Consider the following 48,965-nt stretch of genomic DNA (forward strand, 5'->3'; position numbering starts at 1 on the left):
CCCCCACGCCATCTGGTGCTGTGGCTGCCGGACTGGCCGGTGCGAGCGGCGTTGGGGGAACCACCCGCAGAGGAGCCCGTTGCGATCTTGCAGGCGAACATCGTTATCGCCTGCTCTGCAGCGGCCCGGGCTCAGGGAGTACGCCGTGGTCAGCGGCGGCGGCTCGCCCAGTCGCGCTCCCCTGCCCTGCAGCTGATTCCTGCCGACCCGCGTCGAGACGAGCGGGTCTTCCTGCCCGTGCTGCGTCTCCTCGAAGAGCTGGTTCCCGGCGTGCAACCCCTGCGACCCGGGCTCGCCGCTCTCCGTTCCCGCGGGGCCGCTCGCTATTACGGCGGAGAAGAGCAAGCAGCACTACAGCTCATCGGCACTCTCACCGATCATGGCTATCCCGGAGCCCGAGCGGCCATCGCCGATGGTCTGTTCACCGCTGAGCAGGCAGCACGCCTGGCCGCCCCTGCGCTCGTTGTCGCCTCCGGCGGATCACAGGAGTTCCTCGCCCCGCTTCCCGTGCAGGCGCTGGGAGATGACGAGGTCACCGCCCTGTTGCAGCGACTCGGCATCCGCACTCTCGCTGAGTTCGCAGCCCTCCGCGAAGGCGACATCCGAGACCGGCTGGGTGAGCGCGGCGCGCGCTTGCATGCTCTGGCCTCGGGCGCCGATTCGCGCCCGCTCACACCCCAGCATCCTGAGCCTGAGCTCGCACGAGAAGTCGTCTTCGAAACTCCACTGGAGCACGCAGATCAAGTCGCTTTCGCGGTACGACAGACCGCGGATGCCGTCACCGCTGCTCTCGCCGACCTCTCCCAGGTGTGCACCGAAGTGCGTATCGATCTGACCGATGATGACGGCATGATTTCATCACGCGTCTGGATGCATCCGACCTCCTTCGAGGCGAGCGATCTGGTTGACCGGGTGCGTTGGCAGCTCGAGGGAATTCGGCCGCAGGAGTCATCCGCTGAGCGGACCGGTGCTGGTATCAGCGAGGTGCGCATCGTGCCGACCAGAGTCGATGACAGCGCGCACCACCAGCCGGGCCTGTTCGGGCAGGGCCCGCAGCAGCGTTTGCATCATGCGGTCTCTCGCGTGCAGGCGATGCTCGGACATCGCGGGGTGGTCACCCCGGTCGTGATCGGCGGCAGAAGCCTCGCCGATCGGCAGTTGCTTCAGCCTTGGGGCGATCGGGTGTCACCGGAGCGCGATGCGAATCTTCCCTGGCCAGGCAGCCTGCCACCGCCGTACCCCTCGGAGGTGTTCGTGCCACCCCGCCCTGCCCAGGTGGTCGGAGCAGATGGCCTCCCCCCGATCGTGGACGCGCGCGGGGTGCTCTCTGCGCCTCCGGCCTGGATCGAGCAGGCTCCGGTGCTGAGTTGGGCTGGCCCATGGCCGCTGCGTGAGCGCGCCTGGGACACCCACCGTGCTCGTCTAGCTCAACGCTTTCAGATCGTGGACGAATCGCAGCGCGCCTGGCTTGTCCTGTTCGAGAACAATGCGTGGTGGGTCGAAGGGCGGTACCACTGATGGGCTTCTACAACCCGCCGATGTCGTGGAAAGAGCTCGAGAAGACACTCAGCGCTCCGACAGCTCCCGCCTCCCCGACCACGACAGAGCCCGCACGCCGCCCCGACCCTGGTCCGACTAGCCGACGGCGAAAGGCTGACCCTCCCCCGAAGATCGTCCGACCGACCGAAGCGGTCCCGTACGCGGAATTGCACGCGCATTCCTCCTTCTCGTTTCTCGACGGGGCATCCTCACCGGAGGATCTGCTCGCCGAGGCAGAACGGCTCGGCCTGACTGCTCTTGCCATCACCGACCATGACGGCTTCTACGGTGCCGCCCGTTTCGCCGAGGCAGCCGATGTCAGCGGCGCCCAGGTGCAAACGATCTTCGGTGCCGAACTGTCGCTGGGGTTGCCCGGGCCGCAGAACGGCGTTCCCGATCCGGTCGGTGAGCACCTTCTCGTGCTCGCCCGCGGTTTGGAGGGCTATCACCGGTTGTCCGGTGCTATCACCAGGGCACAGCTGCGCGGCGGCGAGAAGGGGCGACCGGTCTACGATCTGGACGACCTCGCCGCGAGCGCGGGCGAAGACTGGACGATCCTCACCGGCTGCCGAAAGGGCGGCGTGCGGCAGGGACTGGCACGCGGAGATGCCGCCACACCGCTTCGCCGGCTGGTTGATCTCTTCGGACAGGATCAGGTCGTCGTCGAACTCATGGATCACGGCGACCCGATGGATGATCGACGAAACAGTGCCCTGGCCGATCTGGCATCCACCCATCGGCTCCCCGTCGTGGCAACCAACAATGTGCACTATGCGGCGCCTGCTCGTGCCCGTCTCGCCGAAGCTGTCGCTGCGGTCCGCGCGACCCGAGGGATGGATGAGCTCGACGGCTGGCTTCCTGCGCACGGCTCAGCGCATCTGCGCAGTGGAGCGGAGATGACCACTCGATTCCAGCGTTACCCCGGGGCGATCTCACAGGGACTCCGCATCGCAGCCGAGTCGGCTTTTCCGCTGCGGCGCGCTCGCCCCGCGCTCCCTCGCCAAGAGGTGCCGGAAGGGCACACGCCGATGAGTCACCTCCGCGCACTGGTCTGGGCTGCTGTTCCCGAGGTGTACCCGCGGTTGGATGACGACGGCCGCGCGCGCATCGAGCGGGAGCTGAACGTGATCGAAGAGAAGGACTTCCCGGGTTACTTCCTCATTGTGCACGGCATCGTCACCGAGGCGAAGCGCCGTGGCATCCTCTGTCAGGGTCGAGGCTCCGCCGCGGCGAGCGCCGTCTGCTATCTGCTGGGCATCACCGCTGTCGACCCGATCCTCTACCGTCTTCCTTTCGAACGCTTCCTCGCCACCACCCGCGAGGAAGAACCCGACATCGACGTGGACTTCGATTCGGATCGGCGCGAGGAGATCATCCAGTGGGTCTATGCGAAATATGGGCGCGAGCGCGCAGCGCAGGTGGCGAATGTCATCCAGTACCGGCCGAAGAACGCGGTGCGCGATATGGCACGGGCTCTCGGTCATGCTCCCGGCCAGCAGGATGCCTGGTCGAAACAGGTCGACGGGTGGGGTGCGAGCCTGTCCCCCGTCGTCGGCCATGACATTCCCGGCACGGTGCTGGAGTATGCCGGAGAACTACTGAAGGCTCCTCGCCACCTGGGCATCCACTCCGGCGGGATGGTCCTCACCGCTCGCCCGGTCGGTGAAGTGGTACCGGTGGAGCACGCCCGCATGGAGAACCGCACGGTCATCCAGTGGGACAAAGACGACGCCGCCTGGATGGGACTGGTGAAATTCGACCTGCTCGGACTGGGCATGCTCGCAGCTCTCCAGCACTGCTTCGATCTCATCGCTTCCTCCACCGGTGAGCGGTGGACGCTGCAGACGCTGCCCAAAGAAGAAGCGGCGGTGTACGACATGCTCTGCCGCGCCGATTCGATCGGTGTGTTCCAGGTGGAATCCCGTGCACAGATCGGACTCCTCCCGCGGTTGCAGCCACGCCGCTTCTACGATCTCGTGATCCAGATCGCTCTCATCCGCCCTGGCCCCATCCAAGGCGGAGCGGTGCACCCGTTCGTTCGCCGCAAGCTCGGCCAGGAGAAGGTCACATACGCGCATCCGTCATTGGAGCCGATCCTGGAGCGCACCCTGGGGATCCCCATCTTTCAGGAGCAGCTCATCCAGATGGCGACCGTGCTGGGCGATTGCACGGCTGATGAGGCAGATCTGCTGCGTCGGGCGATGGGCTCCAAACGCGGTCAGGAGAAGATCGAACGAATCGAGAAGAGGCTCTACGCCGGGATGGCCGCACGGGGGATTCCGGATGCTACGGCCGATCAGATCTACGCACAGATTCAGGCATTCGCACACTTCGGTTTCGCGGAATCACACTCGCTGTCCTTCGCGTTGCTGGTCTATGCCAGCTCGTGGGTGAAACTGCACTACCCCGCGGCGTTCCTTTCCGGTCTTCTGCGTTCCCAGCCGATGGGGTTCTACTCTGCGGCGACGCTCACCGCAGATGCCCGCCGGCATGGCGTCGAGGTGCGCCGCCCTGACCTGCACGCCTCCGGCGCGGCGGCGGCGTTGGAGCACGCGGACGACTCTCCGGTTCCCTCCGGTGTGAAGACCTGTCTTCTTCCAGAGCACCCTCCCGCCGAAGAATTCAGCCGAACAGCCCCCGATGAGTCTGCGGCGCATCGGCGCGATGCCGCCTTCGCTGTGCGGCTGGGGCTGTCAGATGTGCGCGGCATCGGCATGCCGATGGCCGAGCGCATCGTCGCTGAGAGGGCGGCGAACGGCCCGTTCCAGGATCTGAATGATCTGGTGCGCCGCACGGACGCCACGGCCGCTCAGCTGGAAGCCTTGGCCACTGCTGGGGCATTCGAGTGCCTGGGGATGAGTCGCCGCGAGGCTATCTGGCTCTCCGGTGCCGCCGCCGAGGATCGTGCCCGGTTCTTGCCCGGCACGACTGTATCGGTGCAGCTTCCGCTGTTCACCGATCAGACGAGCTACGAACAACTCGCGGCTGATCTTTCGGCCACTGGCGTCTCAACCGACGATCATCCGATGGCCCACTTCCGCTCGGCGCTGAACGAACGCGGTGTGCTCACCGCCGCGGGGCTGCAAATGCATGAGGTGGGCCGCCGCATCGAGGTCGCCGGACTCGTCACTCACCGGCAACGTCCGGCGACAGCATCCGGTGTCACATTCCTCAACCTCGAGGATGAGCATGGTCTCGTCAATGTGGTCTGTTCCACGGGGGTCTGGAGCCGCTACCGACGGGTTGCTCGTGATTCCCCCGCCCTCATCGTGCGCGGCATCCTGGAACGTTCCCCGGAGGGCGTCATCAACGTTCTCGCGGATGCGTTCCAGGATCTGCGCACCGGGATCGAACATCGCTCCCGTGATTTCCGCTGATCATTCGTCAACCGAGCGCACCGCCACCAATCGGCCGTTGACGGCACCGTCCCGTTCGAACCGCTGAATGCCGGAGTAGATGTCGTCGAATGAGATCTTCTCGACTAGCGAGGACACAATCCCAGCCGCGATCATATCCAGAACCTCAGAGCAGTCCTCGTTCGTGCCACCGTTGGAGCCGATGTAGGTGAGCTGCTTGAGGATCATCGTCGTCGTGGAGATGTTCGTCCGCTCCGATCCCATTCCCACCTGCACGACGGTGCCTTTGAAACCAACCGTTTCGATCGCGTCGTCGGTGGTCGTGTCAAACCCGGCGTAGTCGATGATGACGTCGAGCTCCTTGTCGGCGAACTCACGAATGTTCTCAGCGACCGCTGAAGCGCCGAGTTCCTTGGCCCGCTTCCACGCATCCTGATTTACCTCGGCGACATAGACAGTCGCGCCGAGCCCCCTGGCGAACTGGATTGCAAGGCTGCCAAGACCGCCGGCGCCGATGATGCCGAGCTTGGTGCTCGAGGTCACACCGCCCACCTTGAGGGCGTGATAGGAAGTCATTCCGGCATCCGTCGCAGGAGCCGCCTGTTCCCATGGAACAGCGTCGGGAATCGGGATCACCTGGTAGTCGAACGCCTTGACTTTGTCGGCGAACCCGCCGTCGGTGCCGGTGCCCGGCCCCTGAATCGTCGCAGGAACAGCGACGCGCTGTCCTACGGTGAACCCGGTGACGTCCTCGCCGACGGCGGAGACGATGCCGGCGATCTCGTGACCCAGTGTTATGGGCAGGAATCCCAGGATGCCGGTGAGAGTGCCGTCGAGGTAGCCGACGTCCGTGTGGCAGATACCAGCCGCGATCACGTCGATGACGACCTCGTGGCTGCCGGCCACGGGATCGGGAACCTCGGTGAGCTCCAGCGGTTGGTGGGCAGCGGTGATGCGCCAAGCTTTCATAGTCTGTCCGTTCCTATCGTGGTGTTCTCAGGCGCCGAGATCGGCGGTGTTGATGCCGGCGAAGGCATCGGCGACGGCGGGGTTCGCGGCGATCATCTCGTCGGCGAATTGCTCACCCGTGACGTAGTAGGGCTTCAGGTCTGTCGAATCGGCCTTGAGCTCGTCGGCGACGTGAGTCCAGCCTTCCGGAGTGCTCTCCGGTGCTTGCACTCGCGGCATTCCTGCGAGGGCAAGGCGGCCGGCATGCCCGCCACTCACCTGGAAGAAGTCCCCGTGCACCGTCGTGTCCTGGTGGGCGAGGAAAGCGACGAAGTTCGCCACGTGCTCCGGGCCCATTCCGTCACGAAGAGTGCTGATGATGTCGGGGTTGCTGTAAGCACTCTCGGTCATAGGGGTCCAGGCAGTCGGCATGATCGTGGTGACGTTCACGCCGACGCGATCGCCTTCCATGGCGAGCGAGTTTCCAAGCGCCCAGATCGCGCCCTTGGCCGCGCCATACGCACTCGCTCCGGGATTCGCGAGCACTCCGCTCGAGGAGACCAGTATGAGCCGGCCCGCCCCGGAAGCCACGAGGTGCGGCCATGCTGCGCGAGAGACTTCGACGGTTCCGCGGAAGGACACGTCGAATACCTTCCAGAACTCATCGCTCGGTTGTTCTCCGAAGAGACCCACGCGAATGATTCCCGCGTTGTTGACGACGATGTCCAGCTGTCCGAAAGTGTCGATCGCCGTCTGGACGACGTCGGCACCGCGGGTACTCACATCGTGGACGTCCGCCACTGCTGTGCCTCCACCCGCAGTGATCTCGTTGACAACGCGGTCAGCTTCGGTGCTCGATACGTCGTTGACGACGACGCGCGCTCCACGTTCCGCTAGCGCGATCGCGTGGGCACGTCCCATTCCCTGTCCGGCTCCTGTGACGAGCGCGACTCGTCCGTCGAAATCCAGCATCGGTGCTCCTTCCGTAGGGTGAGTCCAATATGAGACCCGGTCTCATAATACGCTCCTTCCGGTGCAGTAGGGTCGGGCATCATGCCATCTGAGACCAAGCTCCGCCCCGGGAGGCGACCCCTCACCACACCCGAGAAGATCGAGAGCACCGCACTCGACCTTCTTCTGGAACGCGGGTTCGACACCGTATCGGTCGCCGAGCTCGCTGCGGCGGCGGGCGTAAGCAGAGCGACGTTCTTCCGCTACTTCGCGACCAAAGCGTCGGTCGTATGGTGGGGGTTCGATCGTGCGGTCGATCAGCTGGCAGAGGCGCTGCAGAATACGCCTGAATCAGTGGAAACCCTGAGCGGGCTGCGCGCCGCCATCGCACAGTCGGTCGCGGCCGGGATCGATCCGGGCGGGGTGTGGTGGGAGCGGTTCGTGCTTCTGGATTCGACGCCATCGCTGCGTGGCGAGGCCACGGACCGCTGGAACCGCTGGCTTCAGGTCGTAGCCGCCTTCATCGCCGGCCGGATGGGCCTCGGCGAATCCCATCCGATACCCGCAGCGATCGCTGCAGCACATCAGGGGGCGTATCTCGCGACCCTTCGCACCTGGGACGGGCGACCGGGCGACCCGCACGAGATGCTCGCACGAATGATGAGGACCCTGACGACTCTCGACGTCGCGCTTTCCGGCCTTGTCGCCGACGAGCAGGACATCAGCTAGCAATCACCAGAATCGCGGTTCCTCGGGTTCGGGCACGCGGTCGGCTCCGCCCCAGCGCAACGCCTCACCCGTCGCAGCAGCTGCCGCAGCGTCCGCTCCGCGCAGCGCGATTTCGGCCTCTGCCGAATTAGCGCCGATCGGGTCGACCAGGAGCGTCGTGCTGACACCGGAGCGGGTGGACGCAACGGTACACTCCAGCACGCGGCCCGTCCAGGTGACCGCTTCACTGCCGTGCCGGGTGCTTTGCTGGTACCGAATCCTCGTCTCCAGGTCGGTCACCGCGATCACGACCGCAATACCCGTGTCGTCCAGGCGCTCGACCACCTCGACGCGATGCGCTTGCGGGATCGGCGCCGACACCGCAATCACAATCGTCCTGTCCATAGCTACAGCTTATGAACCCCACCCGGCGAAGCAAGTGGCACTTCCGATGTCTCCCCGCTGAACTCCAGACACCTGCCGTTACGCTGGAGACCATGGATGCCGGAGCCGAAAACCTTAATGCGATCGCTGCCTGGGCAGTCTCCCTTATGGAGACGCTCGGTGGAGTCGGCGCTGGCGTCGCCATCGCCGCCGAGAACCTGTTCCCGCCGCTTCCGAGTGAGATCATCCTGCCCCTGGCCGGATTCGCCGCCGCGCAGGGAACGCTCGGACTGATCGAAGTGTTGATCTGGACGACGATCGGATCCGTGGTCGGGGCGCTGGCTCTGTACGGCATCGGCGCGTGGCTCGGCCGGCGACGGATGTACGCGATCGCACAGCGGATGCCGTTGATCAAGGTCGAGGACGTCGAACGCACGGAGGCGTGGTTCGACCGGCACGGTTCGAAGGCAGTGTTCTTCGGGCGGATGATCCCGATCTTCCGCAGCCTGATCTCCATTCCGGCGGGCATCGAACGGATGCCGCTGCTGCGGTTCACTCTTCTCACCACTGCCGGCAGCGCCATCTGGAACACGATCTTCGTCCTCGCCGGTTTCTACCTGGGCGCGAACTGGCACGTCGTCGAGGAATACGCCGGTGTTTTCCAGAAGATCGTCATCGCCGTCGTCGTCATCGCCGTCGTGACGTGGATCATCATTCGTATCCGGCAGGTGCGACGGAAGCGTCTCGCCGTCGATTGACCGCGGCGTCGACGCACGCCCAACGGTCGAGTCCTGCTCCTGATCTGTTCTGCACCCGGCGCCCGCGAGCGCGCGTGAAAGTGTCAGGATGGATGCATGGCGGAGGTGAACGACCGGACGGACCTCATCGTGATGCGCCGTGTGCGCGATCGGATCGATCGAGAGTTCGCGCACCCTCTCAATATCGAGGATCTCGCCCGCGGCGCACACATGTCCGCGGGCCATCTCAGCCGGGAGTTCCGCCGGATCTATGGCGAGCCGCCCTATTCGTATCTCATGACCAGGCGGATCGAGCGGGCGATGACGCTGCTGCGTCGCGGCGACCTGAGCGTGACTGAGATCTGCTTCGCCGTCGGGTTCTCATCGTTGGGGACCTTCAGCTCCCGGTTCTCCGAGCTCGTCGGTGTGTCGCCCAGCGTGTATCGCGACGACCCGTCCCGCTCCGTCGAGGGCATCCCGCCATGTCTTGCGCGTCAGGTGACCAGACCGGTCAGAAATCGAGAAGCGCATCTCCGGACATCCACCTAGCGTTGTCGCTATGAACATCGACATTCACAACGCGTTCCTGCCCCACACCGACGCCGACGCGGCGCTCGGTTTCTACCGCGACCTGCTCGGGTTCGAGGTCCGTAAGGACGTCGGATACAAGGACATGCGCTGGATCACGGTCGGTCCCGTCGGCAGCGCGACCTCGATCGTGCTGCATCCGCCGGCCGTCGACCCCGGCATCACCGACGACGAGCGCGAGACGATCATGAATCTTATTGCGAAGGGCGTCTACACCGCCCTCACCCTCGCGACGGACGATCTCGACGGGTTCTTCGAGCGGATGGAGGCCGGTGGCGCCGACATCGTCCAGGAGCCCACCGATCAGGACTACGGCGTGCGCGACTGCGCGTTCCGCGATCCATCCGGCAACCTCATCCGCGTCAACCAACTCTGACCGGATCGACTTCCGCCATACGATGGCCGGGTGGAGACATTTCGCGGGATGAAGACGCTCGGTGTCCTCGGCGCAGGTCGCCTCGGCACTGTGCTCGCCCGGTTCGCCGTTTCCGCAGGGTTGCGCGTCCTTGTCGCGCGGTCAGGCGATCCAGCGCCGATCGCACACCGCATGCGGTCGATAGGTGCGACAGCCATGTCTACAGCGGCTGTCATCGAAGAGTCAGATGCTGTGGTTCTCGCACTTCCGCTCGGAAGCCTCCAGACGCTGCCCGCCGATGCGCTGTGCGGCAAGCTGGTCATCGACGCCATGAACTACTGGTGGGCATCGGACGGCATTCGCGACGATCTGAGCGATCCGCGCACTTCGACCAGCGAGCTGGTGCAGGCCCATCTCGGTGGCGCTCGCGTCGTGAAGGCGCTGAGTCACATGGGGTATCAGGACCTCGAGGACGAAGCGCGACCGACGGGTGCACCGGGGCGCAAGGCGATCGCGATCGCCGGGGATGATTCCCACGACATCGAAGTCGTTTCGCAACTGGTGGATGCACTGGGCTTTGACCCTGTGCACGCCGGACCGCTCTCGGCGGGAATCATGCTGGAGCCCGGTGCCGAGGCGTTCGGAGCTGACGTCGATGCCGGTCAGCTGCGCGACATGCTCGCCGGGTTCTGGGAGTCGCAGCGCGGGATCATCGTCCGCCGGGCTCGCGCTCACAGCCAACGATGACGGCCGCCGGTGACGGCGATGGCCGCTCGAATGGTCAGCGGGCGCGTTGGACCGGTGGCATGTTGATCCCGAGTACACGCGCCCGCCCCGGCCAGTCCGACTCCCCGCGATAGGGGAAATCGAGTTCCAGCAACGCCGAATTATCGAGCGCTGGAAAGATGTCGCGGTACCAGTCGGGGTCCAAACCGATGAGCTCGCAGAGCATCAGACGCATCAGCGTCGCGTGGCCAACGATGAGTACCCGGCCGTCGGGAAACTCGGATGCCAGTTCGTCGAACACGGGCATGGCACGCGCAATACCGTCGATGCCGGCTTCACCACCCGGAAGCGGATGCTGTGCCGGCCGCCGTCCGAAACCTGCCCAGTCGACGGGGAAAGCGGCCGCCAACTCCGCTGGTGTCAGTCCCTCCCCCTGTCCGAAGTCGATCTCGACAAGACGCGGGTCGATTCGGAGGGGCAGCTCGGCGGCGTCGGCAGCGGGTTCAGCGGTCAGTCGTGCCCGGCTCAGCGGCGACGACACAATCGCCGAGAGCGCGGCGGTCCCTGCCCATTCGGCGAGCGCGGCGGCCTGGTGAACAGCCCCCGGAACGAGAGCGACATCGGACGAACCCGCGTACCGATGTTCGGCGTGCCAGACGGTCTCACCGTGTCTGGCGAAGTACAGCGTTGTCATACATCCTCCACTCGTTGCCTCCACTCTGGCGCACGTTCGCCGCCGCGCTGGCAACCAGCGGCGTTTCGCCACCGTGGCCGCGTCACCATTGACGCCCGCAGAGGGTGATGCCATGGTGAGTTTTGAAGGAGCAGCCATGCGCGAATACGCTTTTGCCAGCATCCCGATCCTCCGACGGCGCAGTGGGACCGTGCTGAGAACGGACTATCGTGACGTGATCCGTGACCACGCCGCAACCGGTTGGGAGTTCGTTCAGGCGATCAGCTTCGAATCAGACGCACAGCCGCGCCTAGACCTGGTGTTCACACGAGAGGTAAGAGAATGAAGCATCCACTTCGACTGTTGCAGGCCTTCACCCTTTTCTCAGCCGGACTCTTCGGGCTGTTCGTGTTCATGGGCAATCTCATGGACTACGACTCCAACTACCAGTTCGTCAAGCACGTGCTCTCGATGGACACCACGTTCGACGGCAATGCGCTGATGTGGCGTGCCATCACCGCACCGTGGGTGTGGACTGTCGGCTATCTCGGCATCATCGTTGTTGAGGGGGTCTTCGCCGCACTCGGACTCATCGGTGGTGTCAAACTTTTCCTTCTGCGCGACGCCGATATCGCCCGCTATGACAAAGCCCGCGTGTGGGGATACGCCGCCTACGCCCTGGGCTTCGCGATCTGGTTCATCGGCTTCATCGTCATCGGCTCCGAGTGGTTCGCGATGTGGCAGTCGAGCTCATGGAACGGCAAGGACACAGCTATGCCGCTCGCTATCCTCTGGGCCGGGTTCGCGGTACTCCTCGCGCAGAACGAGCCCGTGACCGTTGATCAGGGACGGATGTAGACCGGCGTACCGACCGGAACCTGCGCGAGTGCATCGATCGCTGCCGGGTCGAGGCGGATGCATCCGTTCGAAATCGCGCCGGCTCGAGCGTCGTGATAATGGAAGGCGGTAACGGCAACATCGCCTCCGGCGAACCCGTCGAGGGTTGGTGACTGCACAGCCAGGTACACGATCGGATGCCCGCGCGTGTATCCGAACTCCGGAACGACAGCCGTCTTCATCACGAAGCTGCGTCCGATGGGCGTGGGCGTCGCTTCTGTTCCCCACGCGAAATCGGTAGCGATGCGCTCTGGCACGCCATCTCGAACGATGTCGACTGTGCGCTCGGACAGGCTCACCTCGACACTGACCGCGGACTCGGTGATCACGACGTCCGCGACGCGCAGCCATCCGGTGATCTGGGCGGGGTTGCCCTGCGACGGAATCGCCTGACGCCCGGCGAGCAGAACTCGCACCCAGTGCTCCTGCCGTTCGATCACGGGGACCGTCGTGCCGCCGTGCACGAACTCGATGGGCAGGTATGCCACCGGCTCCGCGGTGGGATCAGCCCACACCGGCGCTCCCTCACCCTGCGCTGTGGCGTGCTGGCCGGAGGTAGGCGCATCAGGAGCGTCGTCGACGGGGAGCGCCGCGTTGACGGCGTACACATTCGCTTCTGGCAACACGGCCACGTCGTACACGGATGTGTTCGCGGGGAACCCGGTCGGTGTCTCAGAGGGGGTGGGAGTCGGCGTCTGCGTCGGTATCGCTGTCGCGGCCTGTTCGGGCGGGGAGGCCTCTGTCTGTCGTGACCCGATGATCCACAGGAGCGTGAGCACCAGAGCAATAGCCAGCGCCGCCACGAGGGCGATCATCCAGCCCGTTCTCTTCTGCACTCTGACCCCACCTAGCAACACATAAACATCCGGCGCCAATCGTAGCAACGGCATTAACGTTTCGTTTCCGAATCATTGGCTCGTCGTTCATGCTGCCGCCGTACCGTCGCGATCGTAGAGCAGAGTCGGCGTGTGGAGAGCATCATCAACGGATATCGGCAGGCACGTGGTATCGGAATCGTCGTCGTCCTGGGCGTCATCGTGTTGCAGTTCGTGGTTCCGCTTTTTTCGAACAGCCCGTACCTGGAGGCACTCGATCCGCAGGGCATTCTCATCTCCGTCGGTATCGGCATCGTCTGCCTTCTCATCATCTGGCTCTCGTTCCGTCCACCGGCACATCAGCGCCGCGAGTTTCAGGATGCTCCCCTCGGTGTTGGCATGCTCATCTCGGCTCGGGCGACCGGTACCTCAATCAACGATCAGCCACAGATCGAGCTGATCCTTGACGTTGAGACGCCGGATGGTCGAAGCATCCGCGGCAGCGCGCGCACGATCGTCAACCAGGGTGAACTCGCGCAGCTGACCCCCGGATCGACGATTCCGGTGCGGTATCGCGAGGACGGCAGGTTCGCGGTCGTTCCGGATGCTGCGACCGCGGATCTGCAGAACTCTCTATACGCTGCCCGGGTCGCCCGCGGCATGCTCACCGAGCAGCAGGTCGACGTCGCCACCCGCGGCACAGACGCCACGGCCGTGATCATGGCGATGCAGCCTACCGGCGAGATCGCGCATGGCCAGGCGGTGCTGCATCTCGACCTGCGCGTGAACAGGCCCGATGGCAGCAGTTTCGATGCCAAGCGAGACATGCCCGCTGCACCCGCAGCACTCGAGGACCTGCAGCCGGGCCGCATCGTGCAGGTGCGATACCTGCCAAGCGACGAGACGTACGTCGCGATCAGTACACGGGTCGGTTGATCGTGGCTCGGCTCCGCAAACGCCTTCCCAGAGATTTCGAGCAGATTGTCGCATCCGGCGATCTGGAGGAGATGCAGGCGGTCTTCAGTGTTTGCGATATCAACGCGCGCAGCGCCGGGAAGGCTCCAGGGTTATCCACCTACGGCATTCCTGAGGCGCTGATCCGGTGGATGGTCGCATCCGGTGCTGATATCGAGGCGCCCGATGATGATGGTGAGACGCCGTTGCATCACCATGCCGGCGCGTGGAATGGCCACCCCGCCGTGCTGATCGAGCTTGGTGCGAATATCGAGGCGCGCGACCGGCGCGGGCAGACGCCTCTTTTCGGTGCCAGCATCGATGTCGACAACACTCGAATACTGCTGGCCGCTGGCGCCGACGTCCATGCCACGAATCTCGAGGGGCACACCGCGCTCGAGGACCGGATGCTGGATGCTGACACCGGCGATCTGGACCGCATCGCAGCGACTTCGCGGCTGCTCGTTGACGCGGGCGCGACTGTGACGGATGCCGGTCGGGCTGCTGTGGTTCGCCTGGGCGAGAAGTTCGAAGCCATCCGCGAGGTCTACAACCCGGACTCTGTGGAGCGGGCTGCACAGGACATGGCAGCGCTCTATGAGCTGTTCGACGCAGAGCCTGCGCCGGCTGTGCAGCGTCATGACGGGGTCTCCCCCATCGAACTGCACAGCACCGACTGGCGTGACCAGTACGACGAACTCTGGGCGAGCCTCGTGCCGGCCATGGGCCCGGCACCCACGGTTCAGGGTGAGACAGTGCGCATCGCCACGCGAGTACTCAACGAGATCGAAGACAACGGCTCGGTCAACTGGGACGATGATTTCCGGGCGATGCTCGACTCGCTTCCCGCACACCTCTCATCCGGAACGACGCTCACCCCCGACCGTCTCGCTGAGCTTGATCAGTTGGTGCGCACACTACGGCGTGGCAGGTCCAGCGGCACCGAGACGCTCGAACTCGTACGGTTGGTCGTGGTCTGGGTGTCACACAATCTTGAGCCGATGCCCCTTGTCGAACCGCCGTACCGGCGGTGACCCCGACTACTGGTTGTTGACGTTGCTCAGTCCGTGCAGCGCTTGGGTAATGCACTCTGCGGGATCACTGGGATCTTCCTGCAGCCCCCACCAGTGGAGCGCCTCGATGATTGCCATGTGGATTGCTGCCCCTGCGGTGACAGGGATCAACGCCTGGGCAGATTCGCCTCTGCGGGTAGCGACGAAGTGAATCACAGCGTGGCGCCAGCCCTCGAAAGTGCTTGATCTGTTGGTGCGCAGTTCCGGCGAGAGGGCAATGAGGCGCAGTCGTGCACGCATCGTCGTGAGGTCCTCGACGTTGCGGGCGAAGACGTTGGTAATCGCGTGAGCAACTGCGTCGACGATCGGGCTGCTCTCGGCCGCGGCATCCAACTCGGCTGTGAGCGCATCAACGGAAACTTCGATTCCGCCCCAGACGATGTCGGCTTTCGTCGGGAAATATCGATGCAGGGTTCGCACGCTCATGCCTACCGTCTCAGCGAGAGAACCCATCGATACGTTCTCGTAGCCGCGGAGCGCGATGAGGTCAAGAAGCTGACCGCGCAAAACCTCCGGCTCGGCTTTCGGCGGACGGCCTATCCGAGTCCCGTGTTGCTCCATGCCTTCACAGTACCCAGTTGTCGACAAAGACCTTATGGCATACTCTGTCATAACGTGTTTTGCGAGCTTGCCATGGAGGCAGTGATGTCTTTTCCTTTTCCTGATGTTTCTGCACAACCGATCGCGAATCTGATCGCGTTGAACGGACGGGCGGCACTCGTTACCGGCGGCGCCCAGGGTCTGGGCCGGGCCATCGCAGAGCGACTTGCCGAAGCCGGCGCCAACATCGCACTCGCCGATCTCAACGTTGAGCTCGCGAACGAAGCAGCCGGCGCAATCAGCACACGGTATGGCGTGAAAGCAGTCGGCGTGCAGATGGACGTGACCGACGAGAAGTCGGTGTCGGAGGCTGCAGCCGACGCTGCCGCCGCCATTGGGGCCCCGACGATCTGGGTCAACAACGCTGGCCTCTTCCCGAGTATCCCGGTGGCTCACATGTCTGTTGAGGCTTGGGATCAGGTCTACGCAGTAAACACTCGCGGGGCCTTCCTCGGGGCGCGTGAAGCAGTGAATCAGATGACCGGCAACGGTGGAGTCATCGTGAATATTGTTTCTACGGCTGGCTTCCAAGCGCCAGCAGCGGGCCTGTCTGCATATGTGAGCTCGAAGCATGCGGTGCGCGGGATGACGAAGGCCATGGCCCTCGAGTTCGCACCGCTGGGTATCCGCGTGCTCGGCGTTGCGCCGAGCTACGTCCCCACTGAGGGCAATATTGCGATGGCGACCGCCATGATGGCAGAGGCCGCGGCTGCTGGCATCGAGATTCCTCCCATGGACGTCATGAACCAGAGCTTGATCGGACGCACGGGTACCCCTGACGACATCGCCCGTGTCGTACTGTTCGCGGCGAGTGACCTGTCCATGATCATGACCGGCAGTGTTCTGCTTGCCGACGCTGGAGAGACGATCTGACATGGCGACGTCCTCTGAGATGGAAGAACGCTACGACGTCATCGTCGTTGGATTCGGCCTCGCTGGCGCGGCAGCTGCCATCGAAGCGGCAGATCGCGGCGCCCGAGTGCTCGTGCTCGACAGCTCCTACGGTGGTGGCGCCAGCGCGTTGTCCGGCGGAGTCATATACGCGGGTGGCGGGACTCGCTACCAGGCCGAAGCTGGCTATGCGGATACTCCAGAAAACCTTTACCGCTATCTCAAGCAGGAGGTAGGCGATGCGGTAGACGATGCAACGCTGCGTAATTTCTGTGATGAGAGCCCAGGGATGATTCCCTGGCTCGAGCAGCAGGGCGTGTCGTTCGCCAGCTCGGTAGCACCGTATAAGACGTCGTACCCGACCGACGAGCACTATCTCTATTTCTCAGGAAACGAGAAAGCTCATCCCTACCAGTTGACCGCCACGCCGGCGCCGCGCGGGCACCGGGCGAAAGCCAAAGGGCTCTCCTCGGGAAAGGTGCTCTGGACGCATCTGGCCGAATCCGCGTTGCGCAAGGGGGTAACTTTCATCCCCATCGCTAAGGTCACCGACCTCATTGTCGATGAGGGCATCGTCACAGGCGTCAAGTACCGCGTGTTGGAACAGTCACACCCGACCGCCGCGCGTCACCGAAAGATGACGAAGCGCACCGCGAAGATCGGTAACTGGATGCCCGACCTCGTGAAGGGCACGACCGACAAGATCGCGCGAATCTGGCGAGACGGCTCGGTGGAGCGTGAGGCGCGTGCGGCGGCAGTCATCCTGTCCGCCGGCGGCTTCATCTACAACAAACAGTGGGTCAAGGAACACGCGCCCGGATTCACCAAGATCTCCCCGCTTGGCACTCCTGAAGATGACGGCAGTGGCATCCAGCTTGGAATGGATGCTGGCGGTGCGACCGCCAAGATGGGAAACGTCACTGCGTGGCGCTTCCTGTCACCGCCGAGCGCTTTCATCGAAGGTGTGACCGTTGGCGTCAACGGTAAGCGCATCGCGAATGAAGATCTGTACGGAGCCACTCACGGCAATGTGCTTATGCGCGAGTTCGGTGGAAAGGGGTGGGCCGTTTATGACGCCGACAACTGGAAGAAGGCGCGTCGCCAGTATTGGACGCAGACTCAGATCTTCCACAAGCTCACGGCGACCTACACTTTCACGATCGGTCACAAGCGCGCTCGCACGCTCGAGTCGCTCGCGATGAAGATGGGCGTTGATCCGGCTCGTATGGCGCAAACCATCTCCGCGTATAACGCCGGTATTGTCTCAGGTACCGGCGACCCGGCTCACAAGCAAGCAGACGTCTGCCATCCGGTCGCAAAGGCGCCCTTCTATGCAGTAAATATCTCCGATGACGCCTCCCCGTTCTCGCCCATCCCCGGACTGACACTCGGCGGATTGATCGTCGATGGAGACTCCGGGCTTGTGAAGCGTGAAGACGAGTCGATGGTTCACGGGCTATACGCTGCTGGTAGAAATGCCGTCGGCGTCTGTTCCAATAGCTACATCAGCGGATTCTCGCTGGCGGATTGCATCTTCAGCGCACGTCGAGCCGCCGCTCACGCCACAACTCACCTTCCAGATACAGAAAAGAAGCTCACCGCATGAATCTCTCCGGAAAAGTTTTCGTTGTCACCGGTGCTGGAAACGGCATCGGACGATCCACAACGCGGTTGCTCCTCGAGAATGGGGCGCGTGTCGCAGGAGTCGACCTGAATGGGGAGGGCCTCGCAACAACTGCCGCTCTCGCAGGGGCTGGCGAGCGCTTCAGCAGCCATATCGTCAACATTGCTGACCGTGAGCAGGTGATGTCTTTGCCAGCTGCAGTGATCGGCGCACACGGAAACGTCGATGGTCTCGTGAACATCGCAGGAGTAATCCAGAAGTTCGTCAAGATCATCGACCTTCCGTTCGAGGAGATCGAGAAGGTGATGAACGTCAATTTCTGGGGCACCATGAACATGATCAAGGCGTTCCTGCCCGCACTGATCGAACGCCCTGAGGCGAGCATTGTGAACGTGGCAAGCATGGGCGCCTATGCTCCTGTGCCTGGTCAGGCTGTGTACGGCGCTTCGAAAGCGGCGGTTCGGCTGCTGACCGAAGGGTTGTATGCAGAGCTTCTGAATACCAACGTGGCGGTCACATCTGTGTTCCCCGGCGCCATTGCGACCGACATCGCGTCGAACTCCGGCGTCACGCTCGGTGACGATGCTTCAGCCGATTCGCCTGCGTTCAAAATGACGTCCCCGGAGGCTGCCGGTCAAGCCATCGTCAAAGCCATCCGTAAGGGTTCTTTCCGCGTGACGATCGGGGCTGACGCATCAGCGATGGACAAGCTGGCACGCTTGAGCCCGAAGTTGGCGGCTCGCACGATCGCGAAACAAATGGGTAGCCTGCTGAACTGAGACAGAGCAAAGGACGTCACCACGGGCCACCATCAGGCGCGCGTTTTCCTGTCCTTCCCGATCCATCCCATATGGGTGTGTGTGAAGGCGTCCGGGAGCTTCAGACCGTAACCGAGAGCCCGGTCGACTCCCACGTGGAACGCCCAGGCGAAGGCGATGATGGAGGACCACAACGACAGGGCGGGCGTGAAGCTGCTGGCTACGAGTGCGACAACAGCCAGAACGACAGCCCAGGCGTAGGTATGAATAGCGTTGTACCAGGCGGCTCCTGCGGCGGGAGACCGAAGGTATCCGAGTTGTGACAGATCGAACACCAAAAACAGCGCCAGTGGCATCCACCACCAGTCTGGGGCCAAGACGATTGTCCCCACGAGCGAGAACACCGCGATCAGGCCACCTTCAATACGCTGGATTACTGCTGGTCCTGTTACGCCGCCGTCTCTCATTTGTGATCTTCTCCTTCCGCTCGGACCGCCTCTGAGGAGGACAGGCCGGTCCGAGCTGTGGCCTCGAGGGCGCGGATGAGCGAGGCTGCGTCAAAGGGACCGGTGTGCCGCACGCCGTTGACGAAGAAGGTGGGCACGGCAGTGATCTCCATTGCCTCAGCATCGAGCGTGTCGTCGCGAACGCGTGCAGTGACCTCCGCCGAGTTGAGGTCGGTTTCGAATCGATCAACATCCAGGCCCAGCTCAACGGCACGCCGCAGGATGTCTGCCGGCAGCTGGTTATTCTGATCTGCGAACAGGCTCCGCATGAACTCAGGAAATTTTCCCTGCAGCGCAGCCGCTTCAGACGCCTCCGCTGCGGCGAGCGCGTTGGGATGGTAGCTCGTGAGCGGAGCATGCCGCCAGACATATCGCACCTTATCCCCGAGCCCACGCTGCACTTCCGCAATAGCCCCTGTTGCTTTGAGACAGAATTCGCACTGGAAGTCGCCGTACTCGACAAGCGTGTAGGGAGCGTCATCTGGCCCGAACGTATTATCGCGAGACTCATCAACGGGACGAACGAGCGTGCGGCTCACCTCAGTCATCGGGTGCACAAGATCCGAGATACGAAAGAAGAGGCTGGCGAGAGCAAACGCGATGACGGATGCTGCGAGCACGCCCACGCGCGCGATGTTTTGGGTATCCGGGTCAGAGATCGCTAAATCGACGATCAGCAGCGAGATCGTGAATCCAATGCCGGAGAGCAGCCCACCGCCGGCTATGCGATCAAGTGTGAGACCCGGCCCGAGGCTGCCGATGCGGAAGACCTGCATGAGCGCGGTAGCTCCAAAGATTCCGACGAACTTGCCGACGACGAGACCGACGACGATTCCCCACATGATCGGAGATCGGACTGCGGCAGTAAGGACTTCTCCGCTGACGTGCACCCCGGCGTTCGCCAACGCGAACAGCGGGATGATGGCGTATGCGACAAGCGGTGCATAGGCGGTTTGCAGACGTTCGTTGATCGAAATCGATTCGCGCAAGCTGTTGGCGGCTACGCGCGCATACTGGGAATTTGGTGATTGGCGGAACGTGCGCGTGAGATCCAGAGCGTGCTCGACATCTCGGCGGTTGGGCCGATAGACGGGAACGAGGAGCGCAATAGTGACGCCTGCGAGTGTCGGATGCATGCCAGACGCGAGGAATGCGAGCCAGATGATGATCGAGAGCAGAGCGTACGTTGGCCCTCGACCGGCCCGAAGATATCGCGCGAAGTAGATTCCTGTGAGTCCGATTGCCGCGATGACGAGGGGAAGCAGTTGCACGTTCTCCGTATAGATGAGAGCGATGATTGCCAAGGCTCCGATGTCGTCAACGACGGCAAGAGCGAGAAGGAAGACGCGCAGTCGTCCAGGCGCACGCGGGCCGACGAGAACGAGAGCGCCGACGAGAAACGCGGTGTCGGTCGAGATGACAACGCCCCACGCGTCTTCATTGCCGGTCGCTGACGTAATCATGATGTACAGGAGCGCGGGAACCCCGAGGCCCGCGATTGCCGCAGCGACAGGAACCATCGCACGCGACCACGTCGTGAGCTCGCCGATGGCGAATTCTCGCCGCACTTCGAGCCCGACCGTGAAGAAGAACACCGCCATGATCGCTTCATTGACGAATCCGTGCAGGGTGAAGTTCAGCTGCAGATCTTCGACGCCGATGACAAGGTGAGTGCCCCACACTTGTTCGTACGAAGCGTACGAGATGTTTGCCCAAGCGACCGCGACGACCGTGGCGATCAACAGAAGGAGTGCACCGAGTCGACTTTGCCCCATAGCTTGGATGCGACTGCCGAAGGAGTGCTGGGAACGAGATTCGGATCGGTCGCGTTCCGGGTCTGGTGACCGCCGAATGATGGTCAGACCGACGTCGGAGCGCACAGATGCGTCCGATGATGATTCGTGTGCATTCATCGTCTGCGCCTTAACTCGCCCTTCTTCCGTGCAAACCATCTTGCTCTCGTTTGAGCCTGCGCGGTTGGTCAGTTCGAAGAAGCACCGCGGTCCAGGTTCGTCCTGGATCACCCTGACGCATACGCAGGATCCGGTCGGGCCAACCCAGCTGGTTCCTTCAGCGCCCAGAGTTGCGCCTTAGCCCTAGTCATTCTGGATCTCGCGGTCGACGCACCACCTAGCGGGACGTCACCCGCAGTCCATCTCATGGGACGCATGGTTTGCATGATTCTGGTCCCCAATTGGTCCCCGCACCGCAGTGCGGGTCACGCCCGCCGAGCTTCTATGCCTACCCCCGCGCATCGCGCCCTCGTACGCTCACTGCCACACGCGAATAATCGCCGGACTCGGCGAGGTTGACGAGGAGCTCAGCAGCATCCGCCCGGGTGAGTCCGGTCGGCCGGTCCAGCTCGCCCGTGCTCACGTGCGGCATGCCGACAGAGGGCGCATTGGCGAGCCTGTTGAGACGAACGATTGTCCAATCGAGATTGCTGTTGGTGACCACCCCTCCGGCATGCGCAGTATCGGCATACGCGGTTGCGAACACTCGGCGCAGTAGCGCCATCACCAATGCGGGATGGCGGGCGACGATCGGGTAGGCGCTCGTCATGATGAGTCGCCGCGTTCCAGTCGTGGTCATTGCTCTCACCAGGGTCCTGGCCGAATCCCGCACGGCTGTCGGATCGGCGCGGTCGCCACCGGCGAGCACCATGATGACCGCATCGGCATTCGCCACAGCGGTCGACATAGCCGTCAGATCCCTTGCATCACCGCGAACTGTCACGACCAGAGGCGATTGGTCGGGGACGCGTTCGGGGCGTCGGGCCAGCCCGGTGACGTGATGCCCGTGAGCCGTGGCCGCCTTGACGACATGTCCACCGAGACGGCCCGCAGAACCGATGACGGTGATCCTCATGGCCATGTCCTTTCAGCGTTCGACCGCGAATTCCAGTCGAGATGGTGTTCGTAGATCTCGCGGGAGCTCTTGGTATCGGCGGTGAGCCGCAGCACCGTGGGCAGCAGGGCATCGCGCATCATTCGACCGAGCGGACCGGGTGCCTTGCTGTTGTTGATTCGGGCGGCCGCTTTGACGATCTTCTCGACGCGGGGTCGCCGGATCTTCTCGAATGCGGCGAAGGCCGCGGCCGGAGAATCGTGGCCCCGGAGGGCGGCAGCCAGTACCGCGGCGTCCTCGATCGACAGCGAGGCTCCCTGACCCGAGGTGGGCGATGGTGCGTGAGCAGCGTCGCCCACTACCAGCATCCGGTCGGAGTGCCACCGCGGGAGCGAGGGCAGAGTGTGGATAGCGGTCATCGGAGCGAAATCGTCGGTAGCTGCAATCAGTTCGAGTGCCGGTCCGGCATCATCGCGATAAAGGTCAGCGAAAACGTTCCTCCACTTGTCGGAACTTAGCGCCTCAACTTCACCCCGCGCAGGTTCGCGTCGACGCGGAATGTTGACGAACCACCAGACCTCACCATCCGGTGCAGTGGCATAGCCGAAGAAGGCACGCCTGCCAAAGATCATCTCGTAACTCCCGGGAGCGGCTTTCACAGTGACGCCGCGCGCGTAGCCACCGGTGGTGAGCAGCCCACTGAACTTCGGACGCGGCGCATTTGGGTCAATGATTCGTCGAACGGTGGAGTGAATGCCGTCGGCTCCGATGAGAATATCGGCCTCTTCTTGAGTCCCATCCGAAAATTCTGCGCGAACACCATGACCTGTTTCGTGGGCCGAGATCAGTTGCTTGCCTTGCTGGATTGCGATGCCACGGCTCGTCGCCTCGTCATGCATGGCGCGGTAGAGCGCTTCACGCTGAATCGTCCGGCTGACGGTGCCGTCCGCTAACGTGCCGCCGGTCGGGGTGATGCCGAGGGTCTTGCCGGTGTGGGTACGGAGCCTGATCCCGGGCGTGGCGAACCCGGCCGCTATGGCACGGGTGTCAGCGTCAAGCGCGCGGAGCGCATCGATGCCGTTGGTGGCGAGGGTAAGCATAATTCCACGGCCATCGGCACCTTCTGGTCGCGCCTCGAACACGGTCGAGTGAATACCCGCTTTGTGTAGAGCGATCGCGCTAGCTGGCCCGGCGATACCGCCACCGATGACAAGGGCTGTTCTAGGTTGGGTCATGTCTTCAGTTCCTTTCTAACGAGTGGGGTCGGGTCGACTGTTCCAGAACGGTGCCCAGCCGGTACTGGTGATCTTGCGAATCAAGGTGTCGATGAATTCGGACTCCGCCCGCAGCAGCGCGATGCGGTAGTCGTCTTCCACCAGGAAGATCGGATGGACACCTCCGGCGATGGTTGTCGCCGCCTGCACGGCCAATGCTGATGCTTCTGTTTGGTTCTGCCGCTGTCTTGTTCGAAGTGACTCGACCGCTTCATCGATGGAAAGGATCGCCACGAGTGACAAGGCAGCGGAAAGCGATGGAAACTCGGCTGGCGGGTTCTCAATAAGATCTCGCAACCAGGCGCGGGTCTCGACGCGGCCGGCATCCGTCAACTCGTAGACGGTGTGCTTGGGGAGTTTGCCGGTGCGGCCGGTACCCGCAGCAACGATCATTTCTGCTTCAGCGAGCTGTTTGACCACGCCGTACAGCGCGCCGTAGCTGAGCTTGAACGTCTTAGCTGCGTCATTGTTCTTCAGCTGTCGATACAACTCATAAGCATGCATCGGTTGCTGAGTCAGATACGCGAGAACAGCGAGGCCTAGAACATTCTTACGGGCCGCGCGAGGGAGGTCTTGGCTCATACCGTCGAGACTAATCACGCAAAACTAGTTTTTCAAGACTAGATTATGATCGACCACACCATCGACGAATGGGTGATGAGGTACGGCGCATCCACGATCAAGAACACGATCGCACCGCTGACAAAAGTTCTCGACGAGGCGGTGCGCGACGGGCTCCCACCCATGAGTCCAGACAAGAATCGGCCCAAGCGGAGCCTTAGCCGTGATGACTCCCGAGAATAATCTGCTGAGGGGGCATCGCCCAGAGCGCACGCGAGGTCTCCTCGGCCACGCCTCCTCCGAAACCGCCCGCGAATTCCTACACCAGTCTCAGCCAGGCGCTCATTTAGCCGTGGAACGCGAGAAGGCCTGCAGTCTGAGTGTGTATAGCACCACTCAGACTGCAGGCCTTCTCTTCTATCGGTCACAAACGTACTGACCGAGTACAGCTAAATCGCCGTGGCACCACCGTCGATGACGAGCTCACTGCCGGTGATGTACGTCGACTCATCCGATGCGAGGAAGACGACGAGGTCGGAGATTTCACGCACGTCGGCCATGCGCTTCACGGGGATGGTCTGCGCAAACGCGTCGACGTCTTCCTTCGGAACACTGGCGAGCAGCGGCGTCATGACTGCTCCGGGGTGAACGGAGTTGGCGCGGATGCCCTTGTCGGCGTACTCGATGGCGACAGCCTTGGTGAGGCCGCGGACAGCGAACTTCGCCGCAGCGTAGGCGGCGTTCGTGGCCTGGTAGACGAAGCCCGCGACCGAAGAGATGTTGATGATGGAGCCGCCGCCGTTCTCGAGCATGCCCGGCAGTACAGCCTTGATGCCGTAGAAGACGCCGTGCTGATCGACGGCGACCGTGCGGTCGTAGTCTTCAAGCGACAGTTCTTCGATCTTGGCCATGGGGCCCGCCAGGCCCGCGTTGTTGACGAGCACGTTGACGGGGCCGAACTTGTCGTTCGCCTGCTTGACCACGTCGGCCCAGGCTTCAAAATCTGTGACGTCGTGCTTGATGAACAGTGCATTCTCGCCGATCTCGTTGGCGACCTTTTGGCCAGCCTCGGCGTTGACATCGGTCAGCACGACCCGTGCTCCGTGCTCAGCGAGCACGCGGGCGTGCGACTCGCCCATGCCTGCACCGGCTCCGGTCACGATAGCGACCTTGTTTTCTAGACGACTCATGAAGGTTCCTTTCTTTGCCGCGCCCGCACGCTGGAATCCGTATTTGCGTCGTGCGATACGCGCTCAATGGGCTTTTTAGGCTCAAGGCCGGCGCGGGTGTTTTTATGCTTCCACCCTACCAGATCAATGCATACGCATACATTTCAGCACATGTCGTCACTCTGTGCCCGTGCCGTCATCCAGAACAATACGACGCGCCCAAAAAAGGGCGCTTTCCGAATTTCACGGCCTCACCGCCCACAAAATCATGACATCGACAGAAAAAGGGGCCAGCACTCTTGGCAACAACGAAACGCCCCCGAGAGTTACAACTGCGCTATGCCTGAGCGCTTGACCAGATTTGACCGGACCTACGTGCGCGACCGAGGTCTCACCCTATGAAGGGATGCCGGCCGAAACGGCCCCACGCCAGAAAGACGGCCAGGACAAGGTAGACCACGTTCCCCGTCATTGATTTCACCTCTCCCCGGCGGAGGTGGACGAAGATCGCGCCGACCATCACTACCGCTAGCCCGATGGCGGCTAGTGGCACCAGAACCGGGGCGATGCTGAGCACGGCGGGAAGGATCAGGCCCGACGCGGCCAGAACCTCGACGACACCGATGGACTTGATGGCGGTTGCGCTGAAGTCTTCGGCCCAGCCCTGGGCTGGTGCAGTGACGAGCTTCGCCTTTGGCAGGACCAGCTTCACGGTGCCGGACGCCAGGAAAACTGCAGCCAGCAGTCCGGCAACGATCCACAAAGCAATATTCAAAATGGTCTCCTCGTATGGTTTATCTGGCAACTTGATTTCGCCAGGTGGTTAATTCGCCTCACCATTCCGACGGAGCACCGGGCCGCGGTGAGCGCTATGCCGGTGCTCGGTTCTGTCGGTTTCGAGGATGAGCTCGATGAAGCGCTGAACGGCTTCTGAGACGGCGGCCATCCGCAACGACGGGAACATGTCGAAGTTGTGGTTCGCGCCGCGCAATTCCGCATACACGACGGGGCTCGTCGACACGTCGCGAAGCTGCTCCGCGTAGGCACGCGCTTCTTCGCGTGGGATCAGCGCGTCGTGCGTGCCGTGCACGATCAGAAAGGGCGGGGCATCCGCATTGATCGCGGTGTGCGGCGAGACCACGTCAGAGCCCATTCCGGCCGCGCCGAAGTATTCGTACAACGCGACGACGCCGCGCACAGGCGCGCCGGTCAGTGCGGCGGTCGTGGCGAGGTTGGCACCTGACGAACCGCCGGCCACGAAGATCGCGCCCGGGTCGCCGCCGTACTCGCTGGCATGGTCGCGGACCCAGTCCAGTGCGTCATGCGCGTCGGCGATCTGGTCCGGATATCGCACGCCGTACATACGGTAGTTCACGCTGATGCAGACCCATCCGCGGGCGGCGAGATAATACAGCATGGCGTGGGAGAAAATCGACTTGCCGCCCCAACCGAAACCATTCAGGCCGCCGTTGTGGAGGTACACGAGCACGGGGGCCGGGGCCGTACTGGTTCGGTGGCGGGGCACGTACACGTCAAGCAGGTGTCCGATGCGGGCCGGCCCGTAGCGTCGGTTGCGGATGCGTCGTACGTCGGGGCGCCACGACACGATGGGTAGCAACACGATCCGCCACCACGACGAACGACTCCTGGGCACCACCCCACGGGGTCCGTAGACGCTCTCCAGCGCTGCCGAGAGCGTCGTGCGCGACGAACCGGCACGCACCAGGATCCACCCCAGCATCATGGCGACCAGCGCGGTACCAACGACCGTCAACCACCACCAGAATCCCGGCTGCGGATTCAGCACAGTGGCCCACGTGCCGGCCACCAGCCACCACAGCCCGATGAACGGAAGTTCGTTCATCCACCACCCGAATGCGAACGTCACCCGGAACGGCGCACTGCGACGTGGGTGGAAGGGAATTAGTGCAAATACGGCGAACAGGGCAACCGAGAGTGTTGTTGTCAACGCGCTGTTCATGCTCGCTCCTCCGATTTCGTGGTCTGGTCGAGCAGCATGTGGCACCTCCATCGATGATTTACTACTCTTGTAGAGAGGTCCCTACTCTACGCCTGTAGAGTAGGGTGTCAACATGTCGCGGAGGTCATCGTGCTGAGCAGCAACCGCCGTGAGCAGCTGGCCGACGCCGCCCTGGCGACGATCGCGCGGGAAGGCAGCCGGGGCCTAACGCACCGGGCCGTCGACCGTGCCGCCAGGCTGGCCGAAGGCACCACGTCGTACTACTTCCGGTCTCGAGGCAGCCTGCTCGAGGCTGCCGTGCGCCGACTGGCGCAGCACGACGCCCAGATGCTAATTTCGTTGCCCACCAGCTCACCGGACGAACTCGTCGACGCGTTCGCCCACGCCGTCGCCGACCTCGAACAGCAGCGATGGCTGCATGTCGCGCGGCTCGAACTCACCCTAGAGAGCACGCGGCATCCGGAACTGCGTGTCGTTCTCAGCGAATCCGGCAGCACGATTCATCGCGCGCTCACCGACCGACTGCACGCATCGGGGCTGCCGGATGCGGCGACCCGCGCAGCCGCGCTCCTGGTCACCGTCGACGGGTTGCTGGTCGACAGCCTCGCCGGCACCGACGCTCGAATGCCCGGACCCGACCACGCCCGCAGGCTGCTGCACAAAGCGCTCACGTAACACCAAAAATCAACGCCAGTATGGTCAAGTGCAGGAGGCAGAATGCTCGATCTGAGCTATGCACGGGATCTCGTCGTCACCGGAATCATCTTCGGCATCGCGGCATTCGCATGGGGCGGCTGAGCGGCCCCCGGCAGGATGGGCCTGGCGTGTGGTGCTCGCCGCGATCAGCGTCGGCGGATTGGTGCTCGCTGCCATTGGCATCCCGGTCGCCATCGAAAACTGGAACACTTCCACGGCGATCGATTTCCGTCGTCGTGTTCTGGATCAAGGTCATCGCCATCGTCGTCCTCGCCATCGTGCTTTCCCGCCGCCGCCGCGGCGAGCTCATCGCGCCCGTGGTGCTCATCATCGTCGGTGTGCACGACGCAGCTTCGCGCCGTCTCGGGATTAATCCACGAACCGGAAGGGGACGGATCGCGACGGCGATGGACCAGTACGGCGTCTACGGTGCGGTCAAGGGCTAAGCCTGAATATTAGCCATCGGTTGTTGTCTGTATCGAGCGTATGCGCTCAGATGAATCGCATGCAGTCCGCCGACGTCAGCAACCGGAATCAGAAAGCAATTCAGATCACCATCAATGACAAAGAACTCGTCGATCTCTTCTGGCCCGTACGTTCTGCGGACGTTTCCCGTCGTCGACAGGTAAGCCTTCCACGACCTACCTGAACGCGTACGCGTTGTTTTGACTTGCACGCGCCGAATTCCGCGAGCGTCAGACACAAGCAGGTCGTATCGACTGGGCTCGAGTGGCCAGGAGACGTCACAACCTGACATCGTGAACCAAGCTGCCGCTAATAGGGCGCCTGCACGATCAAGATGGTGAATCGCGGGCGTCAGCCCCGCCGCCGAATCAGCCCGCGCAGGCGCCTTGAGATGGGATACTGCGATATTGAGTCTTGCTGCATGTCCCCTCAATACCGCAACTTCCGACTCGTGCATGATCGACAAAGCTTCACCTACTTCAGCCCAGGTGGCCGCCTTGCGGATCGCGCCTCTCAGTTCGTCTTCTGTCCAACGGCGCTGACCACAAAAGTGCTGATAACTCAGGCCGAGCTCATCGGCGCGTGTCCGCACAGAGCAGATTGCGGCAGATGACGTGCTTGCGAGTCCCAGTGCGCGCAGCGTGCCCCGCCAGCTAGTCGAGGCCGTGATCGCGTCGGCCAGCTGTTCGTCGGAATACGTCCGCTCGCGCACCATGGCGTCACTCTACGGTTGGTCCCAGACAAAAGTGAACCGCACAACGCAACGTGACCTGCGCATATTCAATGACCTGCTCCATCACCAACGAAAAATCGCGGAAACCCTTGAGTTTCCGCGATTCTTTGGTCGGGCTGACAGGATTTGAACCTGCGACCCCCTGACCCCCAGTCAGGTGCGCTACCAAGCTGCGCCACAGCCCGTTGTTCTGCGCTCACGCGCAGGCAACTCCCCTATCTTAGCCGGATCTCAGCGCCTTCGCGAACCAGCATCCGAACCTTCCCTTGCCTGTGTCGGGACCCCGGCGTAGCGTGCCGATATGCCAACCATCACGACCGCTCTTGCCCGCCCCGAGCTCTGGGACGACATCCAGCACGCGTTGAGCGGTGGCGGCGACGGACGAAGCTGCCAGTGCGTTTGGCCCGTGCTGACGAACAAGGAGTGGGAGTCCACGAGCCTCGACGCGCGCACGACGATATTCCAACAGGAGATCGCCTCCGACTCCTCACCCGGCCTCGTCGCCTACGTCGACGACGAAGCCGCAGGATGGATGCGCATCGGGCCGCGTCCGGCCCAGCGCCTCCTCGCCCGAACCAGCAACATCATCACCACCACCCGCGAACCGCTCGATGACGACAGCGTCTGGGCGGTCACGTGCTTCGTCGTCCGTAAAGAACACAGAGGGCAGGGCATCAACGCCGCGCTCCTGAAGGCCGGAATCGATTTCGCCCGGGCATCCGGCGTCCGCGTCATCGAGGGCTACCCGATCAACACCGCGCTGACGGGCGTGCGTGTGAACGATCTCTTTCACGGCGCGCTGTCGACCTTCTTGAACGCGGGGTTCGCCGAAGTGCCGAGTACCAAACCCAACCGACCGCTGGTGAGTCTCGACCTCCGCGGCTGAGCCGCCGATCTACGATGGGGGGATGCAGCGCAGCACCCCACCACGCACCGTCCTGGCCTGGGCTTTCATCCCGTACGTCGTGATGTCGATCGTGCATGTGATCGCCCTGGCCGTTCAAAGCGACATCGCCGGTCCCACCAAGCTCTGGCTCATGCCATTGCTTGCTCTGCCGATCCTGCTCTCTCTGAGGCTTCGTCCCCATCTGGCGATTGCACTCCTCGTGGCAGCCGTGTTCTTCTCCTGGCTCGGCGACGGTGCCGGTGCCTTCTTCCCGGGCGGGCCCGAACTCCCCCTGATGCTGCTGTTCTTCGGCATCGCTCACATCGCGTACATCATCGTGTTCCTGCGCACCCTGCGCATGCGAAAGATGCCGCCGTGGGCACTGGTCTACGCCGCTTGGTGGGTCGCCATGGTCGCCGTCCTCGGCCCGCACACGGGCCCGCTGCTACTCGCCGTCGCCGGGTACGGCCTGGTACTCGGCAGCACCGCCGCGTTCTCGACCCGCTGCCATCCGCTCATCATCTGGGGTGGTGTCTTCTTCCTCATCAGCGACACCGTCCTCGCTTTCCGCCTCTTCCTCTCCGACACGATGCCGCAGTGGACGAGTCCGCTGGTGATGCTCACCTACACGCTCGGCCAGGGGCTGATCATCGCCGGTGCTCTCGTGACCCTCCGTCTGAGAAAAACCTCATGATGGATGCCCCGGTCAGAGTCGACAGTTGGCTGTGGGCGATCCGCATCTACAAGACCCGCTCCGCCGCCACAACCGCATGCCGCGCCGGGCATGTGCGCGTCAACGGCGAAAAGGCCAAAGCCGCCCAGATGGTGAAGCCCGGTGACGAACTGCGGGTGCGTATCAGTGGGTTTGACCGTCTCCTCGTCGTCCGGCAAACGCTCACCAAACGCGTCGGCCCGCCGGTCGCCGCACTCGCTTACGAGGACCGCACTCCCCCGCGCGACCCGGTTGCCGCCCTTGGCCTGCGCGACCGCGGTGCAGGCCGCCCGACGAAACGCGAACGACGAGACATCGACCGGTTGCGCGGGCGAGACTGAATCCGCTCAGCCCAGCCTTTCGCGCAGGCTCGGCCACGCATCGGCAAACCCCGGATGCAGTGGACGCTCGGTGACCTCATCGACAGGCACCCACTCCAGAGCCACGCTCTCGGGGTCACTGATCACCGGCTCGAACGGCCTGACCACGTCGGCGACCACCGTCGTATACGACCAGATCTTCAGATCGAGCACACTGGTGAACCGTGGCGAAACCGCCCCCACGGGGACACCTGCTTCTTCCGTCGCCTCACGCAACGCCCCGTCGATCGCAGATTCGCCCTCGTGCAACGCTCCCCCGGGCAACCCCCAGGTACCGCCGAAATGACTCCAGCTGACCCGGTGCTGCAACAGGATGCCGCGCTCGGCATCCACCGCCAGCAAACCGGCTGCGCCGAAACGCCCCCAGTACTTCTCCCCGGTCGCCGCAACAACCCAGGCGTCACCAGGATCCCGCGGCCCATCCGGACGTCGCGGCTCACCGGGAACAGGAGGAACGATCGTCATTACCTCAGCATTTCACAGCATCCACTCCTCTGGGTCGGCGACAGACACGAGCGGCAACGTAACTCTGGGAGAATAGTCGGGTGAAGCTTCTCGTCGCCGCCCTTGATTCCGAACTCATCGCCTTCCCCGAAGATCTGCCCGGGTTTGAACGTCTCGTGACCGGACCCGGCAAACTCAAGGCCACCTTTGCCCTCACCCGTGCCCTCGACGCCGGTACCTACGACGAGATTCTCGTGGTCGGCACCGCCGGTGCTCTCGACGAGTCCGTCGCATCCGGTGTCCACGAGATCAACTGGACGTTCCAGCACGACGTGATCAACGAAGAAGGCGTCCGCGGCGAGCATGTGTCCATGCCGCAGCGTATGGATCTCGGCGACGGTGACATGGTCATCGCCACCGGAGACAGCTTCATCGACGATGCCGATGCCGTACAGCTGATCCTGGCGCTGGGCGGTCGCCTCGTCGACATGGAGTCGTACGCGTACGCGTGGGTCGCCGCGCAGTTCGGCGTACCAATCCGCATTTGGAAGGCCGTCTCCGACCGCGCTCAGGATGACGCGAACACCACCTGGACTGAGGCCGTCACCGCGTGCAGCCACCAGCTGCGCGAGCGTCTTCGCGACGAGTACGGCGTCTGAGCGGCCCCAGCCCCGCGACGATTAGCTCAGCGCGGGCGTAGGTGCACCCGAGCGCAGACGTGCGGCCGCGAGCTCTTCCGCCGCCGCGAGGGGCGTGATCCCACGCTCTGCGGAATCGGTGAGGATCGTGCGGACAGTGTCGCCGATCTGCGCGACGCGCTCCATAATCTCAGCCCGCGTGCCGAGCTGCTTGGCCTCATGGTCGAGATAGATCACACCGCCAGCGTTGACGACGAAGTCCGGTGCGTACAGGATGCCGCGCGAAGCTAGCCGATCCGCACCGCTGTGCGAAGCAAGCGGATTGTTCGCCGGCCCGCAGACTGCGGCGGTGTCGAGGGCATCAATGACCTCGTCCGTCAGCAGCCCGCCGATGCCGGCCGGCACGAACACATCCGCCGGCACAAGGTGCTCCGTGCCAGGTTCCACCCACTTCGCCCCCAGCTCGCCCGCCAGATGCTGACGCGCGGAGTTGACGTCGGTGACCGTCAGCACCGCCCCCTCGGTCGAAAGCCGAACGGCGAGGCGTCCGCCAACCTGGCCGAGTCCGGAGATCGTGATGCGGCGCCCAGCCACGTCCGCCGAACCCGTGGTGCGCTCCAGTACAGCGCGCAATGATTCGTAGACGCCCAGGCTCGTGGGCCCGGCCGGTTCGCCCGAGCCACCGGCGGCATCCGGAAGTCCTACGACATGGGCCGTGCGCTCAGCGACAACGGCCATGTCGTCCATGGTCGAGCCGACGTCCTCGGCGGTGCGGTACAGACCACCCATCGATTCCACTGCGTCACCGAGATCGAGGAACGCATCACGACGCCGTTGCGCGTCAAGCTCGGTGCCGGGCTCCAGCCCGATGACGGACTTTCCGCCGCCAGCATCCAACCCTGCCGTCGCATTCTTCAACGTCATCGCTGCGGAAAGACGCAGGGCGTCACCGAGAGCATCGCTCCAGTGCGGGTACGTCCACAGCCTCGCACCGCCAAGGGCAGAACCGAGCACCGACGAGTGCAGCGCTACCGCAATGAGCAGGCCACTGCGCCGTCCGGTGATCACCTCCACACGTTCGTGGGTGAACTCGGGCAGGGGCAGGGTATGCGACATTGCAACCTCTTTCGACGGGCCTTGTGGGCGCAGAAGGTGGATGCCGCTGTGTCGCAGCATCCACCTTCTATTGCATCACTCGGTCAGCCGTTAGGCAACCTTCTGCGACTAGCGCTGGCGCTTCTCCCGAACGCGCATGTTGATGACGATCGGTGTGCCCTCGAACTCGTAGAGCTCACGCAGTCGACGCTGAATGAAGCGCCGGTAGCCCGGGTCGAGGAACCCGGTCGTGAACAGCACGAACGTCGGCGGGCGCGTCGCGGCCTGCGTACCGAACAGGATGCGCGGCTGCTTGCCACCGCGCAGCGGGTGCGGGTGCTCGGCGATCAGTTCGCTCAGGAACGCGTTGAACTTGCCGGTCGGAATGCGGCGATCCCAGTTCTCCAGCGCCGTCTCCAGCGCCGGGACGAGCTTGTCGAGGTGACGACCGGTCTTCGCCGAGATGTTCACGCGCGGAGCCCACGCGACATGCGCGAGGTCCTGCTCGATCTCACGCTCCAGGTAGCGGCGACGGTCCTGGTTCTCCATGTCGTCGTCGGTCAGGCGATCCCACTTGTTGAACGCCAGCACGAGCGAGCGTCCGGACTCAAGAACGAGATCGATGATGCGCACGTCCTGCTCGCTGAGCGACTCAGAAACGTCCAGCACGACGACAGCGACTTCCGCTTTCTCAAGCGCAGCCGAGGTACGCAGCGAAGCGTAGAAGTCAGCGCCCTGCTGCAGGTGCACTCGCCGACGGATGCCGGCCGTGTCGATCAGGCGCCACAGCTTTCCGCCGAGTTCGACGACCTCATCCACCGGATCGCGGGTGGTTCCGGCCAGTTCGTTGACAACGACGCGGTCTTCGCCGGCAGCCTTGTTCAGCAGCGACGACTTGCCGACGTTCGGACGTCCGAGGATCGCGACGCGACGGGGACCGCCGATCTCGTACTTCGCGACCGACGAGATCGACGGCAGCTTCTCAAGCACGGCGTCCAGCAGATCCGCGACTCCTCGACCGTGCACGGCCGAGGTCGGGTACGGCTGGCCGAGACCGAGGCTCCACAGGGAAGCGATCTCCGGCTCCTGGCGGGCATCGTCGATCTTGTTGGCGACGAGGAACACCGTCTTGCCGCTCTTGCGCAGCAGCTTCACGACGTGCTCGTCAGTGGAGGTGGCCCCCACCATCGCGTCGACGACGAACAGCACGAGGTCCGAAAGGTCGATCGCGACCTCGGCCTGGGCTGCGACCGAACGGTCGATGCCCTTGGCATCCGGCTCCCACCCGCCGGTGTCGACCAGCGAGAAGCGCCGGTCGTTCCATTCGCCCTTGTAAGTCACGCGGTCGCGTGTGACACCGGGGGTGTCTTCCACGACTGCTTCGCGGCGCCCGAGGATGCGGTTCACCAGCGCGGACTTGCCGACGTTCGGACGTCCGACGATCGCCACGACCGGAAGTGCGGGAAGGAATTCGACCCCGCCCTCGGTCTGCGCAAGGCCGGCAAGCAGCGCGGCATCATCCTCGTCCAGGTCGTAATCGGCGAGACCAGCGCGCAGAGCCTCCGCACGCTGTTCGGCGAGCTGTTCGTCAAGCTCATCCATCTTCTCGGCGAGGTGGTCGGGACCACCCTCGTATTCGTCAGCGGCCATGTTCCGCTCCTTGCTTTCGTTCGATCACCGCGAGTACGGCGTCGATGGTCTGTGGGAAATCGAGGTCCGTCGAATCAACGACTTCAACGCCATCTGCGGCGTTCAGGAAGTCGACGACGGCGCTGTCCGAAGCATCGCGCTTGTGCAGCGCTTCTGCAACGGCAGCGGCATTCTCGCCGGCGAGTTCACCGGCTCGTCTGGCCGCCCGCACCTCGGGGGCGGCAGTGAGAAGAATCCGTACCGCAGCGTCCGGGGCGACCACCGTGGTGATATCGCGCCCTTCGACGACGACCGCTGGGTAGGGCGATGCCGCCACCAGCGAACGGAAGAAGATGTTGACCTGCTCGCGCACCGCGGGAACTCGTGCGACGCCGCTGACTGCTCCGGAGACGCGGGGCTCACGGATCGCTGCCGTGATGTCGTGATCGCCGACAGCGACGGTGCGGTCATCAGGGTCAAGCCCGAGACGAAGATCGAATTCGGATGCCGCGGCCAGAACGGCTTCGGCATCTTCGGTGTCAGCACCACGCTCGAGGACGTGCCAGGCCAGTGCCCGGTATGCAGAGCCGGTGTCGAGGTAGCCGTAGCTGCGCGCGCGGGCGACAGCCTTGGAGACACTGGACTTGCCAGAGCCTGCCGGTCCGTCGATGGCAATGAACTTGCCCGCTCCGGCCACCCCTTCGACAGGCTCAGCCAGCGGCGCGGGGATGGAAGGGTCACTCATTGGTTGCTCCTGCAATTCGCCATCCGCGCGTGTGCAGTCCTTCGATCGCGCCGAGCAGCGCAGCCGGGGCCACGCTGATCTCAGCGAGGCCGAACTGCGCGCCTGGCGAATGCTCCAGGCGCAGGTCTTCTACGTTCACTCCGAGTTCGCCGAGCTCACCGAACAGGCGCCCGAGCTGCCCCGGGGTGTCGTCGACCATGACGACCAACTGTTCGAACCGGCGATTCTGACCATGTTTGCCGGGCAGACGCTCCACGCCGTCGTTTCCCTGACGGATCGTCTCGGCCACAGCGCGGCGTGCACCGGGTGCCTCGGGTTCGCGAAGCGCATCCGACACGGTGCGCAGGTCTGCGGCGAGCGCGTCGAGAACCTCGACCACCGGCTGCGCATTGGCGCCGAGGATCTGCACCCACAGCTCCGGCGCGGAAGCAGCGATCCGCGTGGTGTCGCGCACACCCTGCCCTGCCAGACGAAGGGCGTCCTCGTCGGCGGTGGCAAGTCGTGCGGCCAGCAGACTGGCAACCACCTGCGGCACGTGCGAGGTGAGCGCCACTGAACGGTCGTGCTCTTCGGGAGTCATCTCCAGCGGCATCGCTCCGACGTCGAGCGCGAGCGCCTCTACGAGCGCGAGATCAGCAGCCCGGGTTTCCTCGTCACGGCAAACGACCCACGGGCGACCGATGAACAGGTCCGCGCGTGCGGAGATCGCTCCCCCGCGCTCGCGTCCGGCAAGCGGATGCGAGCCGATGTAGCGGGTGATGTCGACACCGCGTTGCTTGAGCAGGCGGAACGGTTCCAGTTTGACGCTGGCGACATCAGTGACCACGGCATCCGGGAATCGAACAAGTTCCGCCTCGATGACGTCAGCTGTGACATCCGGCGGGACGGAAACCACGATCAAAGCGGGCGCGTCATCATCGCGAGCGGCACGCCCCGCACCGTAGTCAATCGCCAGGCGGAGTTGCGCGGGCGAGGTGTCCGACAGGACGACGTCCACACCCTTGGCTGTCAGCGCGTGCCCGATACTCGACCCGAGAAGGCCGGCACCGACGATGCGCACCGTCCCCGAAAGCCGCAGCGCTCGGCTGCTGCCATGGGTTCTGGCGGTCTCGGTCACTCGTTCTCCTGGGCGTCTCCCGGCGTGGTGTCCGAGGAGGAATCATGGCGCGAGAGAGTCAACAGCGCACCACGTTCGATTTTAGTCAGTTCCCGGGTCTTCCCCGCCGGGAGAGTTCCCAGGTGGAGCGGGCCGAACTGGCGACGGACGAGTTCAGTGACCGGATGCCCGACAGCGGCGAGCATCCGGCGGACGATGCGGTTGCGTCCCGAGTGCAGGGTGAGCTCTACCAGGCTGGAGGCGGCTTGGCCGGTCACTGAGCCGGTCGACGTGTCCAGCAGTCGTGCCTTGTCTGCCTTGATCGGGCCGTCTTCGAGCTCGATCCCGCGGGTCAGCTGCGCGATCACCTGCGCTGTGACCGTGCCCTCGACCTTGGCGATATAGACCTTGGTGACCCCGAACGAGGGGTGCGCGAGCACATGTGCGAGTTCACCATCGTTCGTGAGGATGAGCAGGCCACTGGTCTCAGCATCCAGCCGTCCGACGTTGTACAGCCGCTCTTCCCAGTCCTTCGTGTACTGACGCAGATCCGGGCGGCCGTTCTCGTCTTTCATCGTGCTGACGACACCGGTGGGCTTGTTCAGCATGACGTAGCGCTTCGACACATCGAGTTGGATGGCGGTGCCGTCGACGTCGACCAGGTCGTTCTCCGGGTCGATCCGCCGTCCCAACTCTTCGACGACCTTGCCGTTGACGCGGATTCGGCCCTCGACGATGTACTGCTCCACCACGCGACGGGATGCCACGCCTGCCGCCGCGAGGACCTTCTGCAGGCGCACGCCGTCCGGTAATGCTCCGTCACCGAGGCTTGTGGACGGGTCGGGTGTCGAGTCATTCATCGGATATTTCCTTCATCGAATCCATCAGCGCCGTCATCGAGGAGCGGCGATATCGGGGGCAACTCGTCGATCGAGTTGATACCCAGGTTCTGTAACAGCGCATCGGTGGTGCCATAGTTGATCGCACCGGTCTCAGAATCAGCGAACAGTTCGGTGATGAGCCCGCGGGCAAGAAGCGTGCGTACGACGGAATCGACGTTCACAGCGCGAATGGATGCCACCTGGCTACGCGTGACCGGCTGCTTATAGGCGATCACGGCCAGGGTTTCCAGCGCGGCCTGCGACAGTCGGGCCGGCGCCTGCCCGCCGATGAACTCGGCGACAAGCGCGTCGTGGTCCTCACGAACATACAGTCGCCATCCGCCACCGACCTCGCGCAGCTCGAACCCTCGCCGCGGTCCCTGCCCGTTGCCGTCGTAGTCGTCGACGAGCGTTTCGATCGCCTGGCGCACGGCCGGCACCGGAGCGCCCACGGCCGCCGCGAGAGCGACGAGTCCCAGCGGCTCATCGATGATCAGCAGAATCGCCTCGAGTTTCTCGGTGAGTGGTGAGACCGGCACTGCCTCGTCGACAGACTCGGGGCTGGTCGAAGTGTCATCGGTCATAGTCGGCCCCCAGGCTCGCAAGTGTCTCGTCAGACCAGGAATCGGCGGCCCAGCGCAGCGTCAGCTCGCCGAGCGGTTCGATCTGTTCGAAGGAAAGGGCGGCGTGTCGGTAGAGCTCAAGCACGGAGATGAACCGCGCGACGACGATTCCTGGCTCGGTCGTTCCGGAGACCAGCTCACGGAAGGTGAGGGACTCGGTGTTGCGCAGCAGAGTCACCACGATGGCGGCCTGCTCTCGGATGCTGACCAGCGGCGCGTGCAGGTGGTCGAGCCCGACACTGGGGATGTCTTTCGGCGCAAAGGCGAGCAGCGCGAGCGCCGCGAAATCGTCCACGCTCAGTGTCCACACCAGCTCCGGCGTCTGCTTGCGGTGCTTCTCGTCGAGGCGCACGGCGCGCGAGTGGCGCCGATCCTCTCGTTGCAGACAACGGGAGAACCAGGTCGATACCTCTTTGAAGGCCCGGTACTGCAGCAGTCGCGCGAACAGCAGATCTCGCGCTTCCAGCAGCGCAACGGCTTCGGCATCGACGAGTTCACCCTGAGGCAGCAGGCCCGCCACCTTCATATCCAGCAGGGTGGCGGCAACGACGAGGAATTCGGATGCCTGATCCAGCTCCTCGTCCGATTCAAGCGCGCCGAGGTACGTGATGAACTCATTGGTGACCGCGCTCAGCGAGACCTCGGTGATGTCCATCTCATGCTTGGAGATGAGATTCAGGAGAAGGTCGAACGGGCCGTCGAAATTCGACAGGGAGACGCGGAACCCTTCGACAGGTTCTTCGCTAGGCGACGGCGCCACGGGCGACCAGCTCCCGGGCCAGTCGCAAGTACGCCTGGGCGGCGGCATGCTCTGGCGCGAACTCGGTGATCGGAACACCCGATACCGATGCGTCAGGAAACTTCACCGTGCGTCCGATCACAGTTTCCAGCACGTCATCGCCGAATGTCTCGACGACCCGTTCCAGCACCTCACGGGAGTGCAACGTGCGTGCATCGTACATGGTCGCAAGCAGCCCGTCGAGCTGAATGGCCGGGTTGAGCCGATCACGAACCTTCTCGATGGTCTCGATGAGCAGAGCCACACCACGCAGCGCGAAGAACTCGCACTCCAACGGAATCAGCACACCGTGGCTGGCCGTGAGCGCGTTGACGGTGAGCAGGCCGAGCGAGGGCTGGCAGTCGATGAGGATGACGTCGTATTCACTGGAGACCTGACGCAGCACGCGGGCGAGGATCGTCTCACGCGCAACCTCGTTGACCAGGTGCACCTCAGCGGCAGACAGGTCGATGTTCGCGGGCATCACGTCGAGCCCGTCGACGGAAGACTTCACGATGACATCGCGCGCATCGCGCTTGGTGTCCAGCAGCAGGTCGTAGATTGTGGGCACGTCGTGCGTGGGAATCCCGAGGCCGGCCGAGAGCGCACCCTGCGGGTCGAAGTCGACGGCGAGCACCTTGCGACCGTACTCAGCGAGGGATGCTGCCAGGTTGATCGTTGTCGTGGTCTTGCCGACTCCGCCCTTCTGGTTGCACAGCGCGATGATTCGCGCCGGACCATGGGACTCCAACGGGGCCGGGATGTCGAAGCCGTTATACGGACGCCCGGTGGGTCCCATCAGTGTGCCGCCAGCGTTCGACGTCTTACCCTTGGACTTCGCCACGTTCTGAGCCACCGAATCTCCTGCTTCCCTCGTGCTTGCTCGATTCTACCGATTGACTGCCCGTTGTCTTCCGCGCCGCCCCGCTCTCCCCCAGATCCCCGCTTGATCCCGGCTTGCGAGTGGGTAGTTGTGGCTCCTTCTGGACGAGAAAGTGAGCCACGCGCGGCCACTCGCAACTAACGCGCCCGCGGATGCGAGGTCGCGTAGATGTCACGCAGCGTGTCCACCGACACATGGGTGTAGATCTGGGTCGTTGCGACGGATGCATGGCCCAGCAGTTCCTGCACCACGCGCACATCTGCGCCGCCCTGCAGCAGATGGGTCGCGAACGAGTGGCGGAGCGTGTGCGGTGATACTTCGGCGGTGATGTGCGAGGCCTCGGCCGCCGCACGGATCACCAGCCAGGCGCTCTGACGTGAAAGCGGCGCTCCGCGTGCGCCGAGGAACAGCCGCGCTGATGACTGGCCCTTAGCTGCGAGGGCCGGCCGCACCCGCGTGAGGTAGGCATCCACGGCATTCCGCGCAAACGAGCCGAGCGGCACGATGCGCTCCTTGGAGCCCTTGCCGCGAAGACGCAGCACGTCACCATGGGCGAGGTCGTCGACATCGAGGCTCACTGCCTCCGATACGCGTGCACCGGTCGCGTAGAGCAACTCGAGCAGAGCACGGTCGCGAATGCCGATCGGTTCCTCAGCAGACGGTGCCGCCAGCAGCCGCTCGACCTGGTCGATCGAGAGCGCCTTCGGCAGACGTTGCGGAGCCTTGGGCGGTCGAAGCCTGCCACTGGGGTCTTCGAGCTCGATTCCCTCGCGCACGAGAAAACGGTGCAGCCCCCGTACCGACGACTGCAGCCGTGCCAGGCTTGTCGCGGCAGGACGCGGCACCATGGCCGAACGGTCGGCGATGAAGCGGCCGATGATGGCCCCTGTCACCGCTGACGTGTCGTTGACCCCAACATCTGTCAACCAGGCCAGGTACACAGCCAGATCTCGGCGGTACGCGCCGACGGTGTGCTCGGACAGCCCGCGCTCGATCGTGACGTGTCGGAGGTACGCATCGATCGCGCGGTCGATCAGCACGACTAGCTCCGCAGTCTCCGCTCGGCCGCGAGCGCGCCGATGGAAAGGATGCCGTTGTGCAAACGCCCGGCAAGCACGCCGTCAACGACGTCAGACAGCGCCACCCACTCCACCCGGATGTCAGCTTCTTCATCGGATCGCTCGTAAACGGCCGCTGCCGAGTCGATGCCGGTGGCGAGATAGATGTGAATCATCTCGTTGTTGCCGCCCGGCGTCGTCCACGTCGACACCAGCAGTTCCCAGTGTCGGGCGACGATATCGGCTTCCTCGGCCAGCTCGCGCTGGGCCGCGACCATCGGCTCTTCCCCCGCGATATCGAGCAGCCCCGCAGGCAGTTCCCAGTCACGGTGGCGGATCGGATGCCGGTACTGCTGGATCAGCAGCACCCGGCCGTCGTCGTCGAGCGCGAGCACAGCGACCGCGCCGGGATGATCGACGTACTCGCGGGTGATCTCACCATCACCGTAGGCAAGGCGATCAGATCGGACATCCCACACCCAGCCCTTGTAGACGACATCACTGTTGACGGCCGCGGGCTCAAAAGGTTCGTCGCGCAGGCCGGCCTCAGGCATCGGACTCCACGTCGAAGAGCTCGCTGGAGCGGTGGCGCTCGATGGCAGCACCGATCAGACCGCGGAACAACGGGTGCGGGGCCGTCGGACGCGAACGCAACTCAGGATGCGCCTGCGTTGCGATGTAGTAGGGGTGCACATCGCGCGGCAACTCCGCGAACTCGACGAGATCGAGCTCGGGGTTCAGACCCGAGAACACGAGCCCAGCATCCGCGATGCGCGCACGGTAGGCGTTGTTGACCTCGTAGCGGTGGCGGTGGCGCTCGGAGATCTCCGTCGAACCGTAGACCTCAGCCGCCAACGAGCCTTCGGCCAATGCCGCCTGGTACAGCCCGAGCCGCATGGTGCCGCCTAGGTCGCCGCCATCGATGATGTCGACCTGCTCGGCCATGGTCGCGATGACCGGCTCCGCCGTCTCAGGGTCGAACTCAGTGGAGGATGCTCCGGCGATACCGGCCACATTGCGTGCGTACTCGATGACCATGCACTGAAGCCCCAGGCACAGGCCAAGAGTCGGAATGCCCTGTTCGCGCGCGAACTTCAGTGCGCCGAGCTTGCCCTCGATGCCGCGGATGCCGAAGCCGCCGGGAACGCAGATGCCGTCCAGGTCGCCGAGCGCCTTCTCCGCGCCTTCCGGCGTCTCGCAGGAGTCGGAGGGGATCCAGCGGATGTTGACCTTGGTCTCCTGCGCGAATCCGCCAGCCTTCAGCGCCTCGGTCACCGAGAGGTAGGCGTCGGGCAGGTCGATGTACTTGCCGACAAGACCGATCGTCACCTCGTGCTTGGGGTTGTGCACAGCGTGCAGCACCTTCTGCCAGCGCGACCAGTCGACTTCGTTCGCCTTGGCGTCGAGTCCGAGCCGACGCGCGATGTACGAGTCGAGGCCCTGGTCGTTGAGGGTCGAGGGAATGTCGTAGATGCTGGGCAGATCGACGGTGTTGATCACGCCTTCGACGTCGACATCGCACATGAGCGCGATCTTGTTGCGATTGCTCTCGCTGACGGGTCGGTCGCTGCGCAGCACGAGCGCATCAGGCTGGATGCCGACCTGGCGAAGGGCTGCGACCGAGTGCTGTGTCGGCTTGGTCTTCTGCTCCCCCGAAGCCCCCATGAACGGCACGAGCGAAACGTGCACGAAGAACACGCTGTCTCGACCGAGTTCGTGGCGCAGCTGGCGCGCGGCCTCGAGGAATGGCTGCGACTCGATGTCACCGACGGTGCCGCCGACCTCGGTGATGATGACGTCAGGCTTCGGCGTCTCGTCGGCCTGCAGACGCATCCGGCGCTTGATCTCGTCGGTGATGTGCGGAATAACCTGCACGGTGTCGCCGAGGTACTCCCCGCGGCGCTCCCTGGCGATCACCTGCGAGTAGATCTGACCCGTGGTGACGTTGGCCGCCTGCGACAGGTTGATGTCGAGGAAGCGCTCGTAGTGGCCGATGTCGAGGTCCGTCTCGGCGCCGTCGTCGGTGACGAAGACCTCACCGTGCTGGAACGGGTTCATCGTGCCGGGATCGACGTTCAGATAGGGGTCGAGCTTCTGCATGACCACGCGCAGACCGCGCGCGGTGAGAAGGTTTCCCAGGCTGGCTGCTGTGAGCCCCTTGCCCAAAGATGAAACGACACCGCCAGTCACAAAAATGTGTTTGGTCGTGTCGTTTTTGGGCCCCGCATCAGAAGAGTTCATCACGGGCTTCAATCCTAACAGTTAGCTCAGACCGGAAGGCTGAGAAGTTCTCGGGCATGGGTGAGGGCTGCGTCGGAATCGGCGAGTCCGGAGAGCAGTCGCGCCATCTCCTCTTCGCGCTCGTTCCCCTCCAAACGCCGGACACTGGACGCGGTTACGGCACCATCATGAGCTTTCACGACGGTGAGGTGGTTCGAGGCGAAGGCTGCGACCTGAGCGAGGTGCGTCACAGCAATCACTTGAGAAGTCTCTGCAAGCCGGGCGAGTCGCCGCCCAACCTCGATCGCAGCGGCACCACCGATTCCGGCATCCACCTCGTCGAACACGAAGGTGGGGACGGGGTCGGTTCCGGCGATGACAACCTCGATGGCGAGCATCACGCGCGACAGCTCTCCGCCGGACGCACTCTTGGCGACTGACCGCGGTTCAGCACCAGGGTGGGGTGCAAGCAGAATCGCCACATCATCGCGGCCACTGGCAGTTTCCGTTCCCGCACGCACCTCAACCTCAAGGCGCGCATCCGGCATTGCCAGCGCATGCAACTCTTCGGTGACCGCGGCGCCGAGGCGCGTGGCCGCTTCTGTCCGAGCCTTCGTCAACCGGGTAGCGGCATCATCCAGTCGCAAACGTGCGGCGTCGCGCTCTTCGTGCAGTCGTTCCAGGCGGTCGCCGTCGTCGTCAAGCTCGGCCAGTCGTGTGGATCCGCTCTCCCAGAGCTCCAGCGCTTCGTCCAACGACCCGTGCGTGCGGATGAGTGCCGTGAGCGCCGCGCGCCGTTCTTCGACCGCCGCGAGCTCGTGCGGCCCGGTCTCGTCGAGGTCGGCGAGGTACGCGGAGAGCTGCAGCGCGAGATCTGTCACCCGGTAGCCGACATCGGCGATGCCCTCGGCAATCTCGCTGAGCGTGGTGTCGGCAGCCCTCTCGAGGTTGCGGCGCGCTTCAGCCAGCAGCTCCGCGGCGTCTGGTTCGTCTTCTTCGCTCGAGAGCGCGTTGCGCGCAAGGGATGCCGCGAGCCGCAGCTCTTCAGCGTTGGCGAGCCGCTCGGCCCGCTCGGCGAGAGCTGTGTCCTCGCCTGCCTCCGGCGCAGTCGCCTCGATCAGCTCCAGCGCCTCACGCAGCCGGCCCGCTTCTTCAGCGCGTCGGTCACTGTTCTCGGTGATCTCGATGATCTCCGAGTTCAGATCACGCCACCGCGTGAACGCCTCCGCATACGCCGCCACAGCAGTAGCGATGGGTGCTCCGCCGAAGCGATCAAGAGCGTCTCGTTGCGCTGCCGTTGATCGCAGGCGAAGCTGCTCGGACTGCCCGTGCACGACCACCAGTTCATCGGCCAGTGCTGACAAAACGCTGGCCGGCGCCGCCCGTCCGCCGACACTCGCCCGGCTACGCCCCTCGGCGCTGAGCGTGCGCGAGACATACAGCTCACTGCGGTTCGCATCGATGGGTTCCAGTTCGCCACCGGCATCCGCCACGATATCGGCGACAGCTCCTGTCGTCGGCACGATCCAGACACCGGCCGCCGATGCCTGCGCTGATCCTGCGCGCACGGCACCGGAGTCGGCGCGCTGGCCCAGCAGCAACCCGAGCCCAGTGACGACCATGGTCTTTCCGGCTCCGGTTTCACCGGTGATCGCGGTGAACCCCGGGCCGAGAGGCAGTACCGCGTCGGCGATGACTCCGAGCCCCTGCATCCGCATCTCTTCGATCACGTCTGTGCTCCGCCGCTCTGCCCGCGCCAGCCGGCCACTGGCAGCTGGAACTTGCGTACGAGGCGGTCAGTGAACGCGGCAGGATGAAGGCGTGCCAGACGCACCGGACGAGACGATCGACGCACGACAACACGCGCTCCGGGAGGAAGCTCATGCGAACGACGCCCGTCGCACCACAGAATGCCGGTGCCATCGGTGCGTTCGAGCATCTCGATGGCGACCGAGGCATCCGGGCTCACGACGAGCGGGCGCGCGAACAGGGCGTGCGCGGACAGCGGGATTACGGAGATCGCTTCCACCCCGGGCCAGATCACAGGGCCGCCCGCCGAGAAGTTATATGCCGTGGAACCAGTGGGAGTGGAGATGACCATGCCGTCGCAGCCGTAGCTCGACAGCGGCCGACCATCGATCTCGAGGACGACCTCGATCATGCGCTCGCGACTCGCCTTTTCGACCGTCGCCTCGTTTAGCGCCCACGTCTCGAAGACGACCTCTCCCTGAGCATCCTTCACGCGAACGGCCAGAGCAAGACGCTCTTCGACGTCGTAATCGCGGGCGATGACACGGTGCACGGCGTCATCCATGGCATCCCGTTCGATCTCGGCGAGGAAGCCGACGTGCCCCATGTTGATGCCGAGCACGGGGGCGCTGCGGGTGCCGCGAACCAGCTCAGCGGCACGCAGGATGGTGCCGTCACCGCCCAAGACGATGGCCAACTCGAGATCGTCCACAGCGACGACATCGCCCAACGTGTCGACGTCGGCGAAGATCTGATCAACGGCGGAAAGTTCAGTACGATCATCGACTGCCAGCACAGGCCGTGCGCCGGCGCTGCGCAACAGGTCGATGACACGACGGGCTGCTGCGACGGTGTCTTCCCGGCCGGCATGGGCGACAACCAGGATATTGCGCTCGTTCATCGTCCTCCTGCCAGCTCGTCGATGCGTCCCGTCCATTCTGTCGGATTGCTGCCGCGTCCGGGCGCCATGTGGATGAGGAACTCCGCGTTGCCATGCGTGCCGAGAATCGGCGAGGCCACGATCCCCAACATGCCGAGACCAGCATCCCAGCCGTGCCAGACGACGCGGGCAACAGCATCCGCACGCGTGGCCGGATCAGTGACCAATCCGCCCCTGACGGCTGTGCGCCCGACCTCGAACTGCGGCTTCACGAGCACGACGATGTCCGCAGTCGGCGCAGCAACCGCTGTGGCAGCCGGGAGAATCAGCTCGAGTGAGATGAAAGAAAGATCGCCCACGATCAGATCCGGGGCTTCGGCTTCGCCGGTGGCTTCGGCCAGGCTTGCAGCCGTCATGTAGCGGACGTTGAAGCCTTCGACATTGACCACGTCCGGGTCTTCGGCGACTGAGGCGGCGAGTTGCCCATGCCCCACGTCGACAGCGAGCACCTTGCGCGCGCCACGCTCGCGCAGAACCTGGGTGAATCCACCGGTGGATGCCCCCATGTCCAGGGCGAGCCGACCGGTCGCCTTGACGTCGAAGGCATCCAGAGCAGCCACGAGTTTGTGTGCCCCGCGGCTGACATAGTGATCAGTTTCGGCGACGTCGATTCGGGATGACTCGCCCACCGTTGCGGAGGGCTTGATGATCTGTCGCCCATCGACGCGTACCAGGCCTGCCGCAATCAGCGTGGCGGCATGGGTTCGAGAGCGCGCCAGACCTCGAGCGGCCAGAGCGGCGTCGAGACGAGTCACTTCGCTCCCGACGAATGCTTCTCTCGAGAGTCGAGCTTGGTGCCGCTCTCCAGACGTCGGAAAAGTTCGTCGTGGAGCGTCGTATAGGCATCGGCGCGCGCGGCAAGGGGCTGGCCCTCGATCAGGCGCAATCTGCTCCAGAGGCCATCGGTCGGCGCCGCCCTATCTTCATCGCTCACAGTTCCACTGTACGTGCCACTACCGACATGGTCGATGCGGCGCACTCACGGACGATGGAACGGGTCTTCGTAGAGTTTCTCCGGCACGCGAAGCACGAACACCGGCGTTCCGGAGTCCCAGATCGCCGTCGCACCAGCACGTACGAGATCGATCTGGCGCTTGCCCTCGGCGAGGATCTCGACGTCGCCGCCGGTGACGCGAACGGATGCCCCGTTCACCGTGACCACGCCGTCCTTACGCTGGGTCTGCGGGTACGGCTCATGCAGTTCGCGCAGATCACTGAGGATGAAGGTGGGACGCGAGCCCTCGGGCGCTGCCAGCACATGCTTTGGCCGGTCGATACCGGTCAGCACCAGCGACGAATCAATTCCGGCGCGTGCGGCACCGAGGATATCGGTGTCGAGGCGGTCACCAATGAAAAGCGACTTTGCTGCGCCGAAGCGGGCCAGAGCTTCTTCGAAGATGGGAACTTCGGGTTTGCCGGCCACTGTGGCGAGGCGGCCGATCGCCGTGTGAACTGCGGAAACCAGAGTTCCGTTGCCCGGTGCAACGCCGCGCTCTCGAGGAATGGTCCAGTCGCTGTTGGTGGCGATCCAGGGGATGCCACCCTCTTCTTCCGGTAGCTTGAGCGCGAATGCCGCCTCGGCGAGGTCGGTCCAGGCCACGTCGGGCGCGAAGCCCTGAACGACGGCATCCGGCGCGTCCTCTGCGCTGCGGGTGACCGAGTAGCCGGCCTTCTCCGCTTCGACGACAAGGCCCTCTCCCCCAACGATCAGCAGGGTTGCAGGAGCGGGAACCATCGTCTGGAGCAGACGCATGGCTGCCTGTGGACTGGTCACGACATCGTTGGCCACAACAGTCAGTCCGAGCGAGGTGAGGTGTTCGGCAACTGAGACATCAGTGCGAGACGCGTTGTTGGTGATGTAGCCGATGCGACGGGTCTCAGCTGCGGTGTTCAGGCTCTCAACCGCGTATGGGAGTGCGCCAGGGCCGGCGTAGACGACGCCATCGAGATCAGCCAGCACAACGTCGACACCGTCCAGCGGAGTCGGGCGAGACTTGGAGAAAAACGCCACTCAGGATGCCCCTTCTTCAGTCGGACCGTCTTCTTCCTCGATCAGGCCGTCTTCGATGATGATTTCTTCTTCATCATCGCCGCTCAGGCCGAGTGCGTCAGATGCGACCTCAGCGCGCTCTGCCCAGAAAGCTGCCTCGTCATCGCGTCCCAGATCCTCGAGTACGGCGGCATGCGCGCTGAAGAGAGCAGGGCTGAATTCGAAAGCACGGTCCGGGTCGAGTTCCGGAATCTGCAGCTCGCCGAGCGCGAGCTCGAGCTCGCCCTGGTCGAGTCGCGCACCTGACATCGCGATCGCAAGTGCGACGCGAACAGGAGTTGCCAACTTCGAACGATCGACGGCGCGTCCGGTCTCCAGCGCACGGTCTGCGCGGCCGATGCCGCGTTCGCTGTCCACCATCAGAGCGATCTGATCGTCTTTGCCTGAAATCCGGCGGTAGGTGCGCAGTTCGCGCAGCGCGAGTGCGAAGTCGCCGATTGAGTAGGCGGTGATCGCCAGCGACTCGCGGACGATGGCGATACGGCCGGCACGACGGGATGCCGCCAGCGCGTGCTCGTGCGCCAGAGCGGGGTCTTCATCGATGAGACGAGCGGCCATCGCCAGGTGTCGCGCGACCTGCTCTGCGTTCTCCTTGCTCAGAGTCTTCAACTCGTTACGCGCGGAGGCGTGCAATGCGTCGGCACCGACGTCTTCTGGAATCAGTGGATCATCGTGCCGCGGACGGTCATCCGACTGGCGATCCGGACGGTCGCGTCCCGTTCCCCCGCGCTGCGGGAAGCCCCGACCAGCGGGCCGGTCATCGCGGCGTGGTCCGCCGTCACGACCCTGGTAGCCACCCTCGCGACGGGGCGCACCGTCACGCGACTGGTAACCGCCCTCACGACGAGGTGCAGCACCATCACGACGAGGCGCACCATCACGCGACTGGTAACCGCCCTCACGGCGCGGAGCACCGCCCTCGCGACGCGGAGCACCATCACGCGACTGGTAACCGCCCTCACGACGAGGCGCACCACCATCACGACGCGGAGCACCATCACGCGACTGGTAACCGCCCTCACGACGAGGAGCAGCACCATCGCGACGAGGTGCACCACCATCACGGCGCGGTGCACCACCATCACGCGACTGGTAACCGCCCTCACGACGAGGAGCAGCACCATCACGGCGCGGTGCGCCGGACTTGCCAGCAGCAGTTGAGCGATCGGATCGTGGGCGCCCCTGACGGTCGTCGCGTCTGGGACTGGAGCTTTCATCGCGTCGTGGGCGACGCTCATCCTCGTTCGGCATGATCCTGATTCTCTCAACTTCCTGTAAAACGCAAAATGGCCACCCAGCGTTGGGTGGCCATTTTGTCTAAAAGAAGTTCGGCGGTGTCCTACTCTCCC

The 48,965-nt window shown here is 64.0% G+C and carries 53 protein-coding genes, 1 tRNA gene and 1 pseudogene (1 of these 55 running past the window's edge); 21 read left to right on the top strand and 34 right to left on the bottom strand.

Annotation, left to right across the window (positions count from 1 at the left end; genetic code table 11):
• Together ACW5CM_RS09255 and ACW5CM_RS09260 are read left to right on the top strand one after the other, a co-directional pair.
• A protein-coding gene (locus ACW5CM_RS09255; protein WP_457124823.1) for a DNA polymerase Y family protein crosses the window boundary here: on the top strand, positions 1–1,518 show its 3' portion. It extends 6 nt beyond the left edge of the window; only the last 1,518 of its 1,524 coding nucleotides appear in the window; its start codon lies off the left edge, out of view; its stop codon occupies positions 1,516–1,518.
• Entirely contained in the window at positions 1,518–4,916 is a 3,399-nt protein-coding gene (locus tag ACW5CM_RS09260) for an error-prone DNA polymerase (protein ID WP_457124824.1), read from the top strand. Before ACW5CM_RS09255 ends, ACW5CM_RS09260 begins: the two co-directional genes overlap by 1 nt.
• Here the strand turns inward: ACW5CM_RS09260 and ACW5CM_RS09265 are convergent, their stop codons facing one another.
• Together ACW5CM_RS09265 and ACW5CM_RS09270 are read right to left on the bottom strand one after the other, a co-directional pair.
• Entirely contained in the window at positions 4,917–5,864 is a 948-nt protein-coding gene (locus ACW5CM_RS09265; RefSeq protein WP_457124825.1) for an alcohol dehydrogenase catalytic domain-containing protein, read from the bottom strand.
• Between the two features lie 27 nt (positions 5,865–5,891).
• Complete coding sequence (locus ACW5CM_RS09270) at positions 5,892–6,815, bottom strand: SDR family NAD(P)-dependent oxidoreductase (RefSeq protein ID WP_438255301.1); 924 nt, start codon at positions 6,813–6,815, stop codon at positions 5,892–5,894.
• An 81-nt stretch (positions 6,816–6,896) separates the two neighbouring features.
• Between ACW5CM_RS09270 and ACW5CM_RS09275 the strand changes: the two genes are divergently transcribed.
• On the top strand, positions 6,897–7,523 hold the full coding sequence (locus ACW5CM_RS09275) for an acyl-CoA-like ligand-binding transcription factor (RefSeq protein WP_438255300.1): 627 nt from the start codon (positions 6,897–6,899) through the stop codon (positions 7,521–7,523).
• Between the two features lie 3 nt (positions 7,524–7,526).
• On the opposite strand, the gene ACW5CM_RS09280 is transcribed toward ACW5CM_RS09275, so the two are convergent.
• Positions 7,527–7,907: a hypothetical protein gene (locus ACW5CM_RS09280; protein ID WP_438255299.1), complete on the bottom strand. Its 381-nt coding sequence runs from the start codon at positions 7,905–7,907 to the stop codon at positions 7,527–7,529.
• A gap of 92 nt (positions 7,908–7,999) precedes the next feature.
• Between ACW5CM_RS09280 and ACW5CM_RS09285 the strand changes: the two genes are divergently transcribed.
• The 4 genes from ACW5CM_RS09285 (at position 8,000) to ACW5CM_RS09300 (ending at position 10,313) form a co-directional block, all read left to right on the top strand.
• Complete coding sequence (locus ACW5CM_RS09285) at positions 8,000–8,644, top strand: DedA family protein (RefSeq protein WP_438255298.1); 645 nt, start codon at positions 8,000–8,002, stop codon at positions 8,642–8,644.
• Between the two features lie 96 nt (positions 8,645–8,740).
• Positions 8,741–9,172 (top strand): helix-turn-helix transcriptional regulator, encoded by a 432-nt coding sequence (locus ACW5CM_RS09290; RefSeq protein WP_438255297.1) that lies wholly within the window; start codon positions 8,741–8,743, stop codon positions 9,170–9,172.
• 10 nt (positions 9,173–9,182) lie between these two features.
• Entirely contained in the window at positions 9,183–9,587 is a 405-nt protein-coding gene (locus ACW5CM_RS09295; RefSeq protein ID WP_457124826.1) for a VOC family protein, read from the top strand.
• Positions 9,588–9,617: 30 nt separating this feature from the next.
• Positions 9,618–10,313, top strand: a complete 696-nt coding sequence (locus ACW5CM_RS09300) for an NADPH-dependent F420 reductase (RefSeq protein ID WP_457124827.1) — start codon at positions 9,618–9,620, stop codon at positions 10,311–10,313.
• Positions 10,314–10,347: 34 nt separating this feature from the next.
• Here the strand turns inward: ACW5CM_RS09300 and ACW5CM_RS09305 are convergent, their stop codons facing one another.
• Positions 10,348–10,986, bottom strand: coding sequence for a histidine phosphatase family protein (locus ACW5CM_RS09305; RefSeq protein WP_438255294.1), 639 nt, complete (start codon positions 10,984–10,986; stop codon positions 10,348–10,350).
• 136 nt (positions 10,987–11,122) lie between these two features.
• On the opposite strand from ACW5CM_RS09305, the gene ACW5CM_RS09310 reads away from it, so the two are divergent.
• The gene (locus ACW5CM_RS09310) at positions 11,123–11,311 is read left to right on the top strand and encodes a DUF4177 domain-containing protein (protein WP_438255293.1); all 189 of its coding nucleotides are present in this window, start codon (positions 11,123–11,125) and stop codon (positions 11,309–11,311) included.
• The gene (locus tag ACW5CM_RS09315) at positions 11,308–11,823 is read left to right on the top strand and encodes a DUF2165 family protein (protein WP_438255292.1); all 516 of its coding nucleotides are present in this window, start codon (positions 11,308–11,310) and stop codon (positions 11,821–11,823) included. The genes ACW5CM_RS09310 and ACW5CM_RS09315 overlap by 4 nt, the downstream gene beginning before the upstream one ends.
• On the opposite strand, the gene ACW5CM_RS09320 is transcribed toward ACW5CM_RS09315, so the two are convergent.
• Positions 11,808–12,698, bottom strand: coding sequence for a L,D-transpeptidase (locus ACW5CM_RS09320; RefSeq protein WP_457124828.1), 891 nt, complete (start codon positions 12,696–12,698; stop codon positions 11,808–11,810). The genes ACW5CM_RS09315 and ACW5CM_RS09320 overlap by 16 nt on opposite strands.
• 132 nt (positions 12,699–12,830) lie before the next feature.
• Between ACW5CM_RS09320 and ACW5CM_RS09325 the strand changes: the two genes are divergently transcribed.
• Both ACW5CM_RS09325 and ACW5CM_RS09330 read left to right on the top strand, forming a co-directional pair.
• Complete coding sequence (locus tag ACW5CM_RS09325; RefSeq protein WP_457124829.1) at positions 12,831–13,613, top strand: hypothetical protein; 783 nt, start codon at positions 12,831–12,833, stop codon at positions 13,611–13,613.
• A 2-nt stretch (positions 13,614–13,615) separates the two neighbouring features.
• Positions 13,616–14,665, top strand: coding sequence for an ankyrin repeat domain-containing protein (locus ACW5CM_RS09330; protein ID WP_457124830.1), 1,050 nt, complete (start codon positions 13,616–13,618; stop codon positions 14,663–14,665).
• A gap of 6 nt (positions 14,666–14,671) precedes the next feature.
• Here ACW5CM_RS09330 and ACW5CM_RS09335 read toward each other — a convergent pair whose 3' ends face one another.
• Positions 14,672–15,265 (bottom strand): acyl-CoA-like ligand-binding transcription factor, encoded by a 594-nt coding sequence (locus ACW5CM_RS09335; RefSeq protein ID WP_457124831.1) that lies wholly within the window; start codon positions 15,263–15,265, stop codon positions 14,672–14,674.
• An 84-nt stretch (positions 15,266–15,349) separates the two neighbouring features.
• On the opposite strand from ACW5CM_RS09335, the gene ACW5CM_RS09340 reads away from it, so the two are divergent.
• Genes ACW5CM_RS09340 through ACW5CM_RS09350 form a run of 3 tightly spaced genes read left to right on the top strand, consistent with a single transcriptional unit; the run spans position 15,350 to position 18,598 of the window.
• Positions 15,350–16,177, top strand: a complete 828-nt coding sequence (locus ACW5CM_RS09340; RefSeq protein ID WP_438255287.1) for an SDR family NAD(P)-dependent oxidoreductase — start codon at positions 15,350–15,352, stop codon at positions 16,175–16,177.
• 1 nt (position 16,178) lies between these two features.
• On the top strand, positions 16,179–17,801 hold the full coding sequence (locus ACW5CM_RS09345; protein WP_457124832.1) for an FAD-binding protein: 1,623 nt from the start codon (positions 16,179–16,181) through the stop codon (positions 17,799–17,801).
• Positions 17,798–18,598, top strand: a complete 801-nt coding sequence (locus ACW5CM_RS09350; protein WP_457124833.1) for an SDR family NAD(P)-dependent oxidoreductase — start codon at positions 17,798–17,800, stop codon at positions 18,596–18,598. Before ACW5CM_RS09345 ends, ACW5CM_RS09350 begins: the two co-directional genes overlap by 4 nt.
• 32 nt (positions 18,599–18,630) lie before the next feature.
• Here the strand turns inward: ACW5CM_RS09350 and ACW5CM_RS09355 are convergent, their stop codons facing one another.
• From ACW5CM_RS09355 to ACW5CM_RS09375, 5 genes are all read right to left on the bottom strand, one after another.
• The gene (locus ACW5CM_RS09355; protein WP_457124834.1) at positions 18,631–19,044 is read right to left on the bottom strand and encodes a DUF4260 family protein; all 414 of its coding nucleotides are present in this window, start codon (positions 19,042–19,044) and stop codon (positions 18,631–18,633) included.
• On the bottom strand, positions 19,041–20,858 hold the full coding sequence (nhaA, locus tag ACW5CM_RS09360; protein ID WP_457124835.1) for a Na+/H+ antiporter NhaA: 1,818 nt from the start codon (positions 20,856–20,858) through the stop codon (positions 19,041–19,043). The genes ACW5CM_RS09355 and nhaA overlap by 4 nt, the downstream gene beginning before the upstream one ends.
• A 466-nt stretch (positions 20,859–21,324) precedes the next feature.
• On the bottom strand, positions 21,325–21,951 hold the full coding sequence (locus tag ACW5CM_RS09365; protein WP_438255275.1) for an NAD(P)-dependent oxidoreductase: 627 nt from the start codon (positions 21,949–21,951) through the stop codon (positions 21,325–21,327).
• Positions 21,948–23,165 carry an FAD-dependent oxidoreductase gene (locus tag ACW5CM_RS09370; RefSeq protein ID WP_438255274.1) on the bottom strand — a complete coding sequence of 406 codons (1,218 nt, stop codon included), beginning with the start codon at positions 23,163–23,165 and terminating at the stop codon, positions 21,948–21,950. Before ACW5CM_RS09370 ends, ACW5CM_RS09365 begins: the two co-directional genes overlap by 4 nt.
• A 15-nt stretch (positions 23,166–23,180) precedes the next feature.
• Positions 23,181–23,786, bottom strand: a complete 606-nt coding sequence (locus ACW5CM_RS09375; protein WP_457124836.1) for a PadR family transcriptional regulator — start codon at positions 23,784–23,786, stop codon at positions 23,181–23,183.
• A gap of 45 nt (positions 23,787–23,831) precedes the next feature.
• On the opposite strand from ACW5CM_RS09375, the gene ACW5CM_RS09380 reads away from it, so the two are divergent.
• Positions 23,832–24,008: a hypothetical protein gene (locus tag ACW5CM_RS09380; protein WP_457124837.1), complete on the top strand. Its 177-nt coding sequence runs from the start codon at positions 23,832–23,834 to the stop codon at positions 24,006–24,008.
• Between the two features lie 206 nt (positions 24,009–24,214).
• Here the strand turns inward: ACW5CM_RS09380 and ACW5CM_RS09385 are convergent, their stop codons facing one another.
• From ACW5CM_RS09385 to ACW5CM_RS09395, 3 genes are all read right to left on the bottom strand, one after another.
• Positions 24,215–24,955: an SDR family NAD(P)-dependent oxidoreductase gene (locus ACW5CM_RS09385; protein WP_438255271.1), complete on the bottom strand. Its 741-nt coding sequence runs from the start codon at positions 24,953–24,955 to the stop codon at positions 24,215–24,217.
• A 370-nt stretch (positions 24,956–25,325) separates the two neighbouring features.
• The gene (locus tag ACW5CM_RS09390) at positions 25,326–25,709 is read right to left on the bottom strand and encodes a DoxX family protein (protein ID WP_438255270.1); all 384 of its coding nucleotides are present in this window, start codon (positions 25,707–25,709) and stop codon (positions 25,326–25,328) included.
• Between the two features lie 48 nt (positions 25,710–25,757).
• Positions 25,758–26,915, bottom strand: a complete 1,158-nt coding sequence (locus ACW5CM_RS09395; protein ID WP_438255269.1) for an alpha/beta hydrolase — start codon at positions 26,913–26,915, stop codon at positions 25,758–25,760.
• Positions 26,916–27,044: 129 nt separating this feature from the next.
• Here ACW5CM_RS09395 and ACW5CM_RS09400 point away from each other — a divergent pair, with 129 nt between their 5' ends.
• A complete protein-coding gene (locus ACW5CM_RS09400; protein ID WP_438255268.1) occupies positions 27,045–27,590 on the top strand; it encodes a TetR/AcrR family transcriptional regulator in 546 nt (181 codons plus the stop codon).
• A gap of 257 nt (positions 27,591–27,847) precedes the next feature.
• Entirely contained in the window at positions 27,848–28,057 is a 210-nt protein-coding gene (locus ACW5CM_RS09405) for a hypothetical protein (protein ID WP_438255267.1), read from the top strand.
• Here the strand turns inward: ACW5CM_RS09405 and ACW5CM_RS09410 are convergent.
• Together ACW5CM_RS09410 and ACW5CM_RS09415 are read right to left on the bottom strand one after the other, a co-directional pair.
• Positions 28,054–28,791 (bottom strand): group I intron-associated PD-(D/E)XK endonuclease, encoded by a 738-nt coding sequence (locus ACW5CM_RS09410; RefSeq protein ID WP_457124838.1) that lies wholly within the window; start codon positions 28,789–28,791, stop codon positions 28,054–28,056. The genes ACW5CM_RS09405 and ACW5CM_RS09410 overlap by 4 nt on opposite strands.
• A 126-nt stretch (positions 28,792–28,917) precedes the next feature.
• A tRNA-Pro gene (locus ACW5CM_RS09415) sits at positions 28,918–28,994 on the bottom strand.
• A 116-nt stretch (positions 28,995–29,110) separates the two neighbouring features.
• On the opposite strand from ACW5CM_RS09415, the gene ACW5CM_RS09420 reads away from it, so the two are divergent.
• Genes ACW5CM_RS09420 through ACW5CM_RS09430 form a run of 3 tightly spaced genes read left to right on the top strand, consistent with a single transcriptional unit; the run spans position 29,111 to position 30,748 of the window.
• Complete coding sequence (locus tag ACW5CM_RS09420) at positions 29,111–29,695, top strand: GNAT family N-acetyltransferase (RefSeq protein WP_457124839.1); 585 nt, start codon at positions 29,111–29,113, stop codon at positions 29,693–29,695.
• A gap of 22 nt (positions 29,696–29,717) precedes the next feature.
• On the top strand, positions 29,718–30,389 hold the full coding sequence (locus ACW5CM_RS09425; protein WP_439254181.1) for a lysoplasmalogenase family protein: 672 nt from the start codon (positions 29,718–29,720) through the stop codon (positions 30,387–30,389).
• Positions 30,386–30,748 carry an Hsp15 family ribosome-associated heat shock protein gene (locus ACW5CM_RS09430; protein WP_438255263.1) on the top strand — a complete coding sequence of 121 codons (363 nt, stop codon included), beginning with the start codon at positions 30,386–30,388 and terminating at the stop codon, positions 30,746–30,748. The genes ACW5CM_RS09425 and ACW5CM_RS09430 overlap by 4 nt, the downstream gene beginning before the upstream one ends.
• A gap of 12 nt (positions 30,749–30,760) precedes the next feature.
• Here ACW5CM_RS09430 and ACW5CM_RS09435 read toward each other — a convergent pair.
• Positions 30,761–31,252: pseudogene (locus ACW5CM_RS09435) on the bottom strand (NUDIX domain-containing protein); the annotation flags it as partial.
• 80 nt (positions 31,253–31,332) lie between these two features.
• Here ACW5CM_RS09435 and ACW5CM_RS09440 point away from each other — a divergent pair.
• Positions 31,333–31,890, top strand: a complete 558-nt coding sequence (locus tag ACW5CM_RS09440; RefSeq protein WP_457124840.1) for a nucleosidase — start codon at positions 31,333–31,335, stop codon at positions 31,888–31,890.
• Positions 31,891–31,911: 21 nt separating this feature from the next.
• Here the strand turns inward: ACW5CM_RS09440 and ACW5CM_RS09445 are convergent, their stop codons facing one another.
• From ACW5CM_RS09445 to ACW5CM_RS09525, 17 genes are all read right to left on the bottom strand, one after another.
• Positions 31,912–32,985: a Glu/Leu/Phe/Val dehydrogenase family protein gene (locus ACW5CM_RS09445; protein ID WP_457124841.1), complete on the bottom strand. Its 1,074-nt coding sequence runs from the start codon at positions 32,983–32,985 to the stop codon at positions 31,912–31,914.
• A 108-nt stretch (positions 32,986–33,093) separates the two neighbouring features.
• A complete protein-coding gene (gene der, locus ACW5CM_RS09450) occupies positions 33,094–34,614 on the bottom strand; it encodes a ribosome biogenesis GTPase Der (protein ID WP_439254177.1) in 1,521 nt (506 codons plus the stop codon).
• The gene (gene cmk, locus ACW5CM_RS09455; RefSeq protein WP_457124842.1) at positions 34,604–35,338 is read right to left on the bottom strand and encodes a (d)CMP kinase; all 735 of its coding nucleotides are present in this window, start codon (positions 35,336–35,338) and stop codon (positions 34,604–34,606) included. Before cmk ends, der begins: the two co-directional genes overlap by 11 nt.
• On the bottom strand, positions 35,331–36,455 hold the full coding sequence (locus tag ACW5CM_RS09460) for a prephenate dehydrogenase (RefSeq protein ID WP_439254175.1): 1,125 nt from the start codon (positions 36,453–36,455) through the stop codon (positions 35,331–35,333). Before ACW5CM_RS09460 ends, cmk begins: the two co-directional genes overlap by 8 nt.
• A complete protein-coding gene (locus tag ACW5CM_RS09465) occupies positions 36,452–37,294 on the bottom strand; it encodes a pseudouridine synthase (RefSeq protein ID WP_438255257.1) in 843 nt (280 codons plus the stop codon). Before ACW5CM_RS09465 ends, ACW5CM_RS09460 begins: the two co-directional genes overlap by 4 nt.
• On the bottom strand, positions 37,291–37,899 hold the full coding sequence (gene scpB / locus ACW5CM_RS09470) for an SMC-Scp complex subunit ScpB (RefSeq protein WP_439254173.1): 609 nt from the start codon (positions 37,897–37,899) through the stop codon (positions 37,291–37,293). Before scpB ends, ACW5CM_RS09465 begins: the two co-directional genes overlap by 4 nt.
• Positions 37,889–38,698: a segregation and condensation protein A gene (locus ACW5CM_RS09475; protein ID WP_439254172.1), complete on the bottom strand. Its 810-nt coding sequence runs from the start codon at positions 38,696–38,698 to the stop codon at positions 37,889–37,891. Before ACW5CM_RS09475 ends, scpB begins: the two co-directional genes overlap by 11 nt.
• Positions 38,682–39,515: a ParA family protein gene (locus ACW5CM_RS09480; protein ID WP_438255451.1), complete on the bottom strand. Its 834-nt coding sequence runs from the start codon at positions 39,513–39,515 to the stop codon at positions 38,682–38,684. The genes ACW5CM_RS09475 and ACW5CM_RS09480 overlap by 17 nt, the downstream gene beginning before the upstream one ends.
• A gap of 221 nt (positions 39,516–39,736) precedes the next feature.
• Positions 39,737–40,639, bottom strand: a complete 903-nt coding sequence (xerD, locus tag ACW5CM_RS09485) for a site-specific tyrosine recombinase XerD (RefSeq protein WP_457124843.1) — start codon at positions 40,637–40,639, stop codon at positions 39,737–39,739.
• Positions 40,640–40,641: 2 nt separating this feature from the next.
• Positions 40,642–41,211, bottom strand: coding sequence for an NUDIX domain-containing protein (locus tag ACW5CM_RS09490; protein ID WP_457124844.1), 570 nt, complete (start codon positions 41,209–41,211; stop codon positions 40,642–40,644).
• Positions 41,204–42,898, bottom strand: a complete 1,695-nt coding sequence (locus ACW5CM_RS09495; RefSeq protein ID WP_457124845.1) for a CTP synthase — start codon at positions 42,896–42,898, stop codon at positions 41,204–41,206. The genes ACW5CM_RS09490 and ACW5CM_RS09495 overlap by 8 nt, the downstream gene beginning before the upstream one ends.
• A 26-nt stretch (positions 42,899–42,924) precedes the next feature.
• The gene (gene recN / locus ACW5CM_RS09500; RefSeq protein WP_457124846.1) at positions 42,925–44,607 is read right to left on the bottom strand and encodes a DNA repair protein RecN; all 1,683 of its coding nucleotides are present in this window, start codon (positions 44,605–44,607) and stop codon (positions 42,925–42,927) included.
• Positions 44,604–45,527 (bottom strand): NAD kinase, encoded by a 924-nt coding sequence (locus ACW5CM_RS09505; protein ID WP_439254168.1) that lies wholly within the window; start codon positions 45,525–45,527, stop codon positions 44,604–44,606. The genes recN and ACW5CM_RS09505 overlap by 4 nt, the downstream gene beginning before the upstream one ends.
• Positions 45,524–46,321 carry a TlyA family RNA methyltransferase gene (locus ACW5CM_RS09510; RefSeq protein WP_438255250.1) on the bottom strand — a complete coding sequence of 266 codons (798 nt, stop codon included), beginning with the start codon at positions 46,319–46,321 and terminating at the stop codon, positions 45,524–45,526. The genes ACW5CM_RS09505 and ACW5CM_RS09510 overlap by 4 nt, the downstream gene beginning before the upstream one ends.
• Positions 46,318–46,500 (bottom strand): hypothetical protein, encoded by a 183-nt coding sequence (locus ACW5CM_RS09515; RefSeq protein WP_438255248.1) that lies wholly within the window; start codon positions 46,498–46,500, stop codon positions 46,318–46,320. Before ACW5CM_RS09515 ends, ACW5CM_RS09510 begins: the two co-directional genes overlap by 4 nt.
• A gap of 45 nt (positions 46,501–46,545) precedes the next feature.
• Positions 46,546–47,577, bottom strand: a complete 1,032-nt coding sequence (locus ACW5CM_RS09520) for an HAD-IIA family hydrolase (protein ID WP_457124847.1) — start codon at positions 47,575–47,577, stop codon at positions 46,546–46,548.
• Entirely contained in the window at positions 47,578–48,867 is a 1,290-nt protein-coding gene (locus tag ACW5CM_RS09525) for a primosomal protein (RefSeq protein ID WP_457124848.1), read from the bottom strand.
• Between the last annotated feature and the right edge of the window lie 98 nt (positions 48,868–48,965).

It is taken from the genome of Microbacterium wangyouchuni (assembly GCF_054072595.1).

Excerpts from the sequence above, each read along its gene's own strand:
- ACW5CM_RS09375 (WP_457124836.1), bottom strand. The coding sequence starts at position 23,786 with ATGAGCCAAGACCTCCCTCGCGCGGCCCGTAAGAATGTTCTAGGCCTC.
- ACW5CM_RS09260 (WP_457124824.1), top strand. The coding sequence starts at position 1,518 with ATGGGCTTCTACAACCCGCCGATGTCGTGGAAAGAGCTCGAGAAGACA.
- ACW5CM_RS09285 (WP_438255298.1), top strand. The coding sequence starts at position 8,000 with ATGGATGCCGGAGCCGAAAACCTTAATGCGATCGCTGCCTGGGCAGTC.
- ACW5CM_RS09505 (WP_439254168.1), bottom strand. The coding sequence starts at position 45,527 with ATGAACGAGCGCAATATCCTGGTTGTCGCCCATGCCGGCCGGGAAGAC.
- nhaA (WP_457124835.1), bottom strand. The coding sequence starts at position 20,858 with ATGGGGCAAAGTCGACTCGGTGCACTCCTTCTGTTGATCGCCACGGTC.
- ACW5CM_RS09430 (WP_438255263.1), top strand. The coding sequence starts at position 30,386 with ATGATGGATGCCCCGGTCAGAGTCGACAGTTGGCTGTGGGCGATCCGC.
- ACW5CM_RS09420 (WP_457124839.1), top strand. The coding sequence starts at position 29,111 with ATGCCAACCATCACGACCGCTCTTGCCCGCCCCGAGCTCTGGGACGAC.
- ACW5CM_RS09305 (WP_438255294.1), bottom strand. The coding sequence starts at position 10,986 with ATGACAACGCTGTACTTCGCCAGACACGGTGAGACCGTCTGGCACGCC.
- ACW5CM_RS09280 (WP_438255299.1), bottom strand. The coding sequence starts at position 7,907 with ATGGACAGGACGATTGTGATTGCGGTGTCGGCGCCGATCCCGCAAGCG.
- ACW5CM_RS09370 (WP_438255274.1), bottom strand. The coding sequence starts at position 23,165 with ATGACCCAACCTAGAACAGCCCTTGTCATCGGTGGCGGTATCGCCGGG.
- ACW5CM_RS09275 (WP_438255300.1), top strand. The coding sequence starts at position 6,897 with ATGCCATCTGAGACCAAGCTCCGCCCCGGGAGGCGACCCCTCACCACA.
- ACW5CM_RS09295 (WP_457124826.1), top strand. The coding sequence starts at position 9,183 with ATGAACATCGACATTCACAACGCGTTCCTGCCCCACACCGACGCCGAC.
- ACW5CM_RS09425 (WP_439254181.1), top strand. The coding sequence starts at position 29,718 with ATGCAGCGCAGCACCCCACCACGCACCGTCCTGGCCTGGGCTTTCATC.
- ACW5CM_RS09335 (WP_457124831.1), bottom strand. The coding sequence starts at position 15,265 with ATGGAGCAACACGGGACTCGGATAGGCCGTCCGCCGAAAGCCGAGCCG.
- ACW5CM_RS09350 (WP_457124833.1), top strand. The coding sequence starts at position 17,798 with ATGAATCTCTCCGGAAAAGTTTTCGTTGTCACCGGTGCTGGAAACGGC.
- ACW5CM_RS09525 (WP_457124848.1), bottom strand. The coding sequence starts at position 48,867 with ATGCCGAACGAGGATGAGCGTCGCCCACGACGCGATGAAAGCTCCAGT.
- der (WP_439254177.1), bottom strand. The coding sequence starts at position 34,614 with ATGGCCGCTGACGAATACGAGGGTGGTCCCGACCACCTCGCCGAGAAG.
- ACW5CM_RS09495 (WP_457124845.1), bottom strand. The coding sequence starts at position 42,898 with ATGAACTCTTCTGATGCGGGGCCCAAAAACGACACGACCAAACACATT.
- ACW5CM_RS09385 (WP_438255271.1), bottom strand. The coding sequence starts at position 24,955 with ATGAGTCGTCTAGAAAACAAGGTCGCTATCGTGACCGGAGCCGGTGCA.
- ACW5CM_RS09345 (WP_457124832.1), top strand. The coding sequence starts at position 16,179 with ATGGCGACGTCCTCTGAGATGGAAGAACGCTACGACGTCATCGTCGTT.
- ACW5CM_RS09465 (WP_438255257.1), bottom strand. The coding sequence starts at position 37,294 with ATGAATGACTCGACACCCGACCCGTCCACAAGCCTCGGTGACGGAGCA.
- ACW5CM_RS09270 (WP_438255301.1), bottom strand. The coding sequence starts at position 6,815 with ATGCTGGATTTCGACGGACGAGTCGCGCTCGTCACAGGAGCCGGACAG.
- ACW5CM_RS09480 (WP_438255451.1), bottom strand. The coding sequence starts at position 39,515 with ATGGGACCCACCGGGCGTCCGTATAACGGCTTCGACATCCCGGCCCCG.
- ACW5CM_RS09340 (WP_438255287.1), top strand. The coding sequence starts at position 15,350 with ATGTCTTTTCCTTTTCCTGATGTTTCTGCACAACCGATCGCGAATCTG.
- ACW5CM_RS09410 (WP_457124838.1), bottom strand. The coding sequence starts at position 28,791 with ATGGTGCGCGAGCGGACGTATTCCGACGAACAGCTGGCCGACGCGATC.
- ACW5CM_RS09490 (WP_457124844.1), bottom strand. The coding sequence starts at position 41,211 with ATGCCTGAGGCCGGCCTGCGCGACGAACCTTTTGAGCCCGCGGCCGTC.
- ACW5CM_RS09290 (WP_438255297.1), top strand. The coding sequence starts at position 8,741 with ATGGCGGAGGTGAACGACCGGACGGACCTCATCGTGATGCGCCGTGTG.
- cmk (WP_457124842.1), bottom strand. The coding sequence starts at position 35,338 with ATGAGTGACCCTTCCATCCCCGCGCCGCTGGCTGAGCCTGTCGAAGGG.
- ACW5CM_RS09445 (WP_457124841.1), bottom strand. The coding sequence starts at position 32,985 with ATGTCGCATACCCTGCCCCTGCCCGAGTTCACCCACGAACGTGTGGAG.
- scpB (WP_439254173.1), bottom strand. The coding sequence starts at position 37,899 with ATGACCGATGACACTTCGACCAGCCCCGAGTCTGTCGACGAGGCAGTG.
- ACW5CM_RS09380 (WP_457124837.1), top strand. The coding sequence starts at position 23,832 with ATGATCGACCACACCATCGACGAATGGGTGATGAGGTACGGCGCATCC.
- ACW5CM_RS09265 (WP_457124825.1), bottom strand. The coding sequence starts at position 5,864 with ATGAAAGCTTGGCGCATCACCGCTGCCCACCAACCGCTGGAGCTCACC.
- ACW5CM_RS09315 (WP_438255292.1), top strand. The coding sequence starts at position 11,308 with ATGAAGCATCCACTTCGACTGTTGCAGGCCTTCACCCTTTTCTCAGCC.
- ACW5CM_RS09365 (WP_438255275.1), bottom strand. The coding sequence starts at position 21,951 with ATGAGGATCACCGTCATCGGTTCTGCGGGCCGTCTCGGTGGACATGTC.
- ACW5CM_RS09395 (WP_438255269.1), bottom strand. The coding sequence starts at position 26,915 with ATGAACAGCGCGTTGACAACAACACTCTCGGTTGCCCTGTTCGCCGTA.
- ACW5CM_RS09355 (WP_457124834.1), bottom strand. The coding sequence starts at position 19,044 with ATGAGAGACGGCGGCGTAACAGGACCAGCAGTAATCCAGCGTATTGAA.
- ACW5CM_RS09310 (WP_438255293.1), top strand. The coding sequence starts at position 11,123 with ATGCGCGAATACGCTTTTGCCAGCATCCCGATCCTCCGACGGCGCAGT.